Origin of the sequence: Bradyrhizobium sp. AUGA SZCCT0222 (assembly GCF_018130205.1) — a bacterium.
In the GTDB taxonomy this organism is placed as follows: Bacteria; Pseudomonadota; Alphaproteobacteria; order Rhizobiales; family Xanthobacteraceae; genus Bradyrhizobium.
Genome location: NZ_JAFCLX010000005.1, coordinates 113841 through 171511 on the forward strand (window position 1 = coordinate 113841; position 57671 = coordinate 171511).

The following is a 57671-nucleotide window of genomic DNA, read 5'->3' on the forward strand; positions in this document are numbered from 1 at the left end:
GCGTCTTGAGGTCGTGCGAGATCGAGGTCAACAGCGCCGAGCGCAGACGATCCGACTCCACCGTGCGTTTGACGCGGTCCATATCCTCCACCAGCAACACGCGCTCGATCGCCAGCGCGCCCTGATCCATCAAGGCATCCAGCAAGCGGCGCTGATCCGGGGTGAGCAGCGGCCCGGTCTTGTCGTCATCGATGCCGATGACGCCGATCGGTCCGCGTCCGGTTCGCATCGGCAGGAACAGGCGCTTGGCGCCCGGCAGCGTATCGGCGCCGCGCCCCGCGGCCCGGTCGTTGCCCCATGCCCAGTTCGCGGCGGCGAGATCAGCCTTGTCCAGTTGATCTTCGGGCGGATAGCCGGCCTTGACGGTAATGATGCCGTCCTCCGGCAACAACAGCACCACCCGCACCTTCAACATCAAGGCCGCCTGATAGGCGGTCGCCCACAACACGTCGTCGAGGGTCGCGGTGCCCGCGAGCTTGCGGCTGAAGGCGTAGAGCGATTCCGTGGTGCGAACCCGGCCCATCGCAGTCACAGCCTGCGTGCGTACCCGCGCCGCGACATTGGAAACGAGGATCGCAATCAGCATAAAGAAGAAGAAGGCGGCGATATTGGTCGGCTCGGTGATCGTGAAGTTATAGAGCGGCGGCAGGAAGAAGAAATTGTAGCAAAGCGAGCCCACCACGCTTGCAAATATCGACGGCAACAGCCCGTAACGGACGGCGGCCCCGACCACGGCGGTCAGGAATACGAGGTCGACGTTTTCGATGCCCAGCCGCGGATGAACCAGCAGGCCAGTACCGAGTGCAATGACGACGAACAGCAGGGACACAACATAGGGCAGCGGATCGAACGGCTCCTGCCGTTCGGCCGTGCGCACCGTATTCTTCGGAACGGGTTTGGCCGCGAGTTCCTCGCCGGCGATGACGTTGACGGTGATATTGCCGGCGCGGCGCACCAGATCGTGCACGACCGAGCCGCGCGTGAGTTCAAACCACAGCGAACGCGTCGACTTGCCGATGATGATCTGGGTCACATTGTTGGCTTGCGCGAACTGGACCACGTCGTCGGCGATGCGCCGCCCGACGCCGGGAATGGTGATAGCCTCGCCACCGAGCGCTTCGGCGAGCCGCATCGTATCGGCGAGCCGGTCGCGCTGCTCGTCGGTCAGCTGCAGGCTGCGCCGGGTCTCGATGCTGATCGCCGTCCATTGCGCGTGCAGCCGGTCGGCCAGCCGCTTGGTGTAGCGCACCAGCCCCGCCGATCGCGGGTCCTCGCTGATGCAGACAAGAACACGCTCGCCTGCGGCCCAGGGCCCGGCGATCGCGTTGGCCTGCATGTGGGTCAGGAGTTGCTCATCGACCCGTTCGGCGGTGCGTCGCAACGCCAGTTCGCGCAACGCAGTCAAATTGCCCGGTGAGAAATAGTGTTCGAGCGCGCGTTCGGCCTGCTTGGGGACGTAGACCTTGCCCTCCTTCAGCCGCTGGATCAGGTCGTCGGGTGTGAGGTCGATCAGTTCGATGGCGTCGGCGCGGTCGAACACCTTGTCCGGCACGGTCTCGCGCACCCGCACATGCGTGATCTGCGCGACCACGTCATTGAGGCTCTCGATGTGCTGGATGTTGACTGCCGTATAGACATCGATGCCGTGGGACAATAGCTCCTCGACGTCGAGGTAGCGCTTGGGGTGGCGGCTGCCCGGCGCGTTGGTGTGCGCGAGCTCATCGACCAGGGCGATCTGCGGACGCCGCGCGATCAGGGCGTCGAGGTCCATCTCGTCGAGGATCTGGTCCTTGTACTCCAGCTTCTTGCGCGGAATGACTTCAAGGCCCGCCAGCAGCGCCTCGGTCTCCGCCCGGCCATGGGTCTCGACCACGCCGACCACGACGTCTATCCCGGCCTTCGTCCTGGCATGGGCGCTTTGCAGCATCTCATAGGTCTTGCCGACGCCGGGGGCTGCGCCGACAAATATCTTGAGCTTCCCGGCCCGATCATTCTCGCGCCGCGCGGCCTCCAGCAGCGCGTCCGGCGAGGGTCGTTTTTCATGATCTTGGCGCTGATTAGCCATGCGGCAATATAGTCAACTCATCCGGCGCGGCCTAGCTCCCGTCATTTGGCTGCGGCGGCATCCAGCGCCAGATTCAGCGCCAGAACGTTAACCCTGACCTCGCCGAGCAATCCAGCCATGCGGCCCTGGCTGTGCTCCGTGACCAGCTGGCGAATACGCTCTTCCGGCATTTTTCGAGCCTTGGCCACCCGAGGTACCTGGAACAGCGCGGCTTCCGGCGAGATGTCGGGGTCGAGGCCGCTGGCAGAGGTGGTGACGAGATCAACGGGCACCGCGGCGGAGGGATTTTCCGCCTTCAGCTTGTCGACATCCTCCTTGATCCGGTCGGCCAAAGCCTTGCTGGTCGGGCCGAGATTGGAGCCGCCCGAATTGGCCGCATTATAGGGTGCCGATACCGTCTTGCTGGAATCGGCCGGGTCCGGCGCCGAGGTCGCCGAGGGCCGGCCATGGAAATATTTGTCTTCCTTGAACTCCTGCCCGATCAGGGCCGAGCCGATCACCTTGCCGTCCTTCTCGATCAGGCTGCCTTGCGCCTGCCTCGGAAAGATCACGCCGGCAATCGCGGTCATCGCGAGCGGATAGGCGAGGCCTGTGATGGCGGTCAGCAAGAGCAGCAGGATGATGGCGGGACGAATTTCTCGAAGCATGATTGGTCTCCTTTTCTTCCGTCATTCCGGGGCGATGCAACGCATCGAACCCGGAATCTCGAGATTCCGGGTTCGCGCTGCGCGCGCCCCGGAATGACAGTGAGTGTTAAGCCAGGTTCAAGGCAGCGACCACGAGGTCGATGGCCTTGATGCCGATAAAGGGAATGATGATGCCGCCGAGGCCGTAGATCAGCAGGTTGCGGCGCAGCAGCGCGCCGGCCCCGACGGCACGGTAGGCGACGCCTTTCAGCGCCAGCGGAATCAACGCGATGATGACAAGCGCGTTGAAGATGATCGCCGACAGGATCGCGCTCTGCGGGCTCGCCAGGTGCATGACGTTGAGCACCCCGAGCTGCGGATAGAACGCGAGGAACATCGCCGGGATGATGGCGAAATACTTCGCGACGTCGTTGGCGATCGAGAACGTGGTCAGCGCGCCGCGCGTCATCAGCAGCTGCTTGCCGATCTCGACCACCTCGATCAGTTTTGTCGGGTTGGAATCGAGATCGACCATGTTGCCGGCCTCGCGCGCGGCCTGGGTGCCGGTGTTCATGGCGACGCCGACATCGGCCTGAGCGAGAGCGGGCGCGTCATTGGTGCCGTCGCCGCACATCGCCACCAGCTTGCCCTTGGCCTGCTCGTCGCGGATCAGCTTCAGCTTGTCCTCAGGCGTTGCCTGGGCGAGGAAATCATCGACGCCGGCCTCGGCCGCGATCGCGGCTGCGGTCATCGGATTGTCACCGGTGATCATCACGGTGCGGATTCCCATACGGCGGAGTTCAGCAAAGCGCTCGCGGATGCCGCCCTTGACGATATCCTTGAGGTGGATGACGCCGAGCAGGCGGCCGTTCCTGGCGACGGCAAGCGGCGTGCCGCCGGCCTTGGCGATTTCGTCGGCGATGGCCTGGAGTTCGCGGGCCGCTTCCGTACCTATAGTCGGCTGGATCGCACGAACCGCGTTGCCGCTGGCCATGGTCTGCGCGGTGCCGCCACCGATGTAATTGAGAATCGCCTCTACCGCGCCCTTGCGGACAGACGAGGTGCCGGCATCGATGCCGCTCATCCGGGTTTGCGCGGTAAAGGGCACGAATGTCGCGGCGAGCTCCTTCATGTCGCGGCTTCGAATGTTGTATTTTTCCTTGGCCAGCACCACGATGGAGCGGCCCTCCGGAGTCTCGTCGGCCAGCGAAGCCAGTTGCGCCGCATCCGCCAATTCCTGCTCGGTCACGCCGCGGACCGGGCGAAAAGCCGTTGCCTGGCGGTTGCCGAGGGTAATGGTGCCGGTCTTGTCGAGCAGCAGCGTGTCGACGTCGCCGGCGGCCTCGACCGCGCGGCCGGACATCGCCAGCACGTTGAAGCGCACCAGCCGGTCCATGCCGGCGATGCCGATCGCCGACAGCAACGCGCCGATCGTGGTCGGGATCAGCGTCACGAACAGCGCCACCAGCACCACCACGGAAATCGAGCCGCCGGCATAGGCGGCATAGCTCGGGATCGTCACCGTCGCAAATACGAAGATGATGGTGAGGCCCGCAAGCAGGATGTTGAGCGCGATCTCGTTCGGCGTCTTCTGCCGCTCGGCACCTTCCACCAGCCTGATCATGCGGTCGATGAAGGTCGAGCCTTGCGCCGCGGTGATACGGACGCGGATCCAGTCCGACAGCACCTGGGTGCCGCCGGTCACCGCCGAACGGTCGCCGCCGGACTCGCGGATCACGGGCGCGGATTCACCTGTGATCGCGGCCTCGTTGACGGAAGCGACGCCTTCGATCACTTCGCCGTCGGACGGAATGTTGTCGCCGGCTTCGACCAGAACGATATCGCCGACTTTCAGCGCGGTGCCGGGCACCAGGCGAAAAGTCTTGTCCGAACCCGTCAGCAGCTTGGCCTGGCTTTCGGTGCGGGTCTTCTTCAGCGATTCGGCCTGCGCCTTGCCGCGGCCTTCCGCGACCGCTTCCGCAAAATTGGCGAACAGCACCGTGAACCACAGCCAGAGAATGATCTGGAACGTGAAGCCGAGGTTTGCACCGCCGGTGACGAGGTCACGCAAAAATATGATTGTGGTCAGCGCCGCGACAATCTCGACCACGAACATCACCGGGCTCTTGATCATCAGCCGCGGGTCGAGCTTGACGAACGACGACCTGATCGCCGGGAGCAGGATCTTCGGGTCTGATATCGCCGAGGCCGTACCCTTTTTCTGCAGTCTTGTGGTTTCCATGGACGTAACTCCGAAGAGGGATCGATCAGAACAGGTTGTTGGCATTCATGGCGAGGTGCTCGACGATCGGCCCGAGCGCCAGCGCCGGGAAGAAGGTGAGACCGCCGATGATCAGGATCACGCCGACGACGAGGCCGACGAACAGGCCACCGGTGGTCGGCAGCGTGCCAGCCGACGGCGGGATCGACTTCTTGGCCGCCAGCGAGCCCGCGATGGCCATCGCCGGAACGATCATGAAGAAGCGGCCGACGAACATCGAACTTGCCAGCGTCAGATTGTAGAAGAAGGTGTTGCCGGTCAGGCCGCCGAACGCCGAGCCGTTGTTGCCGGTCGCCGAGGTGAAGGCATAAAGCACCTCGGTGAAGCCATGCGGCCCGGCATTGGCCATCGACGCCACCGCCGGCGGAAACACCACGGCGACCGCAGTCCAGCCGAGATACATCAACGGCAGCACCAGGATCGCGAGCATCGCCATCTTGACCTCGCGCGCCTCGATCTTCTTGCCGACATATTCCGGCGTGCGGCCGACCATCAGGCCGGCGACGAAGATCGCCAGCACGACGAACAGCAGCATGCCATAGAGGCCGGCGCCGACGCCGCCGACGATGATCTCGCCGAGCTGCATGTTGATCAGCGGGATCATGCCGCCGAGCGCGGTGAACGAGTCATGCATGGCATTGACCGCGCCGCAGGAGGCCGCCGTGGTGATCACCGCGAACAGGCTGGAGGCCACGATGCCGAAACGGACTTCCTTGCCTTCCATGTTGCCGCCGGAGAGCCCGAGCGCACTGAGCGTCGACGTACCGTTGGCCTCGGCCCAATAGGTGATGGCGACGCCCGCGAGGAACAGCACGCCCATGACGCCGAGGATCGCCCAGCCCTGCCGCTGGTCGCCGACCATGCGGCCGAACACGTTGGTGAGCGCGGCGCCGAGCGCGAAGATCGAGATCATCTGCACGAAGTTCGACAGCGCGGTGGGGTTCTCGAACGGGTGCGCGGCGTTGGCGTTGAAGAAGCCGCCGCCATTGGTGCCCAGCATCTTGATCGCGACCTGCGAGGCGACCGGGCCGACCGCGATGGTCTGCCTGGCGCCTTCCAGCGTGGTGGCGTCGACATAGGCCCCTAACGTCTGCGGCATGCCCTGCCAGACCAGGAACAGCGTGTAGACCACGCAGATCGGCAGCAGCACATAAAGGGTGCAGCGCGTGACGTCGACCCAGAAATTGCCGATGGTGCGCATCGAGGAACGCGAGAAGCCGCGGATCAGCGCCACCGCGAGCGCGATACCTGTCGCCGCCGACAGGAAGTTCTGGTGCGTCAGGCCCAGCATCTGCACGAGATAGGACAGCGTGCTTTCGCCGCCGTAGTTCTGCCAGTTGGTGTTGGTGATGAAGGAGATCGCGGTGTTGAACGACAGATCCGGGGCGACCGCGGATTGATCCTGCGGATTGAACGGCAACAGCGCCTGCAGCCGCATCAGTCCATAAATGATAAGGAAGCCGCCAACGTGGAACAGCAGCATCGCGACCGTATAGGTCAGCCAATGCTGCTCGCGCTTCTCATCGACGCCGCCGATCCAGTAAAGCCCGCGCTCGACCGGCCGCAGCACGGGCGACAGAAAGGTGGACTCGCCGCTGAAGACGCGGGTCATGTACCAGCCGAGCGGTTTGACCAGCGCGACCACGATGGCGCAGTAAAGGAAAATTTGAATCCAGCCGATGACGGTCATGGTCTACAATCCTTCAGAATCTCTTTGCGGGCAGCAGCAGGTGAATGAGCGCAATCAGCAGCGCCGAGGTAAAAACAAACGCCAGGACGACTTGGACCAGCGTGATCATGGCGTCCTCAGAAGCGTTCCGGCCGCAGCAGCGCGTAGGTCAGGTAGAACAGCAGAGCCAGCGACACGAGCCCGGCGAGCGAATAATCGAAAATCATGGTCCTCTCCCCTCACAACCGTTCGCAGGCATAGGCGTAGCCGACGCCTGCCAGGAAGAAGCCTGCGCCTAGCGCCAGCATGACAATGTCCAGCATGGGATGTTCCTGTGCGAAATGAGCCGCGGGCCGAATGGACGGCCTCGCTTTGGATGGCTGAAGTGCCACCTTGCGCATAGGTTTTCGAGATGGGGGCAATGGCGACGTTATAGGAATCTCATAAGTGCCCGTGGTCCCGGCGCTCCATCCTCACGTCGTCCCGGCCTTGAGCCGGGACCCATACCGCGTTGCGCTATCGATGAAGCAGGACGGCAGAGACCCTTCGCAAAATTTCCGACGGTGGCTATGGGTCCCGGCCTACGCCGGGACGACGGGGGGAGAGAGCGTGCCAACATCACCCATTTATGAAATCCCTATTTCTTCGTCCCTCGCCGCATCTCGTTTTCAAATGGCGACTGGACCACCTTGGGCACACGGCTGCGGTGGCAGTCGCCCCACGAGTGAGATCACACCATGTTCATTCTTGCAGAATCCCAGAACCCCACAGAACCCGGCGACCGGCTGCGCAATGCCTATGCCGTGACCGCTGAATTCCTCTCCGACATCGTCGACCAGACCTGCCGGCGCTTTCCGTCCGTGAGCCAGAGCGGCAAGACCGCCCGCATTGAGCGGCTGATTCAATCCGCCGCATGGACCGATGCCGCGCTGGCGCTGATCGATCTGGAATTGCCGCAATGGCAGCTCCGCCGCATCGCCTATGACGAAGGCGAATGGCATTGCGCTCTGTCGCGCGAACGCGAACTGCCGGACTGGCTCGATCAATCGGCCGAGGGCCGGCACGCCGATCTGGCGCTGGCGATCCTGAGCGCGTTCGTCGAGGCGCAGCGCCTCAGCGTGCCGTTGCGCCGGCCCAGCGTCCCTGCCGTGCGCAGCGATGCCGGCGCGCTCTATGAGCCGGTCCTGAGCGACAATTTCGGCTGAACGAGCCAGGAATACACAGCTCGCCAAAATGAAAGAATACCAACGTGAAGCTCATCGAACCTCCATCGTGCCGCTCGCCATCCGCAATCGTCTTCATCGGCAGAAACCGCCGCGGCCATTGGGTTGCCCAGGAACAAAACGGCCTCTATGGCGGCCTGTTCGTCAATCGCGCACAGGCCATCAAATACGCGTTGTTCGAGAACGGCCACCATCCCGAAACGATCGTCGAACTGGCCTGCGAAATCGAGCTCGACATGGGTAGCCGCCCAGGCGCGCGGTGCATGTCGCCGCGACAGCTTCACCCGCACATCCGATCTTCAGAAGGAGTGATGACATGACCATGCTGACGCATCCCGGCAGCCGGTTCAAACCGGCTTCCCATCGGTCGGGACGCCGTGCCCCAACCACCACCGCGAACCTTGCGATGCTCAAGCTGATCTGCCTTCGCGCGATTGGTCCCCTGCTGATAGCTGTCGCGATCGCCGGCGTCATCGTCCTGAAGGCTGCGGTCTTCCTTTCGCGCGTCAGCCATTGAGAACGGCCGAACGACCCGTGCGCAAGAATCTGCTACGACATCTGCGTTTGGTCTGACCGGCATCAACGATAACGACATGTGAGGCCGAACATACATTTGACGACAAATTCCCCGGTAGCTAGCCTTGCCGAGAACACGGCGTCGGCGCAGGTTTCAGCTGCGATCATTGAGGGATGGAAACTATGAACATAGCGCCGCAAGCGGACATGCCGAGCGATCCCGTTGCTTCCGAAGGTGTGGTCGCGGCCGGGGCCTATGTCGACGGCCGGCGGGTCGCCAATATCGCCATCGAGGAATCCTCGAGCTGGCGCAGCAAGCCCGGCCATGTGGTCTGGATCGGGCTGCACGAACCAGACATGACGATCCTGACGAGCGTGCAGCAGCAGTTCCAGTTGCATGATCTTGCCATTGAAGATGCGAACAACGCCCACCAGCGGCCGAAGATCGAACAATATGGCGACGGCCTGTTCATCGTGGCACGCACCGCGCAACTCGTCGGCGACAGCATCGCGTTCGGCGAAACCCATCTGTTCGTCGGCGAAGGATATCTCGTCTCCGTTCGCCACGGCGCCTCGACGTCCTACGCGCCGGTGCGCGCGCGCTGCGAAAGCTGCCCGCGGGCTCTGGCCCGCGGCGAGGATTATATCCTCTACGCTATCCTCGATTTCATCGTCGATAACTACTCGCCGGTGCTCGAGACCATCCAGGAAGAAGTCGAAGCGATGGAGGAACAGGTGCTCGCGAGCGCGATGACGCGGGCGCAGATCGAGCGGCTCTATCTGTTGCGGCGCGATCTCTTGCGCCTGCGGAACGCGGTGGGACCCCTGGTGGAGGTCTGCCGCCGGCTTGAACATGACAATCTGCCGATGATCCGCCCCACCATGCAGCCGCTGTTCCGCGACGTCACGGACCATGTCCGCACCGTCCAGGAACAGATCGACTCGCTCCGCGAAGTCCTTGCTTTTGCCTTCGAGGCGAGCCTTTTGGTCGGTCAGGCCCAGGAGACCGCGGTCTCCAAGAAACTCGCCTCATGGCTTGCCATTATCGCGGTCCCGACCGCGATCGCCGGGATCTACGGCATGAACTTCAAGCACATGCCGGAACTGGAGTGGGAGTATGGCTACTTCGCCATTATCGGCACGATCCTGACCGTTTGCGCGGGCCTGTTCTGGCGATTCCGGCGTGCCGGATGGCTGTAAGCTGACCGGCCTACCCCGTTTTATCAACGCAAACGGGTACCAACTTTGCCCAAGACGCTATAGAATGCTGTCGAGTCAGCGATTTGGCCGATGGATGAGCATCATGATTGCGACATCGATGAGTCGAGTAGTCGTACCGTCCATGGTTGCGGCATGTAGCGTGGCGGCCATCTTCGCCGTCTATTACACCAGCCACGAGCCGCGGGTCGATACCAGGGCTGTAATCACCGCGCCGGCGGTCTCGAAGCCGGCAGTGGACGCCCCAAGGCAGGGTGCGCTCGCAGCGGCGCTGGCGGAAGCAAACGCCGTGACGGCCACGCTGGGCGGACCACCCCCGCCGCCGGACAGCGGGCCGTCGTTCGACGTTGCCCGCATCGAGCCGAGCGGTGAAGCTGTTATCGCGGGCCGGGCCACGCCGGGCGCGGCCGTGGAACTCCTGCGCAACGGCGAGGTACATGATCGTGTGGTGGCGGATCAATCCGGACAATTCGTCATGGTTCCGCCCCGGCTTCCCTCAGGGACGTATGACCTGACGCTGCGAACCAGGGAGCCGGACGGCAAGCAGACCTCGTCCAAACAGAGCGTGACGGTGGCGCTCGAGCCGAAATCGACCGACCGGCCGGTCGTAGCGTTGATGGCGCCCGACAAACCCACCGTCGTGCTGTCGCAGCCGGCTGTGCCAAAGCCGATGGCCGGCGCTGTGGTTGCGGAGACGGTTGAGGTCGAGCCAGGCGGCAAGCTCCATGTCAGCGGCCGCGCCCGCCCCGGCGCCGCGGTGAAGCTTTATCTCAACGACAGCTTTATTGCGTCGGCAACCGCTGGCGCGGATGGACGTTTTGCGGTCACGATCAATGAGGGGGTCGCCTCCGGCAGCTACCGCGTGAGGCTGGACGAGGTGGAGCAGAATTCCGGCGCGGTGCGCGCCCGCGCCGAGGTGCCGTTCAACGTTCCTGACACGTTGGTCACGGCCTCCGTGCCGCCACAGGCAGCGACCAAGCGGCTGGACGTTGCCGCTGCACAGCCGCCGGAGCTGGCGGCCGCCATGGCCGCCGTTCTGCCAGACAAGGGCTCGCCGTCAGACAAAGGCTCGCCCTCCACCGTGGTCGTGCCGAAGATCACCACCACCACCGTCTCGCGCGGCGACAGCCTCTGGCGCATCAGTCAACTCTCCTACGGAGCGGGCACGCGCTACGCCGTTATCTACAAGGCGAACCGGGAACAGATCCGCAATCCCAATCTGATTTATCCCGGCCAGGTTTTTGTCGTTCCGGTGCAGGAAGCGCGGCCATAGCGTCTGAGCGAGAGATTGCGCGGCTTTTTAGCTCGCGCTCGATTATGTGCGGCGGTTCTGCTGGACGCGCACGACGACCGTCACGTCGCGGTTGAACGATTATCTCGCTTCACTCCGCCGCGGTCCCAGCTCGGCCTTTTCGGCCCGCACGGCGCGTCGCAGACCTTTCGTGCTTTTAATCATTTGTGACAAGGCGCCTGCGCCTTGGCACGCTTCCCTGCGGGGCTTTGAGGCGGTACAACCCGCCTGTATTCTTGTGTGTAGCGGCTAGAACGAAGTGTAGCGGTGCAGACCAGTGACAATATTTGATCGAATTCTCGACGCGGCCGCGGATAATCTCAGGATAGCGAAAATCCTGGTCCAGCTGGGCCTCGACCCCAACAACATCACCTACGACGCGCTGTTCAATCGCCTGCTGGAGATTTTTCTCCACAATATCACGCTGGCCAACATGTTTGCCCTGGTCGGCGCCATCTTCTTCGTCGCCACCTTGCTGACGCAGACCATGGTGCCGCTGCGTGTCGCGAACATGATCGGCTGCGCATTTTTCGCCCTGTTCGGCGCGCTCACGGCATCCGTCACGACCTTCCTGTTGTATCTCCTGATGGTCCCCATCAATGCGTATCGTCTCCGACAGATGCTCGTTCTGGTGAAGAAGGCCCGCAGCGCAACGAAGGGCGATACGTCGCTGGAATGGCTCAAGCCGTTCATGACCGAGCGCAAGTATCGCAAGGGCGATATTCTCTTCAAAAAAGACGATGCCGCCCATGAGATGCTGCTGACCGTCACCGGAAAATTCCTGGTCAAGGAAATCAGCGTCGAACTTCCGCCGGGACGTTTAATGGGCGAATTTGGTTTCCTCACGCCCGATAACCGGCGCACGGCGACGATCGAATGCATCGAGGATGGTCATGTGCTGACCATCACTTATGACAAGCTGCTCGAGATCTACTTTCAGAACCCGCAGTTCGGCTATTACTTCCTGGTCCTGACCAGCCAGCGCCTGTTGGAAAACATTGCGCGACTCGAAGGGATTGTCGCGCAACACAAGTCCTTGCAGCAGGCCGCCGCTGCGAACGGCCCCAACTGAGCAACGGCATACGCGCGCCAGGTGCGTTTGAGCCTATTCCGCCGCAGTCCGCAGCTCGGCCTTTTCGGCGCGCACCGCGCAGAACTTGAACTCGGGGATCTTGCCGAACGGATCGAGCGCCGGGTTGGTCAGCAGGTTCGCCGCCGCCTCGGCGTAGCAGAACGGCATGAACACCATGTTCTCCGGCACGTCGCGGTCCGAGCGCACCTTGACCTCGACTACGCCGCGGCGGGTTTCCAGCTTGATGAAATCGCCGGGCCATACGCTCAGGCGCCGCATGTCCTTGGGCGACATGAACGCCACCGCCTCCGGCTCGATCTGGTCCAGCACGCTGGAGCGGCGGGTCATCGAACCGGTGTGCCAGTGTTCGAGCACGCGGCCGGTCGACAGTACCATCGGATATTCGGCGTCCGGCAGTTCGTCCGGCGGAATGACCTTGGCCGGCACGATCTTGCCGCGACCGCTCTCGGTCGGGAAACCCGTGGTGAAGATGATCTCGTTGCCGGGCTTGTTCGGATCGTCCGCCGGATAGGTGACGGCGCCTTCGCGGACCAGCCGCTCCCAGCTGATATTCTTGAGCGACGGCATCAGCTGCGCCATCTCGGTGTAGACGTCGCCGGGGCCCGCATAATTCCACGGGAGCCCCATACGCTTGCCGATCTCCTGGATGATCCAGAGATCCTGCCGCGCCTCGCCTGGCGGCTTGATCACCTGGCGCGCAAGCTGCACGCGGCGGTCGGTGTTGGTGAAGGAGCCGTCCTTTTCCGCAAAGGCCGAGGCCGGCAGGATGACGTCGGCGTGGAATGCGGTCTCGGTGACGAAGAGGTCCTGCACCACGAGATGATCGAGCATGGCGAGCGCTCCGCGCGCATGCTGAAGATCGGGATCGGACATCGCGGGGTTTTCGCCCTCGATATACATGCCCTTGATCTCACCGGCGTGGATCGCGTTCATGATCTCCACCACGGTCAGACCGCGTACCGGATCGAGCTCCTGGTTCCACAACTTCTCGAAATTTCCGCGCATGTCGTCGCGGGAAACCGGCTGGTAGTCCGGCAGGAACATCGGGATCAGGCCGGCGTCGGACGCGCCCTGCACGTTGTTCTGGCCGCGCAGCGGATGCAGGCCGGTGCCGGGACGGCCGACCTGTCCGGTGATCAGCGCCAGCGCGATCAGACAGCGGGCATTGTCGGTGCCGTGGACGTGCTGGCTGATGCCCATGCCCCAGAAGATGATCGACGATTTGGCGCGCGCATAGGTCCGCGCCACCTCGCGCAAGGTTTGTGCCGGGATGCCGCAGATCGGCTCCATCTTCTCCGGCGTGAACTCCTTGATCTTTTCCTCCAGCTCCTGAAAGCCCTCGGTGTAGCCCGCGATGTACTGATCGTCGGTCAGGCCTTCGGTGATGATCGTGTTGATCATCGCATTCAGCATGGCGACGTCGGAGCCGGGCTTGAACTGCAGATGTTTGGTCGCGTGGCGCGACAGCGTTTGCCGACGCGGATCCAGGACAAAGAGCTTGGCGCCCTTCTTCGCCGCGTTCTTGATGTAGGTTGCAGCGACCGGGTGGTTGACGGTCGGATTTGCGCCGATCACGATGATGACCTCGGCGTCCATCGCCGCCGCGAACGGGGCCGACACCGCGCCGGAGCTCAGGCCTTCGAACAGCGCCGCCACCGACGAAGCGTGACACAGCCGCGTACAGTGATCGACATTGTTGGAGCCGAAGCCGGTGCGCACCAGCTTCTGGAACAGATAAGCCTCTTCGTTGGAGCCTTTGGCGGAGCCGAAACCGGCCAGCGCCTTGACGCCCTTCTCGTCGCGGATCTTCACGAGGCCGTTGGCGGCGATATCCAGCGCCTCTTCCCAGGAGGCTTCGCGGAAATGGGTGAACGGATTGGCCGGATCGACCTGGTCGTTGGCATCTTTCTTCGCGTTCGGCAGCCGCACCAGCGGCTTGGTCAGGCGATGCGGGTGATGGATATAGTCGAAGCCGAAGCGGCCCTTGACGCAGAGCCGGTTGTGGTTGGCCGGGCCGTCACGGCCCTCGGCGTAAATGATCTTCTCGTCCTTGACCTGGTAGGTGACCTGGCAGCCGACGCCGCAGAACGGGCACAGCGAGTCGACTTCCTTGTCCGCATAGGTCACGCGGGTCTGGTTCTCGTCCAGCATCACCGACGGCATCAATGCGCCGGTCGGGCACGCCTGTACGCATTCGCCGCAGGCTACGCAGGTCGATTCACCCATGGGATCATCGAAGTCGAACACGATTTTCGACCCGTGACTGCGATAGGCCATGCCGATGACGTCGTTGACCTGCACTTCGCGGCAGGCACGCACGCAGAGGCCGCACTGGATGCAGGCGTCGAGATTGACGCTCATCGCCGGATGGCTGACGTCGCTTGTCCAACGCTCGGCCGCGGGGAAGCGGCTCTCGGTGACCTCGACCTTTTCGGCCCAATGCCAGAACTTCGAATCCGGATCGTGCGAAGTCTCGCGCGCCGGCTGGTCGGCGACCAGCAGTTCCATCACCATCTTCTGCGCTGCGACCGCGCGCGCGCTTTCGGATTTCACCTTCATGCCGACCGTGGGCGTGCGCTTGCAGGACGCCGCCAGCACGCGCTCGCCCTCGATCTCCACCATGCAGGCGCGACAATTGCCATCGGGCCGGTAGTCCGGCGCGGGCGAATAGCACAGATGCGGGATTTCCGTGCCCTGGCGCTTTGCCACCTGCCAGATGGTCTCGCCATTGACGGCCTCAACCTGCTTGCCGTCGAGTTCGAATTGAATCTTGGTCATTCCGCGGCTTCTTTCGGCACGAATTCTTCCGGAAAATACTTAATCACTGACGTCAGGGGATTCGAGGCGGCCTGCCCGAGCCCGCAGATCGAGGCATCGCGCATTGCTTGGCTCAACTGGTCGAGCAATTCGCGGTTCCAGACCGGGCGCTCCATCAGGATCGCCGCCTTCTGGGTGCCGACCCGGCACGGCGTGCACTGGCCGCAGCTCTCATCCTCGAAGAAGCGCATCAGGTTCAGCGCCGCGCCCCGCACGCTGTCGTGTTCGGACAGGATCACGACCGCGGCCGAGCCGATGAAGCAGCCGTATTTCTCCAGCGTGCCGAAATCGAGCGGGATGTTGTCCATCGACGCTGGCAGGATACCGCCGGATGCGCCCCCCGGCAGGTAGGCGTGGAACGCATGTCCGTCGGCCATGCCGCCGCAGAACTCGTCGATCAGTTCGCGCACGGTGACGCCTGATGGCGCCAGCTTCATGCCGGGGTTCTTGACGCGGCCCGACACCGAATAGCTGCGCAGGCCGTGACGGTCGTTGCGGCCGTTGCCCTTCCACCACTCGGCGCCCTTTTCGACGATGTCGCGCACCCACCACAGCGTCTCGATGTTGTTGATCAGCGTCGGCAGGCCGAACAGGCCGACCTGGAACGGATATGGCGGCTTGTGGCGGGGCAGACCGCGCTTGCCTTCAATGCTTTCGAGCAGCGAGGATTCCTCGCCGCAGATATAGGCGCCGGCGCCGCGGCGCATATGCAGCACGGGACCACCAGGCGGCAGTTTTGCGATCTCGCGTTCGAGAATTTCACGCGAGGCCGGATATTCGTCGCGCAGATAGATGTAGACGTCGGTCGCCTCGACCACGTGCACGCCGATCAGCATGCCCTCGAGGAAGCGATGCGGGTCGGTCTCGAGATAAAAGCGATCCTTGAAGGTGCCGGGCTCGCCCTCGTCGCCATTGATTGCCATCAGCCGCGGGCCGGGCTCGCCGAGCACCGCGCGCCATTTGCGCCCCGTCGGGAAGCCGGCGCCGCCGAGGCCGCGCAGCGAGGCGTCGTCGAGCGATTTGAGCAAATCTTCCTTGGAAAGCGCGCCAGAGCGCAGCCGATTGAGCAGCGCGTAACCGCCCCCAGCGACATAGGCGTCGTAGCCAACATACTCAGGCAGATGCGCATGGGTCTCGCCGCCCTTCGCGGCGGCCAGCACGCTTGCAGTCGTGGCATGGTCGACAAAGTGATGGCCGACTTCAGCCGCGGGCGCGGTGTCGCAGCGACCGACGCAGGGCGCGCGCACCACGCGAATGCCGGGGCCGGCGCTATCCTGCAATTCATGCAACAGTTTTTCCGCGCCCAGCATCGCGCAGGTCAGCGAATCGCAGACGCGAATGGTCAGCGGCGCAATATCCGGCTCGCCTTCCTTCACGATATCGAAATGCGCGTAGAAGGTCGCGGTCTCGAACACTTCGGCAAACGACAGCTTCATCTCGTCGGCGAGGGCTGCGAGATGGCCTGCGGAAATCTGGTGGTACGTGTCCTGGATCAGATGCAGATGTTCGATCAAGAGATCGCGCTGCCGCGACCGGTCGCCGAGCAGCTGTTCAATCTCGTGCGCGGCGGTCGGATCGACCTGGCGGCCCTTCGGCGTCGCCTTGGCCCGCTTCCGCCCGGCGCCGGGGTGCTCGAACGAACGGACTTTTTGCACGTCATGAACCATGGAAAACGTCTCGTTCCTGCCTGTATGTTTCCGCGATCATAAATCGTGGCATGCCAGATGCCAAGAGAATTGTCGCGTTTTGATAAGCATTTAAGGCGACACGTCTGGCGCGGTCATGCCGCTCGCCTCCCGGACGAGGCTTCGCGTCGAAGCCATCTTCTCGATCAACGAATGAGAACTGGAATCGATCGAAAGATCAATAAAGCTGTCTCATGATGCGATAGGGGATGCGTATCGATTTGGTTTTGCAATCGGTCGATACCGATTCAAAATGACTTGTCCTAGTTTCCGCCGTTCGCCTTTTCGATCAGAAACACGATGCGGGTCTCCGCGCGCTCCGTGATCTCGACCTTGTCACCGGTTTCGCGGATCAGATTCGGGATATCGATCACCGACAGCGGATCGGTGCAGTGGACTTCAAGCCGCTCGCCAGGTTTGACCGACTTCAGCGCCTTGCGCGTCTTCAGCGCCGGCAGCGGGCATTTGAGACCGGTGAGATCGAGCTTTGTCGTGGTCATCGGGGGAACATGGCGAAGCGGATGCGCATCGTCAATGAGGCTTCAGATCAAGCTTGCATAGGACAGGAAGCCGACGGTCTGGCCAGGCTCGACAAGCGTGATCTCTTCGCCGAGTTCGACAAGGCCGTCGGTGTCGACCAGCGAGGACAACAGCCCCGCTCCTTCGCGCGGAAACTTCACCGCTTCGAGCGCACCATCCCCGGCCTTGCGCAGGGTGACGCGGACATATTCGCGGCGGGCGATTTTCTTCTTGTAGGCGAAGGCGGCGCGAACCGGCATCGGCACCAGCTTCTGTTGCCGCGCTCCCGACAAGGCCAGGATCGTCGGCCGCACCACGTGAGCGAAGGTTACAAAACTCGCCACTGGATTGCCCGGCAGGCCGATGAACGGTGTGCCGCCGATGATCCCCATCGCCACGGGACGTCCCGGCTTGATCGCCATCCGCCACAGCACGAGCGAGCCTACGCTTTCGACGCTGGCCTTGACGTGATCTTCTTCGCCCGTCGATACGCCGCCGGTGGTGAGGATCAGATCATGGGCGCTGGCGACTTTCCTTAGTGCGGCAGCGAGCGCGGTGGGCTCGTCCCTGATAATGCCGAGGTCGCTGACCTCGCAGCCGAGCCGCGCCAGCATCGCCATCAGCATAAAACGGTTTGAATCGAACAGCTGCGCCGCCGCGCGTGGCTCGCCCGGCGAAACCAGCTCATTGCCGGTGGAGAACACCGCGACACGGATGCGCCTGTTGACGCCAAGTTCCGTCAGGCCGAATGCGGCTGCCAGCGCCACATCCTGCGGTCGCAGTCTTTGTCCGGCCTTCAATGCCGCGTGACCCAACGGGATATCCTCGCCCGCGGGACGAACATTGGCGCCGGGCTTCAGCCCCGCTGGAAGCACCACCTTGCCGTCGTCGAGGCGAACGTCTTCCTGCATGAACACGGTGTCGGCGCCGTCGGGCATCGGCGCACCCGTGAAGATGCGGACCGCCTCGCCCGGCTTGATCGGCGCGCCTGCGGAAGCGCCGGCCTGCACGCGGCCGGTCACCGCAAACCCCTGCTCCTTGTCTTTGGGCAGATCGCGGCCCGACACCGCGTAGCCATCGACGGCGGAATTGGTGAAGGGCGGCAGCGGCAGCGGCGCCGAAACGTCCTTCGCGAGCACCCGTCCGTCGGCATTGGCAAGCGCGACGGTCTCGACCTCCTGCACGGCCGTGACGCGCGCAGCGATGATGCCGACGGCCTCATCGACCGACATCATCGGACCGCCGAAGGCAAAGCAATCGTCGGACAATTGCGCCATCGCGAGTTAGCTCTCCGCTTCGCTCTTTGCCAGCACCTCTTCGACCGAAATCGCCGAGCGCAGCATCATCGCGGCAATTGCCTCGATATCATCGAGATGGGCGGTGGGAAGCCTGGTTTCAACCGCGGTATCGGTGGCGAGGCCGACCACGCCGGGATCATCGGGGAACAAAAACGGCTTGCCGTTGGCGGCGCGGAAAACCTCGATCTTGCGGTGCGGCTCGCGCTTGAATCCCTCAATGACGACGAGATCAACCCGCGACATCCGGGCCAGCAGTTCCGGCAGACGCGGCTCTTCGGCGCCGCGCAATTCATGCATCAGGGCCCATCGCCGCGCGGACGACACCAAAACCTCGGTGGCGCCGGCCTCGCGATGCCGCCAGGAATCCTTGCCGGGAATATCGACGTCGAAGGCGTGATGGGCGTGCTTGATCACGGAAACCCGCAGGCCGTCTTTCAGCAAATGCGGGATCACCCGCGCCAGCAAGGTGGTCTTGCCGGCGCCGCTCCATCCCGCGAGGCCAATCACTTTCATCCTGTTCTCCGGAACCCTGACCATCACCGTCATTGCGAGGAGCGGAGCGACGAAGCAATCCATTCTGTCTTCACCGAGCCGTGAAATGGATTGCTTCGCTACGCTCGCAATGACGATCGTGGCGGCCATTTCGCCCATTTCCGGAGATGGTCTATATCGGTTAGGACCCAATGTCATGCTAACCTGCGGAAATGATGAAGATCGACAAAGCCCCCGTCCCCCTGATCGTGCCCAATCCTGATGATCCCAGGCTGACCGAGCGCGTCACCGGGACCGACCAGACCGGCGCCACGGTGGAAATCAGGGTGCCGGTGGAGCGGCCACTGACGCTGTATTTGAACGCGCAGGAGATCGTCACCATGATGACGATCGGCGACTACCCGGAATATCTCGCGCTCGGCTATCTCTTGAACCAGAACATGCTGAAATATGACGACGTCGTCACCGAGGTCGAATATGACGACGACCTGCAGGTGGTGGTGGTGCGCACCGAGCACCACACCAATTTCGAGGCCAAGCTGAAGAAGCGCACGCAGACCTCGGGCTGCGCGCAGGGCACCGCGTTCGGCGATCTCTTGGAAGCCGTGGAAAGCGTCGCACTGCCGAAGGCGGAGCTGCGCACCTCCTGGCTCTACGAGATGACGCATGCGATCAACACCATGCCCTCGCTCTATCTCGAGGCCGGCGCGATCCATGGTTGCGTGCTGTGCAAGCAGGGCACGCCGGTCTGCTACACCGAGGATGTCGGCCGCCATAACGCCGTCGACAAGATCGCGGGCTGGATCTATCGCCACGGCGTCGATCCCGGCGACAAGATTCTCTACACCACGGGACGGCTGACCTCCGAAATGGTGATCAAGACGGTGCGGATGGGAATTCCCATCCTGGTGTCGCGCTCGGGTTTTACCGCATGGGGCGTCGAGCTGGCGCGGCAGGTCGGGCTGACGCTGGTCGGACGCACGCGGGGAAAGCGGTTCATCGCGCTGTCAGGCCAGGAGCGCATCGTGTTCGACCAGAATCTGGCCTTTGTCGAAGAGGAATCGGCGCGGCACAAGCGCAAGGGCGAAGACCGTGACGAGTGAAGTAGTACCCGGTGTGCTGCTCGCCGGCGGCCTGGCGCGGCGGATGGGCGGCGGCGACAAGCCGATGCGCACAATCGGCGGCCGCACCATCCTCGACCGCGTGATCGCGCGGCTGCAGCCGCAATGCGACGGGCTCATTCTCAATGCCAACGGCGATCCCGCGCGCTTTGCGGCGTTCGGGCTGCCGGTCATCCCCGACGGCGTCGCCGATTTTCCCGGACCGCTGGCCGGCATCCTGGCGGCGCTGGATTGGGCCGCTGCCAACCGGCCGGAGGTCAAGTGGGTGCTGAGTGCCGCGGCGGACTGCCCGTTCCTGCCGCGCGATCTCGTGGCGCGTCTCGTTGCGGCGCTACGGGAGGAGAAAGCTGAGCTTGCGGTCGCGGCTTCCGACGGCCAGTCGCATCCGGTGATCGGCCTGTGGAGCGTGGCCTTGCGCGAACAACTCCGCCACGCACTTGTTGTCGAGGACGTCAGGAAGATCGACCGCTGGACCGCGCGCTACCGCCTCGCCACCGTGACCTGGCAGGTAGAACCGATCGACCCGTTTTTCAATGCCAACACCATGGATGACATTGCGGAAGCGGACCGGCTGGCCGCGCTGGATGGGGGTTGATTCAACTCTCTCCGTCGTCGTCCCGGCGAAGGCCGGGACCCATAACCACAGGACGTTGTGAGTTAAGACAAGGCATCAACCACCGCCATTCATCAGCCGAGCCGCGGCGTATGGGTCCCGGCCTTCGCCGGGACGACAATGGGGCGCGGCCCTGTATGACTTCACGCCGCCAGCGGCACGGTCCAGGCATCGTAGCCATAGACCCAATCGGTATCGGTCTTTCCGCTGAGCCAGGTATTGGTGCGCGAGGTCTGCTGGATCCGCGCGGTTCGCTCCTTGCGGGTTGCCTCAAACCTTCGAAACGCATTCGGAACGCCATCCCGCTCGACGCCGTCGAGGCAGCGCGACAGCACGGCGGCGTCCTCTATCGCCATCGCCGCGCCCTGCGCCATGTAGGGCGTCATCGGATGGCAGGCGTCGCCGAGTAGCGTCAGGTTGCCCTCGCCCCAGCGTTCCAGCGCATTGCGGTCGACGATCGCCCATTTGTGCACGTCCGGGCACGCGGCCAACACCTGCTCGACCTGGCGATCGAAGCCCGCAAAAGCCTTGCGCAATTCCCTAACGTCGCCCTTGGCCGACCACGACTCGATCCGGAACTCCGGTTCCGGCTGGCTGGTGACGAGATAGATTTCGCTGCGGTCCGGCTTGACGTAGTAGATGACGATGTGCCGGTCCTCGCCCCACCATTTGGTGCAGTCGTCGATTTTTTCGCCGCCGAGCAACGCAGCCGGATAAGTGGTTCGGTAAGCGATGCGCCCGGTAAAGTGCACCGGCGAAGTATCGAACAGGATGTCTCGGACGACGGAGTGGATGCCATCGGCGCCGATGACGGCGTCGGCGATCGCGGTTTCACCATTCGCGAAAGAGAGTCGGACGCCGTCGCTGGTCTCGTCCAGCCCGACCAGCTTATGGCCGAGCTCGACGCATTCATCGGGAACGGCACCGGCCAGCGCCGCATGCAAATCGCCGCGATGCGCCAGCAGATAGGGCGCGCCAAACTTCTGTTCGGCGCTCTCGCCAAAAATCATGTCGAACTTGACTTCGCCGGTGCGCCAGTCGCGGTTGTTCCAGGAGCGTGGATAGAACGACTGACTGCGCAGTCGTTCCTCGAGCCCCAGCCCGCGCAGCACCTTCATGGCGTTGCAGCCGATCTGGATGCCGGCGCCCAATCGCGCGAATTGCGAGGCCTGCTCATAGACGGTGACGTCGATGCCGACCCGGCGCAGCGCCGCTGATGACGCGAGGCCGCCCATGCCAGCGCCGATGATCGCAATCGAAAGACGCCGCGTCATCGCCTCCCCGCCATTTCAGGCCGGTCGAAATCCGGCGCTTTCCAGCGCCGCGCGGCCCTCATCCGACGCCAGCGCGTCGAGAAAAGCTTGTACCGCCGCCCGCTGCTTGCGCGCCGTCACCAGCGCGAAATCATAATGCTCTTCGGCAAAGGGAATGAAACCCAGGTCGGATGCATGGGCCACCGGCGCGATGGTCATGCCCCAGTCGGCGCGATGCTGCGCCACGGCGGCGGCGACCGCGTTGTGCGAGCGCGGCTGATTCCAGTAACCGTCGGGCCTGGCACCCGCCAGCAGCCGGTCGATCAGGATGCGCGTGCCGGCGCCCTGGTTGCGGTTGACCATGATGCAGGCGGGATCGGCGAGCGCCGCACGCACCGCGGCCTCGGCGCCCAGGCCCTCGAAGCGCGTATCCCCCTTGCGGAACACGATGCCCTGCATCCGCCGCCAGCCCGGCACCAGTTCAAGTCCGTCGGTGAGATAGGGCGTGTTGTAGGTCTCGGTCTTGTCGTCGAACAGATGGATCGGCGCGAAATCGCATTCGCCGCGCTTGGCTGCCGCGAGGCCACCGAGGCTGCCGACCGCGATCGATCGCACCGAAAGCCCGTTGCGCGCCAGCGGCGCGGTGACGAGATCGAGCCCGGTGCAGTGGCTGCCGACGATCACGAGATCAGGCACCCGCACATGCGGCGTGAACAGCGTCACTTCGGCATCAGTGCCTGCCGGCATCTGGTCGGCCAGCGCATCGATGCGCAGAAAACCATCGGCCTGCGCGAATGAGGTGATCGCGCCCGAGCCCTTGCCCGTGGGATAGGCGATCAGACCGTCCGTTCCCTCGACCAGCGAGACCATGACGAATTCGGTGCGCCCGAGTTCGGAGGCGATCCGCACCGGAATCCTGGCGCTGACCTTGGCGTCCAAACGCGGCGGCAGGCCCGCCATGCGCCGCAGCACCGGCACGATCATGTCGTGGAAGGTGAACATCGCCGAGGTCGGGAATCCCGGCAGGATCACCACCGGCTTGCCGTCGCAAACCGCGAGGCAGAGCGGCTTGCCCGGCTTCAGCGCGACGCCATGCGCAATAATACCGGGCTTGCCGAGCCGCGCGATGATGCGGTGGGTCACATCTCCAGCGCCCTTCGAGGTGCCGCCCGAGAGCACAAGCATGTCGCTGATTTGCAGCGCACTGCGCATCGCCGATTCAAGCTGCGCCTCGTCGTCGGGAATGGCGCCCAGAAATATCGCCTCGCCGCCATTCTCCGATATCGCCGCGGTGACGATCGCGCCATTGGTATCGTAGATCGCGGCCGGGCGCAGCGGCGAACCCGGCTGCACCAGTTCATCGCCGGTCGAGATAATGGCGACGCGCAGCGGGCGCGCGACGGCGATTTGCGCGATACCGCAGGCCGCCAGCATCCCGATCTCGCGCGAGCCAATCATAGTGCCGGCGCGCAGCAGCGCCTCGCCGCGCGCGATGTCGGAGCCGGCATAGGACACGAACTGACCGGGCGAAGCGGCGCGGCGAATTTCGATCGCGCGGGTTCCCGCCGGCTGAGTGTGCTCGACCATTACGATGGCGTCGGCGCCGCGTGGCACCGGACCGCCGGTCGCAATCGACGTGGCGGTGCCCGACAGCACCGGCCGCGTCGGCGCAGTGCCGCAGGCGATCACCTCGTCGTTCAGCATCATCCGCACCGGCGTTGCTTCACCTGATGAAGCGAGATCGGCGGAACGCACCGCAAAACCATCGACGTTGGAACGATCGAACGGCGGCACATCGATCGGTGCCACGATATCTTCGGCCAACGCGCAGCCGAGTGCATCCGCGAGCGCCCACCGCTCGCTGGGCACCGCGCGCGGAAACAGCGCGGCTTCAAACCGCGCCAGCGCTTCCTCGCGCGACAGGATGATCAAGAACTGGTCCTGATCGACAGGTTCACGGTCTTTCGGCGAGGGCGTGGTCATGCCGGCATCCATATCATTCCCGCAGCATATAGCCATCGACGCTGCTGCCTGCAGCAAATCCTTCCGCGCCGCCCGGTACGGTTAACCAGGCCTCGGCGCGGGCGATCGCATCGAGCGACAGGTCCCCGACCGCCAGCGTCACCCAGGCTCCCGCTTTTCGCTCCAGCAGCACGACTTCCGCAATGCCAACCCCGGAGGCGATCTTGCGCGCCAGCGGCAGATTGAGCGTCTTGCGCGGCCGCCGCCCCGACAGCCGGTCGAGTGCGGGCAACGCCAGCGTCCACCACGCCGCGAACGCCTGATCGGGCGCACCCGGCAGCACGACCACGGGCGTGTTACCGATGCGGCCGACCGCCGAGGTGCGGCCGGGCTGCACGGCGATGCCATGGGCAATGACTTCGCCGCATCGGGCCAATGCCGTCACCGTCGCGTCGGTGCGGCCGACGCCGCTGCCGCCGACAATCAACAGCAGGTCGCATGCGCCGACGTCGATCGCCGCGACAATCGATGCGGCATCGCGGCCAACAGCGGTAACGGACACCACATCGGCGCCGGCGGTGCGCGCGCTCTCCGCGATCAAATCCGACGTCACCGAGCCGCCGGGAATATTGACGAGGCGCAGGCGAGGCTGGCGCACCTTCAGCCGCTCTATTCCCGCCGCCCGCGCGATCATGAGGTCACGTGCCAGCACGCGCCGCCCGGCCTCGACCACACTGCTGCCTGCGGCAATGTCACCACCGGCCCGGCGCACGCCCTGCCCCGGGATCGCTTCCGCCAGCACCTGCGGCATCGGGCCTGATAGCTCGACGGAATCGGCATCGAGCACGCAGTCGCAGCCGTCGGGCATCGTATCACCCACTTCGACCCAGACCGGCAACGCCGCCAATGGCAATGGCGAATAGGACGACGCGCCGACGAGATCGCGGGCGCGCAACGCAAAGCCGTCGCTGGCGGCAATGTCGTGCGGCGGCAACGCGCCCGACGGCGGCATGTCGGCGGCAATACAACGCAGCGCCTCCGCTAGCGGCAGTTCCGCAGGCGTTACCGGCTCGACGCCGTGCAACAGGGCGGTGAGCGCCACATCGAGCGGCGTAAGCGAAGTCGGCAGGCGCTGGTTCGGGGTCATGGCCCGCTATGCCCTGAATCGGCCCGAAAATAAACAGAACCCGATACCGCTGGCGGTCGGCCCCTCCTTTCGACCAAGTTGACGCCGGCTCAAATTAGTTGCAATCGGGACCAATTAGCTTTAGTTGCAGATGGGACTAATTGGCGGAAAGCAACCGCCTGAAGACACACACGGCCAACGTGCCTGTTCACAGGGAGAAGAGGGGATGTTCGTCAAAAACCTATCCATGCTGGGCGCGCTTGCCGCTGCGATGCTGGTATCATCAGCGGCGCTCGCACAAGTGTCCGATGAGATCGTCAAGATCGGCGTTCTCACCGATATGAACGGCCCGGCGGCGACGCCGACCGGTCAGGGCTCGGTCACGGCCGCGCAGATGGCGATCGACGATTTCGGCGGCAAGGTGCTGGGCAAGCCGATCAGCCTGATCGTCGGCGACCATCAACTGAAGCCGGATATCGGCGGCGGCATCGCACGGCGATGGTACGATGTCGACCAGGTCGACCTGATCGTCGACGTGCCGGTCTCGGCGGTCGGGCTGGCGGTGCAGAACGTCGCCAACGAGAAGAAGAAGCTGTTCATCACGCATTCGACCCTGGCCGCGGATTTCCACGGCAAATTCTGCTCTCCTTACGCGATGCAGTGGGTGATCGACACCCGCTCGCTCGCGGCCGGCACCGCGCAGGCGGTGGTGAAGCGCGGCGGCGATAGCTGGTTCTTCATCACCGACGATTATGCATTCGGCCACGCGCTCGAACGCGACGCCGCTGCGGTGGTCACCGCCAATGGCGGCAAGGTGCTGGGTTCGGTGAAGCCGCCGCTCGCTACTTCAGACCTGTCGTCCTTCGTGCTGCAGGCGCAGGCATCCAAGGCCAAGATCATCGGCATCGCCGCCGGCCCGCCGAACAACATGAACGAGATCAAGACCGCCTCGGAGTTTGGCGTCTTAAAGGGTGGCCAGCAGATGGCAGCGTTGCTGGCGCTGATCACCGACATTCATTCGCTCGGATTGCCGGCGGCGCAGGGCCTGCTGCTGACGACCTCGTTCTACTGGGACATGGACGACAAGACCCGCGAATGGTCGAAGCGCTATTTCGCCAAGATGAACCGGATGCCGACGATGTGGCAGGCCGGCGTCTATTCCTCGGTGATGTATTATCTCAACGCCATCAAGGAGTCGGGTACCGACGAGCCGCTGAAAGTGGCGGCAAAGATGCGCGAAAAGCCGATCGAGGACTTTTTCTCGCGCAACGGCAAGCTGCGCGAGGACAATCTGATGGTGCATGACCTCTGGCTGGTCGAGGTCAAGAAGCCGGAAGAATCAAAATATCCGTGGGACTATTACAAGATCCTGGCCAAGATCCCCGGCGACGAGGCGTTCGGGCCTATTGATCCGGCATGTGCGATGGCGAAGAAGTAGCCAGCCCTCAGTGGTCGTCCCGGCGAAGGCCGGGACCCATAATCCCGGTCATCTGTTGTTGGAAAAAAGCCGTCGACTATTCCGCCCAACAACAACCGCCGCGGCGTATGGGTCCCGGATCGCGCTTCGCTTGTCCGGGACGACAGCAACTACTTCACCACCCCAACTTCGCGGAAATATTTCAGCACGCCCGGATGGATCAGCTGCACATTAGGCGCAGCCGCGGCCGTGTTCACCGCCGTTGTCTCGCAGGCCTGCGGCAGTTTCTTGCACAGCGCCCCCTCCGCGCCGTGCAGCGTCTTCGCCAGCCGATAGGCCACGTCATCCGGCAGGCTTTCGCGCGCGAGGACAAAACTCCATGAGCCGATCGAATCGATCGCCGCCGGCTGGTTCGGATAGCTGTTGGCGGGCACCGTCAGCGGCTTGAGGAAGGTATGCTTGGCGCGGACCTTGGCGATCTCGCCGGCGTCGGGCGCGATGAAGCGGGCGCCGCCGGGGCTTTCCGCCATGCTCTTGAAGCCGGGCCAGCCGATGCCCGCGCCCCACAGCGCCGCGGCACGGCCGTCCTGCACCATGGCCGGTCCGTCGCCGGCGCGGTCGAGATAGATCGACTTGAAATCCTCGTCCTGCTTCAGCCCGATGCCGTCGAGCATGTAGCGCGACAGGATCGGCAGACCCGAGCCTTTGGCGCCGAACGCCACCGGCTGGCCGACGAGATCGCGAATGGTCTTGTAGGGGCTGTCGGCGCGCACCACGAACATGCCCGGGCTGGAATACATCGCGGTCAGGATCTTCAGCCTGGTCGGCGCCCGCCCGATGCCCATGAAGGCTTCGTAGGAGGGCTCCCCGGCCACCAGCGCGATATCGAGCCCGTCCGTCTCGAGCAGCGGAATGTTCTCGCTGCTGCCCTTGGTGTTGCGCGGCTCGATCGACAGCGTCGGATCGGCTGCGTTCATGACTTCCGCGAAGGCGTTACCATAGACCGGGAAGCCGCCGCCCGGTGTCGCCGTTCCCAGGCTGATTGTTGTTTTTGTAATGGCCTTGCCTCCATCTTGCGCCGCAGCGCCACCCGCCAGCAGAACAACGCCGGCGCAGACAATATGAGCGAGTTTCATGTTTGGCCTCAAGCGTGTTTCCAGGAGCAGGTCTGCGCCCGGGAGAAATGACCAATCAAGGCGCCGTGGAGGTTGTAGGCAAGCGCGGGCTTTTATGAAAGCATGGCCGCAACGGTAACAAGAAAATGACGGGAAGCATAATGATCCGATTTTCGCGAAAAGCATTGCTTGGTCTGGTTTGCCTTTTCAGCTTTGCGGCCAACACCTCCCCTTCCGCCGCCGCCGATTACCCCACCCGTCCGGTGAAATGGGTGATCGGCTTTGCCGCCGGAGGCCCGGTCGATATCGTCGCGCGTATCATGAGCCAGTGGCTGTCGGACCATTTCAACCAGCAATTCGTGGTCGAAAACCGCACCGGATCCGGTGGCAATATCGCCGCGGCTGCGGCGATCAGCTCGCCGCCGGACGGCTACACGCTGCTGTTCGTCGCGCCCAACAACGCGATCTCGACCTCGCTCTACAAGAAACTGCCGTTTGACTTCCTGCGCGATACCGCGCCGGTCGCCAGCATCATGCAACTCACCAATATGTTCGTGGTGTCGAACGCGACGCCGGCGAAAACCGTTCAGGAGTTCATCGACTACTGCAAGGCGAACCCCGGCAAGATCTCCTATGCGTCATCGGGCAATGGCACGTCGGTGCACATGTCGGCAGAACTGTTCAAGGCGATGACCAAATGCGACATGCTGCACGTGCCCTATCGCGGCTCGGCGCTGGCATTTCCGGACATCATTTCCGACAAGGTGCAGTTGATCTTCGACAATCTGCCGTCGGCGCTCGAACAGGTTCGGGGCGGCACCGTTCGCGCGCTCGGGGTCACCTCCCCGCAGCGTTGGCCGACGGTGCCGGACGTGCCCGCGATCGCCGAAACCGTGCCGGGCTTCGAGTCCGTCGGCTTTTACGGCATCTCGGTGCCGAAGGGCACGCCGCAGGAGGTCATCGATATCCTCAACAAGGCGGTCGGCGAAGCGCTGAAGGACCCCAAGCTGGTGGCGCGGCTCGCCGAGGTCGGCGGCATTCCGAAGCCGATGACACCAGCCGAATTCGGCAAGCTCGTCGCCGGCGAGACCGAGAAATGGCGAAAAGTCGTGGAATTTGCCGGCGTTTCGGTGGATTAACCCCGGCATTGCGGGATTGTAATCACCGCATTGCGGGATTGAGATCATCACTGTAAACGATGCCCGCACCGTTGCCGGCCGCCTCAAATCGGCCGTCGCGGCGGGGCCTGTAGCTCAATGGTTAGAGCCGGCCGCTCATAACGGTCTGGTTGCAGGTTCGAGTCCTGCCGGGCCCACCACGCTTCGCCCTTCGGGCTACGCGTGGCGCAGCCAAGCGGGGCCGAAGGGTGAAGCGTGGTGTCCGGCGTAGCTTGAGCGCAGCGAAAGCGAAGACGGACTGGAAAGCTCATCGGGGCGCAGGCGGGCTGCTCGGCCCACCCGCTACGGCTCGGCAAGCCATCCAACAAAATGTCGCACACCGCTATCCGTCATCGATCCCCGCCCAGGGCCGGGACCGCGTCGGCATCGTGCGCGCGCTGTTTCGGCTGTCTAGTAATTGGTCGCGGATTTCTCGTTCGGGATGCCGTCGATCGGGCATTCGTCGGTTCCCGGGGTGGAGCGGGTCATCGCCTCGACCATTTCGCGCGTGCCTTCGGGATCGGCGATCCACTTCGAATAGAAGTCGTAAGGACAGGTAGCAAGGCCCTTCGCGCCTTCGCCGGAATTGATCATGCCGGTGTAACCGCGATGGACCAGCTTGTAGAGATGGTTCTGCGACTGGTTGTTGCGGCGGGCATCGCGGATCAGGTTCTTCGACAGCGCTGCATACTGGATGCCGTATTCCTCTTCGCCGGTCTCGCCCAACGTGCGGCCGTCGAAGCCGATGATCGCGGAGTGACCGAAATAGGAATACACGCCGTCGAAGCCGGCGGCATTGGCGACCGCGACATAGACATTGTTGGCCCAGGCCATCGCCTTGGAGATCAACACCTGCTGCTCCTTGGCCGGATACATATAGCCCTGGCAGCGCACGATCAGCTCGGCGCCCTTCATGGCGCAATCGCGCCAGATTTCGGGAAAATTGCCGTCGTCGCAGATGATCAGGCTGACCTTCAGCCCTTTCGGACCGTCGGACACATAGGTGCAATTGCCGGGATACCAGCCTTCAATCGGCACCCAGGGCATGATCTTGCGGTATTTCTGGACGATCTCGCCCTTGTCGTTCATCAGGATCAGGGTGTTGTACGGCGCCTTGTGCGGATGCTCCTCATGACGCTCGCCGGTGAGCGAGAACACGCCCCACACTTTCGCCTTGCGGCAGGCTTCGGCGAAGATCGCGGTTTCCTCGCCGGGCACGACGGAGGCGGTCTCGTACATCTCCTTGGAGTCGTACATGATGCCGTGGGTGGAATATTCCGGGAAGATCACCAGATCCATGCCCGGCAGGCCGAGCTTCATGCCCAACACCATGTCGGCGATCTTGCGGGCGTTTTCGAGCACCTCCGCTTTGGTGTGCAGGCGCGGCATTTTGTAATTGACGACGGCGACGCCGACCGTGTCGTTGCTCGAGGAAATGTCACCGTGAAGCATGGCGTTCGCCTCTCCTATTCTGTTCAACTCTGCCGTCGAGGCATCAGAGCCTTTTCCGTTCCGATGGAATCGGAACGGGGCTCTATCTTTTGTTTTGACGCGTTTTCTTCACGCGAACCGGTATCCACTTCGCTTGAAAACGCTCTAGTGGCTGATCATCCACGGCCGCGCGGTCGGGAAACTCTTGGCGCCGCTTCTGGTCTGCTTCATCAGCCGCGCCGGCTTCTTGCTTGAACAGCAGCCGCAGCCCGGGGCATGCGAGGCCTTGTACTGGTCGAGGGTCTTTGGCGCGTTGGCGCTGCGTTCGTTGGTGGCATGGGCCTTGCGCTTGTCCGACGGCATGCAGAAGAACGCCGGCGCCGTGAGGATCACGCGCGGCGACTCGGTTTCGCATTGCGGGCAATCCTGCGGCGCATCGCATTCGGCCATCGGCCGCATGTCGGTGAACGGGCCGCAATCATTGCAGAGATATTCGTAGACCGGCATTGCACTATCCTTGCGCTGACTCGTCGAGGGGGCACGGCGGATGCGGGGCGGCCAATACGCCGCCGTCCCGCATCCTTCTCGCGCAGGGATTACTTGTCCTGTGACAGCGGCATCTGGATGTCGCCCTTGATGTGTTTGATCGGGCCCGCCGACGACGGCATGATGTCGAAGTCAAAAATCTCCGTCGGCAGCCACAGCGTGGCGCAGGCGTTCGGCACGTCGACCACGCCGGAGATGTGGCCCTGACACGGCGCCGTGCCCAGGATCGAATAGGCCTGCGCGCCGGAGTAGCCGAACTTCTTCAGGTACTCGATCGCGTTCAGGCAGGCCTGCCGGTAGGCGATGTGCACGTCGAGATAGTGCTGCTTGCCGGCTTCGTCGACCGAGATGCCTTCGAAGATCAGGTAATCCTTGTAGTTCGGCGTGATCGGCGACGGCTTGAACACGGGATTCTTGATGCCGTATTTGGCGACGCCGTCCTTGATCACATCGACCTTGATGTGCAGCCAGCCGGCCATCTCGATGGCGCCGCAGAAGGTGATCTCGCCGTCGCCCTGGCTGAAATGCAGATCGCCCATCGAGAGACCGCCGCCGGGCACATAGACCGGGAAGTAGATCTTCGAGCCGCGCGACAGGTCCTTGATGTCGCAATTGCCGCCATGTTCGCGCGGCGGCACGGTGCGGGCGCCCTCGGCGGCGATCTTGGCCTTGGCATCGCCCTTGGCCTGACCGGCATGCGTGGTAGGTGCGAATGGCGGGTTGGCCAATCCCGGTACGCGGGTCGGGTTGGTCGCGATCAGCTCGGCTTCACGCGCATTCCAGGTCGCCAGCATTTTCGGATCGGGCAGGCAGCCGATCAGGCCGGGATGAATGAGCCCGGCAAAGTTGACGCCGGGGATGTGGCGCGACGACGTATAGAGGCCCTTGATGTCCCAGATCGATTTCTGCGCCAGCGGGAAATGATCGGTCAGGAAGCCGCCGCCGTTCTTCTTGGAGAAGAAGCCGTTGAAACCCCACAGGCTCTCCTTCAGCGGGCCGACGTCGAGCAGATCGACCACCAGCAAATCGCCGGGCTCGGCGCCCTTGACGCCGATCGGGCCGGACAGGAAGTGCACGATCGACAGATCGATGTCGCGCACGTCGTCGGCGGAATCGTTGTTCTTGATGAAGCCGCCGGTCCAGTCGACGGTTTCGATGATGAAGTCGTCGCCCGGGCTGACCCATTCCACGATCGGGATCTCGGGGTGCCAGCGGTTGTGGATCTTGTCGTTTTCGTAGGCCGATTTCGTTAGATCGACCTTGATCAGTGTATCTGGCATTGCAGGCTCCCCTTTTTACAGACGTTGATACTGCTTCATTTTTTGAGCGTGATCTTTTCGGAAAACCGCTTCACACTTTTCCGGATCACGCTCTAGACGGACAGATATTTCGAGATCTGCGCGGCATCGACATCGTCGCGCGGATCGTCGCGGACGATCTCGCCGTTCTCGATGACAAGCACGCGGTCGGCGACATCGAGCGCGAAGCTCAGGACCTGTTCGGAGACGACGATCGACAGGCCGCGCTCGTCGCGAATGCGCTTCAAGGTGCGCGCCATGTCCTTGATGATCGACGGCTGGATGCCTTCGGTCGGCTCGTCCAGCAGCAGCACTTTCGGCTTGGTGGCGAGCGCGCGGGCAATCGCGAGCTGTTGCTGCTGCCCGCCGGAGAGATTGCCGCCGCGGCGGTTCTTCATTTCCAGCAATACCGGAAACAGCTCATAGATGCTGCCCGGAACATCCTTCTCGCCGGACACGACGAGGCCGGTCTCGATGTTCTCCTTCACCGTCATGGTGGAGAAGATCATGCGGCCCTGCGGTACGTAGGCAAGTCCCCTGGCGACGCGTTCATAGCTGTGCAGCTTGCTGAGCTCGGTGCCTTCCATGGTCACCGAACCGCTCTTGGCCGGCACGATACCCATCAGCGACTTCATCAGCGTGGTCTTGCCCATGCCGTTGCGGCCCATGATCGCGACGATCTCGTTGGGCGCGACCGATACGTTGAGGCCGTGCAGCACCTCGCTCTGGCCGTAGGCGACGTGAAGATCCGAGATAGCCAGCATCGACGTGCTCCTCATCTTTTACGCATCATCCTGTCCGGAAACCGGACGCCACTTCCCGGGATCATGCGCTAATGCCCTAAGTAAACTTCGATGACCTTCGGATCGTTCTGAACCTTTTCCATCGTGCCTTCCGACAGGATCTGGCCCTGGTGCAGCACCGTGACCTTGTGCGCGATGTCCTCGACGAATTTCATGTCGTGCTCGATCACCAGCACCGAGCGATCCTTGATGATGCGATTGAGCAATTCGGCAGTCTTGGCGCGCTCGCTGACGCTCATGCCGGCGACGGGTTCGTCGAGCATCAGCAGGTCGGGATCCTGGATCAGCAGCATGCCGATCTCGAGCCATTGCTTCTGGCCGTGGCTCAGCAGTTCGGCGCTCATATGCAGCCGGTCCTTCAGAAAGATCATCTCGGCGACTTCGTGGACGCGGTCGCGCACCACGGCGTCGCGCGTGAAGGTCAGCGAGCCGAACACGGTGCGGCCGCGCGGAAAGGAGATCTCGAGATTCTCGAACACGGTGAGGTCGTCATAAATCGACGGCGTCTGGAACTTGCGTCCCACCCCGGCCTGCACGATCTGGTTCTCCTTCAGTTTCGTCAGCTCCTTGCCGCGAAACTGGATCGAGCCTGAGGTGGCCTTGGTCTTGCCGCAGATCAGATCGAGCACAGTGGTCTTGCCGGCGCCGTTGGGGCCGATGATGACACGGATCTCGTTCTCCTCGACATAGAAGGAGAGATCGTTGACCGCCTTGAAGCCGTCAAAGGAAACCGTGAGCGCCTCGACCGCGAGCAGGAACTCCTTGGGCTGGTGACCGATGAGCATGACCTAACTCCTCATTCTGCCAGTGTGGCATCGGCAACCGTGGTGACCGATGAGCATGACCTAACTCCTCATTCTGCCGGGGCGCCGTCGGCGACCGAACTGTCGGTCCAGCCTGCCTCGGACTTCGGCTTGCGCGAGCTGAGCAGGCGGTCGATCCGCGGCTGAACGTGATCCTGCCAGATGCCGGCAAGGCCGTTGGGGAAGGCGAGCACGACGGCGATGAACAATCCGCCGAGCCCGAACAGCCACAATTCGGGAAAGGATTCCGACAGGCTGGTTTTCGCGAAATTGACCAGCAGCGTGCCGTATACCGCACCCAGGATCGAGAGCCGGCCGCCCACCGCCGTGTAGATCACCATCTCGATCGACGGCACGATGCCGACAAAGGACGGCGACATGAAACCGACATTGAGCGCGAACATGGCGCCGCCGATCGCGGCGAACACCGCGGCGACGCAGAAAGCGAAGATCTTGAAGTTGGCGACGCTGTAGCCGGAGAACCGGACGCGGTCCTCCTTGTCACGCATCGCGACCAGGATGCGTCCTAACTTCGAATGCCGGATGAACTGGGCGATGAAGATGCAGCCGAACAGGCAGGCGACCTCGAAGAAATACAGCACGACCTTGGCATGGTCCGGCCGGATGTCCCAGCCCTTGAGGGTACGCAGGTCGGTCATCCCGTTGATGCCGCCGGTGTAGCCCTGCTGCCCGACGATCAGGATGGTCAGGATCGCGGCGACGGCCTGGGTGATGATCGCAAAGTAAGTGCCGCCGACGCGGCGTTTGAACATCGCGGCACCGATGATCAGGGCAAACAGGCCAGGCACCACGATGATGGCGATGATGGTCAGGGTCAGGCTGTGAAACGGCTGCCAGAACATCGGCAGTGCCGTGATCTGATTCCAGTCCATGAAATCCGGAATGCCGGGCGTGGACTGGATCTTGGTGTTCTCGACGCTCGAGGCTTCCAGCTTGAGGAACATCGCCATGCAGTAGCCGCCGAGGCCGAAGAACACGCCCTGCCCGAGGCTCAAGATGCCGCCATAGCCCCAGCAGATCACCAGCCCGAGCGCCACAAAGGCATAGGTGAGGTATTTCGCGACCAGGTTCAGCCGAAAGACATCGAGACAGAGCGGCAGGATCACCACCAGGAAGATGGCGAGCACCAGGATCCCGATGAGCTCCGATCGGCTAGCAAAGCGCGAATTGGTCATGTCTTCAGCCCCCTATTGCTCACTTGCGAACCTTGAGGGCGAACAGACCCTGCGGCCGCAGCATCAGAATTCCGACGACGGCAAGCAGCGTGAGCACTTTGGCCATCGAGCCCGACATGAAGAACTCCAGCGTCGACTGGGTCTGCGAGATCGAGAACGCGGAGGCGATGGTGCCGAGCAGGCTGGCGGCGCCGCCGAACACGACGACCAGGAAGGTGTCGACGATGTAGAGCTGGCCCGAGGTCGGACCGGTCGAACCGATCATGGTGAAGGCGCTGCCGGCGATACCGGCGATGCCGCAGCCCAGCCCGAAGGTGTAGCGGTCGACCTTCTCGGTGTTGATGCCGACGGCGCCGGCCATGATCCGGTTCTGCACGACGGCACGGACCTGGCGTCCCCAGCGCGATTTGTACATGACATAGGCGACCACGATCGTGATCAGCACAGTCAGACACATCACAAAGACACCGTTGATCGGAACCTCGACACTGTCGGTGACCTTGAGCGAACCCAGCATCCACTGCGGCAGTTCGACGCCGACTTCACGGGCGCCGAACACCGAACGATAGGCCTGCTGCAGGATAAGACTCAAACCCCAGGTGGCGAGCAGCGTATCCAGCGGGCGCTTGTAGAGATGGCGGATCAGCACCCATTCGACCAGCATTCCCAGCGCACCCGATGCCAGAAACGCCAGCAGCATCGCGAGGAAGAAGTATCCCGAAAACAACGACGGCAGATGGGTCTGGAAATAATTCGACGTCAGCCAGGTGACGTAGGCCCCCAGGATCATGAACTCGCCATGGGCCATGTTGATGACGCCCATCTGGCCGAAGATGATCGCAAGACCCAGCGCCATCAGCACGTAGACGGAAAACAGGATCAGGCCGGCAAACCCCTGCATCACGAAGATGGAGCCGAGATCGCCAATCGAATAGTCGCCGAACATCTGACTTCTCCGCCGGAGGGAAAGTCCCGCGCCGCGAGCACGCTCGCGACGCGGGGGTGTTAAGCGTGGATTGACGGTCCACGCCAGGGAGCTTGCTTAAGGGGGAAAGCGCAGAAGGCCTGCGCGCTTATTGGTAGCCCTTGTTATTGGTAGCGCTTGTTATTGGTAGCCCTTGGGGAACGGATCCGGCTCGATCAGATCGGCGGTCTCGAAGATCAGCTCGAACTGGCCATCGAGCTTGGCGCGCCCGACCCGCGTCTTGGACCAGAGGTGATGGTTTTCATGAATGCGCACGTAACCTTCCGGCGCCCCCTTGAATTCCACGCCGGCGGAAGCCGCGGCGATCTTGTCGACGTCGAAGCTTCCGGCCTTCTCCGCCGTCAATTTCCACAGCCACGGGCCGAGATAAGCGGCCTGCGTCACGTCGCCGATCACGGTCTTCTCGCCCCACACCTTCTTGAAGGCCGGGACGAACGTCTTGTTGTTCGGATTGTCGAGTGACTGGAAATATTTCATGCAGGCATAGGCGCCCGCGATGTTCTCGCCACCGATGCCGTCGATTTCGTCTTCGGTCACCGAGATCGTGAGCAGCGCCTGCTTCGACAGGTCGATACCGGCCGCCTTGAGCTGCTTGTAGAACGCGACGTTCGAGCCGCCGACGACGTCGGTGAAGATCACGTCGGGCTTGGTCAGCTTGATCTTGTTGATCACCGAGTTGAACTGGGTGCTGCCGAGCGCGTAGTACTCCTCGCCCACGACCTTGCCCTTGAGCACGTTCTCGACGTGCTTGCGCGCGATCTTGTTCGAGGTACGCGGCCAGATGTAGTCGGAGCCGATGAAGAAGAAGGATTTCGCGCCCTTCTCCTTGGCGATCCAGTTCAGGCCGGCGAGAATCTGCTGGGTGGCTTCCTGGCCGGTATAGATGACGTTCTTGGACTGCTCGAGACCTTCATAGAAGGTCGGGTAGTAGAGCATGCCGTTGTATTGCTCCATGACCGGCAGCACCGCCTTGCGCGAGGCGGAGGTCCAGCAGCCCATGATGGCCGCGACCTTGTCGTTGACGAGAAGCTTTTTCGCCTTCTCGGCGAAAGTCGGCCAATCGCTGGCGCCGTCTTCCTGGATGAACTTGATCTTGCGGCCGAGGATGCCGCCCATGGCGTTGATCTGCTCGATCGCGAGCTTCTCGGCCTGGATCGAACCGGTTTCCGAAATCGCCATCGTGCCGGTGGCCGAATGCAGGATGCCGCAGGTCACTTCAGTATCGGTCACCGCAAGGCCGGTCGTATTGACCACGGAAGTCGCGGGACCGGCGCCGAAAGACGGGCGCGGCAGCATCGAAATGGCCGGCAGTGCCGCCATTCCCATCAGCAATTTACGGCGAAGCGGAGACTGCAACCCCCGTTTGATTTCGTCTGACATGAGCACCCCATTTTGGTTCGAGAACGCTTATTGGTCAGGCAAGGATTGCTCATATTGTGCACTGCACAGATACGCGAGATTGCGTATACTGCACCGCAAAATAGCGACGTAGGTTTTGGTACGGAGTTTGCTGACGATCTGCTGGGTCAGTCGTTGGGGGTCAGGAGCAACAAAGTGGCAGGGCGGCAGCGGATAGACCGCGTCAGGCGCCAATACAATCAATGGGTTGCCAACCAGACGCTGGAAGACTACGCGCTGCGCTTTACCGCCAAAAGCGCGCGGCGATGGTCCGCCGCCCGCGTTGCCAACACCGCGCTCGGCGCCATCTCGTTCCTGGCGCTGGAAGCAATCGGCGGCACCATTACGCTCAACTACGGTGCTACCAATGCGGTCGTCGCCATTCTGGTCGTCAGCGTCATCATCTTCCTCTGCGGACTGCCGATTGCCTATCACGCCGCCAAATGCGGCATCGATATCGACCTGCTGACCCGCGGCGCGGGGTTCGGGTATATCGGCTCGACCATCACGTCGCTGATCTATGCCTCCTTCACCTTCATCTTTTTCGCGCTCGAGGCAGTCATTCTCGCCAGCGCGCTGGAGATGTGCTTCGGCATCCCGCGACCGATCGGCTATCTCATCAGCGCGGTCGTCATCATTCCGCTGGTCACGTACGGCATCACTTTGATCAGCCGCTTCCAGCTGTGGACGCAGCCGATCTGGATCATCCTGCACATCCTCCCCTTTGTCGCGATCGCCTACGCCAACCCGCAGTCGTTTACGGAGTGGCGGAAGTTCTCCGGCGAGCACGGCGACGCCGGCGGGAATCTCGATCTGCTGTTGTTCGGCACCGCCGCCTCGGTGGTGTTTTCGCTGGTGGCGCAGATCGGCGAACAGGTCGACTTCCTGCGGTTTCTGCCGCGCGACCGTCGGACCTCGCGGACGTCGTGGTGGATCGCGATGCTCAGCGCCGGCCCCGGCTGGATCATCTTTGGCGCGCTCAAGCTGCTGCTGGGCTCGTTCCTCGCCTACTTCGCGCTCAGCCACGGCGTTTCCACCGAGCATGCGGCCGAGCCCGCGCACATGTATCTTGAAGCGTTCCGTTATGTGCTGTCGCAGCCCGATCTGGTGCTGGCGCTGACCGGCACCTTCGTCATTCTCTCGCAGATCAAGATCAACGTGACCAACGCCTATGCCGGCTCGATCGCCTGGTCGAATTTCTTCTCGCGGCTGACCCACAGCCATCCCGGCCGCGTGGTCTGGCTCGTCTTCAACGTGCTGGTGGCGCTGCTGCTGATGGAAATCGGCGTCTACAAGGCGCTGGAGCAGACGCTGGCGCTTTATTCCAACGTCGCCATCGCCTGGGTTGGCGCGCTGGTCGCCGATCTCGTCGTCAACAAGCCGCTCGGCTTGCGTCCGCAGCACATCGAGTTCAAGCGCGCGCATCTCTACGACATCAACCCCGTCGGCGTCGGCGCGATGACGATCGCGACCATCGTTTCCATCAGTGCGTTCTACGGCCTGTTCGGACCGACGCCGAAGGCGCTGTCGGCTTTCGTCGCGCTCGCAGTCGCCTTTGTCACCGCGCCGCTGATCGCCTGGGCGACCGACGGCAAGTATTACATCGCGCGCAAGCCGAAGCGGAGCTGGCAGAACCTCGAAGCAATCCAGTGCTGTATCTGCGAGCATTCATTCGAGCCCGAGGACATGGCCTCCTGCCCGGCCTATGCCGGCCCGATATGCTCGCTGTGCTGTTCGCTGGACGCGCGCTGCCACGATCTCTGCAAGCCGCATGCGCGGATTCAGGCGCAGATATCGGACACGCTGGGCAAGATGCTGCCTGAACCGATCTACGCGCGGATCAACTCCCAGGTTGGGCACTATCTCGGCGTGTTCGCGGTTTCCGCAGGGCTGGTCGGGTTGACGCTCGCGCTGATTTACCTGCAGACGTCAGCGACGATTCCGCTCGACGATCTCCAGCTGTCCGATGTGCTCTGGAAGGTGTTCTTCGCGCTCACGATCATCATCGGCGTGGTGGCCTGGCTGTTCGTGCTGGCACAGCAAAGCCGCCGCGCGGCGGAAGCGGAAACCAGGCGGCAGACCACGCTGCTGATCCAGGAAATCGACGCGCATAAGCGCACCGACGCTGAGCTGCAGCGCGCCAAGGAAGTCGCCGAGTCCGCCAATCTGGCGAAGAGCCGCTACGTGGTCGGGTTGAGCCACGAGCTGCGCTCGCCGCTCAACGCCATCAGCGGCTACGCGCAGCTGCTGGAGCAGGATTCCAGCCTGCAGACAAAACCGCGCGATCAGGTGCGCGTGGTCCGCCGCAGCGCCGATCATCTGTCCGGCCTGATCGACGGCATTCTGGACATCTCCAAGATCGAAGCCGGACGGCTCTATCTGTCGCGTGACGAAGTCCGTCTCAGCGATTTCCTCGATCAGCTGGTCGGCATGTTCCGGCTGCAGGCGGCCGCCAAGGGCATCGACTTCGTGTTCAAGCGCCCGGCGGTGCTGCCCGTGGTGGTCTTTGCCGACGAGAAACGGTTGCGCCAGATCCTGATCAATCTGCTGTCGAACGCCATCAAGTTCACGCAGGCCGGCAGCGTGCACTTCGTGGTGCATTACCGCAGCCCGGTAGCGGAATTCGAAGTGATCGACACCGGCCCCGGCATTCAAGCCGGCGATCTCGAGCGTATTTTCGCACCGTTCGAACGCGGCGCACTCGGGGTTTCGCAGCCGCAGACCGGCACCGGTCTCGGCCTGACCATCAGCCGGTTGCTTGCCGGCGTCATGGGCGGCGACATCAAGGTGACCAGCACGGTCGGTACCGGCAGCAACTTTCGCATGAAAATCCTGCTGTCGGAGGTCACCAACCCGACGCAGATCGCACCCGTCGGGGCGCCGATTTTCGGCTATCACGGCCCGCGCAGGACGATCCTGATCACCGACGACGACCCGACCCATCGCGATCTCCTGCGCGAGGTGCTGACGCCGCTCGGCTTCATCCTGCTCAGCGCACCGGACGGGCCCGCCTGCCTGGCGTTGGCCCAGCATTGCCGGCCCGATCTGTTTCTGCTGGATATCTCGATGGCCGGCATGGACGGCTGGACGGTGGCGGAGACGCTGCGCGCGACCGGACACCATCAAGCCCGCATCCTGATGGTATCGGCGAGTGCGCTGGAAGCACACGGCGCGCCGCTGGCGCAGCCATTTCACGACGGCTATCTGATGAAACCGATCGACATTCCCAAGTTGCTGGAAACCATTCGCCAATTGCTCAAACTCGAGTGGGACTACGAAGCCGATCAAATTATCGTTCCGCACTGGAAGCCCGAGACCGGTTCGCGGCCGTCGGTACAGCATATCGAGGAACTGATCGGCCTCGGGCAACTGGGTTATATCCGCGCCATCCAGCTCAAGCTCGATGAAATCGGCAACGATTTCCCTGAACATGCCGACTTCGTCACGCAAATGCGCGCCTTGATCGACCGCTTCGATCTCGATCAATACATGGCGACCCTGAAGACGTTGCACAGCTATGATCATTGATCCCAAAAAGCGCGACGTCGCCCTCGTCGTCGACGATTCCCCGGAGACGCTGCGTCTGCTCACCGACGCGCTCGATGGTGCCGGCATGACCGTCATGGTCGCACTCGACGGCGCCTCGGCGATGCGGATCGTCGACCAGATCACGCCGGATATCGTACTACTCGATGCCGTGATGCCCGGGATGGACGGCTTTGAAACCTGCAGACGGCTCAAGCGCGATGCGGGCCTCGTCAACGTTCCCATCATCTTCATGACCGGCCTCGCGGAAACCGAACACATCGTTCGCGGGCTCGAGGCCGGCGGCGTCGACTATGTGACAAAACCGATTGCGATCGAGGAGATGCTGGCGCGGATTCGGGTGCACCTCGCCAACGCCCGGCTGACGCAGAGCGCCCGCACCGCGCTCGACGTTTCCGGCCGCTATCTGCTGGCGGTCAGCGGGCAAGGCAAGATCCTGTGGGCGACGCCGCAGGCACAGAAGTTGTTGTCGGCAACGCTCACCGCCAATGCCGACGACGAACTGGTGCTGCCGGAGCCGGTGCCGCGATGGCTCGAGCAGGCGCAGGAAGGCAAGGCCGCCTCGAAGGCCGCAACGGCGTCGTTTCCCGGCAACGAGCAGCTCCGGCTGCACTATATGGGCAAGACCGGTCCCAGCGAGTTCCTGCTGCGGCTCGCCAAGGACGCCAGCGCCGGTACGGCCGCCGAATTCTCCAGCGAGCTTGGGCTGACCACGCGCGAAGGCGAAGTGCTGTCCTGGCTCTCCAAGGGCAAGACCAACCGCGACATCGCGCAAATCTTGGGCCTTTCGCCCCGCACGGTGGATAAGCACCTCGAGCAGATCTATTCGAAGCTTGGGGTGGAAAATCGCACCGCGGCGGCGGCGATCGCAGTCAAGGCGAGGGACCTGAAGTAGCGAACTGGAGTTCCCACGGGCTTACCGGTTCATCTATCGCTCCAGATACCGTCGATCTCCACGATTTCAGCAGTCTCGAACAGGGCCTTCATGCCGGCCACGTCGTACAATGTCTGCCCTTCGTCGAGCCGCCGCTTTACCTCCGCCTCCTTCACCATGCGAGCCTCGGCATTGCGGATGGTGGTTTCGACATGAGCCGGTGGAATGACGATGACGCCATCGGCGTCTCCGACGATCAGGTCGCCTGGATTGACGGTAGCGCCGGCCACCACGACCGGAACATTGACCGCGCCCGGCCCGCGTTTGCCGGGATAGGACACCGAGACATGCGAAGCGAACACCGGAAACGCCATCTCGGTGATCTGCAGCGTGTCCCGCGCCGCGCCATCGATCACCGCTCCACCCAGTTTCCTGATCCGGCTGTAGTAGGTCGCTATTTCTCCCCACAGCGCGCCTTGCGGGCTGCCGCCATTGGTCAGAACGAGAATGTCGCCCGCCTCGGCGACACGGAAGGCCGCATGAAGCATGAGATTGTCGCCGGGAAAATTGAAGGATGTGATCGCTTGACCGCAGACCCGGGCGGTCGGGAATAATGCGCGCATTTGCGGCTGCATCAGGCACTGTCGCCCAATGACCGGTCCCAACCCTTCATGCAGGTCGGCGACGTTTATGCGTCGTGCGCGTTCGACGAGCGCGGGATCGAGCCGGGGGATTTTTTTGTATACGACTGACTGCAATGTGATTTCCTTTCCGAAGACCGTCTGCGTTGCGTTCGCGGCGCCTGCACGTTAGCCAAAACCATTGATCGCCCGGATCATCGGGCAGCCACCGACTTCGAGTCGCCGAATTGCTTCGAGATCATCGTATTGAGGACGCGCCTGACGGTCGCGAGGTCCGCATCGGCGATTCCCTGGAACAGAATCTCCTCGTTGGCATGCGCGTGCGCCACGATGGCGTGAAGACGTTCCTCGCCCACAATTGTGAGCCGAACGCGTCCCCGATCGTCGACCGCAACGAGTCCCAACGCCACCACCGACTCCAGAAGATTGCGGCTGGCATTGAAATCGAGGAACAGTTCCGGCATCAGCTCGTCGAGCGTACGATCCGGCGAGGTGGCCGCGGCCCGCAGCAGACGCGCCTGCATCAGCGTGAGCCCCAGCCCTGCCGTTTGCCGCCCTCGCTCCAGCCGCGCCGCGATGGCGCTGTAGGCCCGGATCATGAGGTTCGACAGCACGCGCTCCTCACCATCCTCCAGTCTTACGTCCTTTCCATCGAAGACGCGCGTGTCGGGATGGTCAGCCGAGACGGCATAGCGGCCTTTGACGAACAGCAGCGGCTGGCGGTCGTAGCGGCTGTAGCGCAAGACCTCGCCAACCAGGACGAGATGGTCGCCGCCATCATAGGTTTGGCTGCAGACGCATTCGAAGGAAGCCGCCATGCCCGCAAAGAGCGGCGCTCCTCCCTCGCCCGCGTGACAATCGAGATCCCGGAACTTGTCCGGTCCCGAACGGGCAAAGCGCTGCGATAGTTCGATTTGATCGTCGGCGAGAATGTTCACGGCGAAGTGGGAGCACGCCGCAAAAGCGGAAAAACTCTTGCTCTCGCGGCGGATCGACCACAGCACCAGCGGAGGTTCGAGCGAGACCGAGGCGAAGGAGTTCGAGGTGAGGCCGAACCGCTGTCCGTCCACAGAGGTGGTGATGACCGTGACGCCGGTTGCGAATTCAGCAAGGCTGCGACGAAAACCATCCGTCTCGACACGGGGATTTCCGCCCTCGATGGGCGATCTCATCGACGACCTCCGTTCAGCCTGATCATCCATCACCAATCTCCGTCGTCCGGTTCACGATCCTGTCGCCGCCACCGCCGATTCAAACCGTCGTCACACGGATCTGGATGCCTCTTCTCAGCGATTGATGATCAACGGTTGCGGCGATCCATTCGGAAAAGCGACGCCGCATTTCACTCAGCAGCCATTGCGCCGCCGGCCCGGGCGGTTGCTCGACCTTATGGACGGCATAGAGCGGAAACCGCAGCGGTTCGCCATTGTGGGCGGCGAGTTTCAATTCCACCAACTCGCCGGAGTCGAGATAGCATTGGGCAAGATGGGTCGGCATGGCACACCATCCGAAGCCGTTGAGAACGAAATCCAGACGACTGAACTGATCGATGAAACTCCACGTGTGCGTTCCCATCACCACGCCGCGGTAGCGCTTGGTGCGGTCGACCATGGTCAATTGAGTATGCTCTTCCAGCACGGACTGAGGGATCAGTCCTTCGACTTTCGCCAACGGGTGCCGGGATGACGCGACCAGAGAGATCGGCACATCGCCGAGAAACTCCATTTGGAATCCCGGCATGCCGTCGCGAGCGGTCGAGTAGATTGCCAGCCGCGCATTTCCTTCGAAAAGCGATTGCTCCGGCGCCCCAAGTCCTTCGGCAAACAAATTTACCGACACAAGCGGGAAACGTTCTCGAAACGCACGCAGGCTTTCAATCAGCACGGTGCTCGGAAAAACCTGCTCGATGGACAGGCTGATCTCCGGCTCGGCCACGGACGCTATGTTCTTTGCACGGGCGCGCAGCGCATTCGTACCGCTGATGATCCGGCGCGCGTCCTGGACGATCGCCGAGCCGGCTTCCGTCAAGCGCGGCACTTTGCTCGATCGATCGAACAGCTTGAGCTCAAGCGCGTCCTCGAGCGATTGGATCGACTGGCTGACGGCGGACTGAACGCGATGGACCTTTCGGGCAGCCGCAGAGAAGTTGCCGGTGTCCGCGACAGCGATCAGCATCTGGAGTTGATCCAGCGTCACTCTGGAAAGCATGTTCCACCTACCCCAACGGTTTGTATCAGGCCGCGCGGGCCTTCCCATCAGGTAGATGAAATGATCCGCCCGGCCTATCATCAATATATCTGATGATGGCGCAATGCATCCATTCCGATCCGGGTGACCGGATCTCGGTATGGTGGATTGCAGGGCGGCAGATGACATGTCGGGGTTCCCGAGCCGTTGATCTAAGGTCCGAACCGATAAAGGCGGGCGGGATTATCCGAGAGGATGGCCTGACGGGCCGCCGAATCGGGGACCCAGGTCAAAAGCAGATCCAGGAGATCGGCGTCGTCAGGCATGGTCTCGGTCGTCTCGGTCGGATGCGGCCAGTCCGATCCCCACAGCAGTCGCTCGGTCCCCCGTTCAACCAGGGCTTGCGCGATCGGCGCCACTTCCCTGTAGTCGGGGCCACCCCCATGAGCGATGTGGTAGGCGCCCGACAGCTTGACGTAGACATTCTCGCGCGCCGCGATACGCAACAGTGACTGGACCGCGGGATTTTCGAGCGGCAGCGGCCGGGCATATCGGCCCATGTGGTCGATCACCACGGTGCACGGCAACCGCGCGATGAGGTCCTCGTGATCGGGAAATTCCAACCCATCGAACTGGACTTGTAGATGCCAGGCGGTGCCGCGTATGCGTTCGGCCATCACAGGCACATCAGACCATTCGGTGACGCTGCCGCGCATCTGGTGATAACGGAGCCCCCGCGCGCCGAGCAGCCACAGCCGCTCAAGTTCGCTGTCCGTAATGCTGGCCGGTACCGTGACGACCGCCCGCGCATTGTCGCCGAACAAGGCAGCCGAATCGAGCGTGCAGCGATTATCGAAGCCGTAGGTCACCGGCTGCACGATGACCGTGCGCTGCAAGCCGAGGCGCGCCTGCATCTTGCGATAATCGTCGACGCTGAAATCGGGCGGGAACAGCCAGGCCTTCGACGACGCCGGATATGCCTTGTTGTAGATGTGCATATGCGTATCGCAGGCGCCGGGAGGCGCCTGAAGCCTGGGCATTCGTGTTTTTGGCTTATCCGACATCTCAGAATTTTCTCTCACGCGCAGGGCAAGCGACTGCAGCAGATCAGTTCATTAGATTGTCGCGAAAGGTCTCGCTCTCATACTCAGTCCGGAAAATGCCTCTGGCTTGAAGCAGCGGCACCACCTCGTCGACAAAGTTCTCGACACTCTTGAAATTTGTCGTCGGGGTTATGTTGAAGCCGTGACACCCGCTCATGCGCCACAGATGTTCCAGTTGATCGGCGACCTGCTCCGGCGTGCCGACCAGCTGCGGCATGCCGGCTGTCGCGCCGAAAATGCGCGCCGCGTCGCGTGCCGACGCGTTGCCATCGCCGGTCATGTTTGCCAGCGCCATCAGCATGCCGCGCGACGCATCGGTCGTATTGGCCGCGAGCGGGGAATCGAGATCGATCTTGGAGAAGTCGATGCCCAGCGTGCCGGACATCCGGCTGAGCGCGGCATCGAGCGGGATCCGTTCAAAGAGCGCGGCCTGGCGGCGCCTGGCCTCGGCTTCGGTGCCGCCCAGCACGCATTGAATGCCGAACACCACCTTTGGCGGCTCGGCACGCCCCTCGGATTTTGACGAGGCATTCAGCTTCTCGACGAATGCCTTCATTGAATCAGGGCGCGCCTGGATCGAGAACACGACATCGCTGTGTTTCAGCGCGAATTGCTGTCCACGCCCCGACGATCCGGCCTGAAACAGCACCGGGCGCCCCTGGGCCGACGGCAGGGTTGGCGGCACGGTGTGGCAGCGATAGTGCGAGCCGGCGAAATCGACCACGGCGACTTTGGCCGGGTCGGCGAACTCGCCCGCCTTCCTGTCGACGAGAACGGCGCCGGGCTGGACCCCGTTCCACAGCGCGTGGCAGATCTCCATGTATTCGTCGGCCTGGTCGTAACGCCGGTCGTGTTCGATCTGATCGAGGCCCAGCGCGCGATGTTCTCCGCGCAGATGGCCTGAAACAATATTCCAGCCGACGCGTCCGCCGCTGAGATAGTCCAGCGTCGAGAGGCGGCGTACGGTATGGTACGGATGCGTGCCTGCCGTCGACAATGTGACGGCGAGCCCGAGATGCTTCGTCTCCGCCAGCATCACGCCCAGCAAGGCCATCGGATCGTGGCAGGGCCATGTGACGCCGTAGCGGACATAGTCTTCGAAACTGTCCTTGTAACGCTCCATCCCGCCCGGCGTATCGGCGAAGAACGCGGCGTCGAACCGGCCACGCTCGAGCGTCCGTGCGAGGCTCTTCCAATGCTCGAACAGCCGCATGCCTTCCACGCGGTCGTCCTCGGGATCGGCCCAACTCAGCGCGGTATGATTGATCGGGCTGTGCATGTAGAAGCCGATCAAGTGCATGCGTTTGGTCACATTGTTCCTCGTTGCTCGTTCTTGAACTGATGGTTGCCGTCTCGGCCGCTAGTTTCGTCCCATTCGAGAATCCTGAAGGTCGAGGAGACTGTCGGGCCCCGCCCTATCGACATCGATCCAGCCGAGCTGGCCCATCAGAAGGCTGACCTCCTGGCGCATGATGTCGATGACCCTGCACGCCCCCGTCTCACCGGCCGCCGCGACGCCGAACATCGCCGGCCGGCCGAAGAAGGCGGCCTTGGCTCCAAGGCACAATGCTTTCGCGACGTCGCTGCCGCGCCGGAAACCGCTGTCGATGAGCACCTCCATGCGCCCGCCAACGGCGTCAGCGATCGCAGGCAGCACGTCGATCGACCCCGGTGCACTGTCGAGCTGCCGCCCGCCATGGTTCGACACCATCACGCCGTCGGCGCCGAGCTCGAGGCACTTTTGCGCATCCGCCCGGTGCATCACGCCCTTGACGGCCAACGGTCCATCCCAGGCCTTGCGAATCTGTTCGAAGATCGACCAGTTCTGTGCCGGAGCCGGCGTCTGCTCGCCGTAGAGGTCCGCCACGGCATTCGCGTCAGCGCCATCGGCAGCGTAGGGGCGCCAGTTTTCCATCATCGGAATTCCGCCGTTGGTGAGGTACCGATAGGTCCAGCCCGGCCGGCTCAATCCCTGCAGAATCACCGAGGGGGTCATCTTCATCGGCCGGCGAAATCCGTTGCGGACGTTGCGTTCACGCTTGCCCATCACAGGCGTATCGACGGTCATGAGCAACACGCGCACGCCAAGCGCCTTGGCGCGGCGAACCAGATCGAGGGTGATGCGTGGGTCGCGCGTGCCGTAGATCTGAAACCACGTTGTTTTGGGCGCTTGCGCCATCGCGGCTTCGATGGAATCGCAGCTCGCGCTCGACATGATGTAGGGGATATCGAAGCGAGCTGCCGCGCGCGCGAGCATCAAATCCGCGCCCGGGCGAAAGAACCCCGCAATTCCCATCGGCGAGATGCCGAACGGACTTGCATAGTCGTGGCCGAACAGCTTCACCGTCTGGCTGCGATTTTCGACATCGACCAAATAGCGCGGCAGCAGCTTGTAGCGATCGAACGCCGTGCGATTGCGTTCCAGCGCCACTTCTCCGTCCACGCCGCCGTCGATGAAGTCGAAGGCGATCCGCGGCAGGCGCTGGCGCGCGAGCACTCTTATGTCGTCGAAATTGATCGCCTGCTTGAGTTGCATGGGTTTGTCGGGTTGACCGGGATTTATGGTTGCGACCGAAGTCCGGTTGGCATAGCCACTATTCGCCGATCCCAACCCGACGGAGAATTGGCAAAATCTTGATACTGACTATCAGTTGGTTTGATGATGCGGCGCCGCGGTCGCGCAATATCGCACTGCGGTGATGGCGCCGCGGATATGGAGGTTCGTCGATCCGAACAACTGCCCGAGTGAAAAAGCGAGCGTGCCCAAATAGCCGCCGCAACCGCACACCCGCGATATAACGCGGATGCGCTCACCAACGTGAGGTTGTCAGTTAAGCAGGCGTATTATCACTTTTCTTGATGCTTCCTATCAAGAATTGGCCAATTCGCACGGGAGCGGCTTTGTCCATAAGATACCTTGCTTGGAAACGCCCGTCATAATGGGCGACCTGGTATCGCCGACGCGGCGGTGACAATCGCGAAAGAACATCGGTGGGGAGGGATTACATGAGAATGCGCAGGGTTGCACAGGCGGTACTGACCGCGGCGCTGAGCGTTGCTGGCTACAGCGCCTGCGGTGCCAACGAGCCCTACAAGATCGGCATGCTGACTTCAATGTCCGGCTATGTCGCCAATATGGGTCTTGGCGGCCGTGACGGCCTGATGCTGGCCGTCGATGAGATCAACAAGCGCGGCGGCGTCCATGGCCGAATGATCAAGATCATTCCGCTGAACGACGAATCGGATGCGACCAAGGGAGTTCCTTTGGCCGTCAATCTCATCGAGGGAGAAAAGGTCCTGGCGGTTGTCGGACCGGTGCGGAGCGATATTGTTGAGGCCGTGGCTCCGATGATGGAAAAGAGCCAGGTCGTGGACATGGTCTGTTCGACGATACTGCCCACCAAGCATAAATATGCATTCGCTACCGCCCCTACCCCCGATGAGGAAGCGCCCGTAGCCATCGCGTTCATGAAAAAGAACGGCGCGAAGTCGGTCGCGATCTTGAGCGCCCTCGACGTCTGGGCCAGGACGCTCGCCAAGGCCTGGGCCGATGAAGCCGAAAAGCAGGGCCTCAAGGTGGTGGCCGCAGAAAGCTATAACTCCGCCACCGACAAGAACTTCATCCCGCAACTATCCAAGTTCAAGTCTGCCAATGCCGACTGGATCCTGGTCACGGGTGCAGGACCTGCGGCCGGCCTGATTTTGAAACAGAAGGCTGAAATCGGTTACACTGCCAGTGTGTTTGGCAGCACCACCTTTCCGGTCGCCGGAATATCAGCGCTGGTGCAAATCGGTGGTCCTGCGGCGGTCGAAGGAACCTATTTCGCCACGGTGCCATTCTCGGTTTGGGATACCTTTCCCCAGGAAGACCCCCGCTACAAGACCATCGCTCAGTTCCGCGAGGCATTTAAGGTCAAATACAATAACTATCCGGATCTGGCCCAATGGTGGATTGCGCAGAACTACGACATTGGCATGCTGCTCGCCGAGGGTATCAAGCGCGCCGGTCCAAATGTCACGGGTGCAACGCTAAAGGCCGCGCTTGAAAGCATCCAGAACTATCAGGGAGTCCTCGGCGTAAGCTTCAGCTACTCTCCCGAGCGTCATTCGGGCGTCAGTGGCGTCGTGGTCGGGCAGATCAAGGATGGCAAGGTCGTATTGGTGAAGTGATGTCCACCTCGTTGATCGACGTCCAGAATCTGACCAAGAAGTTTGGAGGCGTAACGGCGCTGGACAAGGTCAATCTTTCGGTCGAGCCGCGGCAGATCTCCGGCTTGATCGGTCCCAACGGCGCCGGCAAGTCAACCTTCTTCAATGTCTTGACAGGTGTCTTACCCAGCAATGGCGGCGATATCCGGTTCGACAACAGACCGATGGACGGCATTCCTCCCCATGCCAGGGTCCGCCTCGGAATGGTGCGCACCTTCCAGAAGATTCATCCGTTTTACGGAATGACCGTGCTTGAATCGGTGATGGTCGGCTGCCACACGAGCAGCCGCGCCGGGTTACTTTCCGCCATGCTGCGCCCTCCCTGGGTAAAGGAAGAGGAGCGGCGTATCCGCGATAGCGCCAGATCGGCATTGGCGTTCGTCGGGCTCGAGGCGCAGGCCGGCACACTTGCTGACGCTTTGCCGCTCGGGCATCAGCGCATGCTCCAGCTGGCCTGCGGCCTGGTGACTGAACCTCGGGTCCTGCTGCTCGACGAACCGGCATCCGGACTGAACGGACCTGAGACGGCGCGTCTGGCCGACTTGCTGCTCGCCATTCGTGAGCGGGGCAAGACGCTGGTGCTGGTTGAGCACGACATGAGTCTGGTCATGAAAATCTGCGATCAGATCACCGTCCTCAGCTTCGGTCGCAAGCTGGCCGGCGGCACGCCGGACGAAGTGCGCCGTAATCCCGAAGTGATCAAGGCCTACCTCGGAAGCGGTGAACGTAGTGCTTGAGGTCCGGGACCTGAAAGTATCCTACGGTCAGATCAAGGCGCTCAAGGGCGTCTCGATGCGAATAGACCGTGGCGAATTCGTCGGTGTGATCGGCGCCAACGGGGCTGGCAAGACATCGCTTTTGATGGCGCTTTCGGGCGCGGTGCGGACGAGCGGTGGCGACGTCATTCTGGACGGCCGGGACGTAACCCACCTGCCCCAACATCTGCGCGTCAGCAACGGCATCGCCATTGTCCCCGAAGGTCGCCAGGTGTTTGGACCGCTGACAGTGATGGAGAATCTGGAATTGGGCGGATTTCACCGCCGCGGCGCATCCCGCGCCGAGATCGTCAGGGATCAGGAAATGATGCTCGACCTGTTTCCGATCCTGCGCCTGCGCGCCCGGCAGCTCGCGGCGACGCTATCGGGTGGCGAGCAACAGATGCTGGCGATTGGCCGCGCGCTCATGAGCCGACCGCGCCTGTTGCTGCTGGACGAGCCGTCGTTTGGATTGGCTCCCATGGTGTTCCAGGAAATCCTCGGCACGTTGCGACGGCTGCATGCTGAAGGTCTGGCATGTCTGATGGTTGAGCAGGATGCGCATGTCACGCTGGAAACCACCAGCAGAAGCTATGTGTTTCAAACCGGTCAGATCATTACGGAGGGATCGAGCTCCGACTTGCGCGATGCCGGCCTTGGTCTGGTCGAAGAGATTTATCTTGGATCTGCGGGGAAATCCTCATGATGGATTTGCTACCGGTGCTGCTGGTGAACGGTGTCGTGTTCGGTGCCATCTACGGCATCAACGCCATCGGGCTGGGCATCGTCTATAATACGACCGGGATCATCAACTTTGCCCAAGGTGATTTCGTCATGCTCGGCGGCATGAGCGCCGCGTATTTCTATGGCCTGGGCCTTCCTTTGCTGCTCGCGATCCTGTTCGGCGTCATCGCGACCGTCATCATCGGCTTGCTGATCGAGCGGATTGTTATCAGGCCGCTGTGGCGCCGCGGCGTGAAGGACTGGACCTACGTGTTCATGCTGTTCGCGGTGGCTACCGTGCTTCCAAACCTGGCCATGCTTGGCATCAGCCACGATCCGCTCACCTTCCCTTCCTTTGGAGGGCTGCCGTCGATCCAGCTGGGCTCGGTCACGTTGAGCAGTCAGGCGGTGTGGGTGCTCGTCGTGACTGTTATCGTGGTTGTCGCGCTGCAGGGGTTTTTCAATCGCACGCTGCTTGGCAAAGCCATGAAAGCAACGGCGATCAATCGCCGCGTGGCCGCGTGGATGGGCGTCCCGGTCGAGCGAATGGTGGCGATGTCGTTTGGCCTTGCGGCTCTGCTGGGCGCGATCGGCGGGGTGGTGTTTACGCCGCTGATAAGCACCCAGTTTGATACCGGTGTGGCAATGACACTGAATGGCTTTGCCGCCGCGATCATCGGGGGCATGGGCAACATCCGGGGCGCGATCATCGGCGGCCTGGTGATCGGAATCCTTCAATCACTCAGCACGGCGTTTATCTCTTCCGTCTACGGCGATGCCGTGACCTACGGCGTGTTGTTCGTCCTTTTGATGATCTGGCCCGCCGGGTTTTTCCGGCCCCTGATCGAACTGCAGCACGAAGAAATATGACCTGGCGCCCTACCAACACCGTGGGAGTGGTGGCATTGATCGCCATCGCAATCATTTTTCCGCTGATCGGCAGCGCAGCCGCGGTGACCGTCATGGCATTGGGCGGTCTCTACGCGATCGTTGCAATCGGTCTGAACCTCCTGGTCGGCTATACCGGCAAGATTTCGTTCGGGCACAATGCCTTCATGGCGATCGGCGCGTATACCACGGGAATTCTGACGGTTCGTTACGACTGGTCGCCATTGTCGGCCCTGATTGCCGCCGCGGCCGGCACCGGATTGGTAGCCTTCATCATCGGCGCGCCCATTCTTCGCGTCCGCGGCCATTATCTGGCGATGATCACGCTGGCTTTCAGCCAGATCGTGATCCTCGTCAGCACCCGCTGGACCGAAGTCACCGGCGGTTTGACCGGTATTCCCGGTGTCCCGGACTTCGCTATCGCCGGTTTCACCTTCGATACCAAGCTCAAGATGTACTATCTCATCTGGGGCGTCGCGATCGTGCTGCTCCTGTTGTCGTTCAGAATCGTCGATTCCCGTTTTGGTCGGGCCTTGCGTGCGCTCGGCGCGCACGAAACGGCTGCGGGAGCGCTGGGTGTGGACGTCGTTCGCTGCCGGATCCAGATATTCGTCCTCAGTGCCGTCTTTGCCGCGCTTGCGGGCAGCCTCTACGCGCACCTCTTGAACTACGTCAACGGCACGTTTTTTGACCTTGGCGTCATGATCCAGTTGATGGCGATCCTCGTCGTCGGAGGCATTGGAACGCTCTGGGGACCGGTGGTGGGTGCGGTTCTGCTGATCTGGGTATCGCAGAATCTGGGTAGCTACGCCGAATACAGTCAGCTGATTTTTGGATTGCTCTACGGTGGCGCACTGCTGTTCTTGCCCGGTGGTGTGGTCGGCGAGGTAGCCGCGCGACTCAAGCGGTAGCTTATCCGCCGCCGTCCCCGGCATGCTCGCGCCAAAGGTTGGATCAGCATATGGGTGGTCGGGTGCGATGTCTCAAAGCGGCCGCCGCCCGCTCCCAACAAAAATATCGAAAACAACCCCATGCAAAGTAGCCGGCCGCCGGCATGCTGCTTTGAGCGACCCTTCGAAAACATTTTGACACGTCGGGCAAATCAGCGGCACAATTGTATCGTCGCACCATTTGTAAAACGCCCGTGGCCCTGCTCAGCAACGGGCTCGTAGGTGCCGGCCGCTACATCGTCCTTGAGCCCGGTCGTGCTGAGGTGGCCTTCGCCTTGATCGACGAATACCAGGGACAAGGGATCGTATGGTCCTCCGCCTTCTTGTGCGACGACGACCAAGGCGACATGGCTGACAAATTCAATGTCCGAGAAGAACTCCAATTCCTGTTCGGAAAAAAGGGCGTCTTACGGAAAAGAAACGGCGGCGGAGAGACTCGGCGCCGGCACGGCTGACAGCTTGTTCAAGGCCGTTCCGATCCTCGTGCCTGAGCGCGCGGATTTCAACGCGCCGTCCATCGCGCAGCGTCTCAACCGCTGAAAACCTTGCTGCGTTCAGTGCCATCAGCGATCCTCGAACCGTTGCGATGGCGTGCCAGCATGGGCGCTTCGATGCGACCGCCGATTTCGCTTGGCATTTTCGACGGCCGGTCAGCACGACTGGATCTATTTACGTCATCCAACCTCGGCTAGTCGGCGCGCGAAGAGAGAGCGACCATTTTGCATTTGGACACCGAGAGTCGTCCGACAGAACATGTTAGACGGTTCCGTTCCCGGGCCGCCCACTTTTTAGTCTATTGATTTTCTCGAAGCATCGACCTTAGATGCGCGCCCCATCTCCGGCCAGGCATGAATAAGCAAGCTTCTCTTCCGTTCCTTTGATGCAACGGAGTAGCTAATGTCTACCGAAAGCGTAAGCGACGTTGCCCTGTTTCGGACATCCTCTCCGACAGCTCATCGTGCTGGGGCAAAATATGACGGCCTGATCGCCAAAGCAAAAAGCGTATCGGCAGTGAAGACGATCGTCGTACATCCGTGCGATGAGACGTCGCTTCGTGGTCCAATCGAGGCGGCCGAAGCCGGAATCATTGTCCCGATCCTCGTCGGGCCAGCAACCAAGATCACCGCCGTCGCTCGCGAGCACAAGCTCGACATCAGCAAGTTCGAAATCGTCAATGTCCCCCACAGCGAAGCAGCTGCGGCAAAGGCGGTCGAACTGGTCCGCGAGGCAAAGGGCGAGTTGCTGATGAAGGGCAGCTTGCATACGGATGAGCTTATGCGGGCGGTAACCGCTTCGGCCACCGGCCTGCGAACCGGGCGACGGATCAGCCACGTTTTCGTGATGGATGTCCCGACCTATGCGGAAACACTTTTCATTACCGACGCTGCGATCAACATATTTCCCGATCTCGATGTCAAACGCGACATCGTCCAGAACGCGATCGATCTGTATACCCAGACCGGCCTCGGCACGCCGCGGGTGGCAATCCTCTCCGCTGTTGAAACGGTCACTTCGAAGATTCCGTCGACTATCGAGGCGGCGGCGCTCTGCAAGATGGCGGACCGTGGGCAAATTACCGGAGGCATCCTCGACGGTCCTCTTGCATTCGACAATGCGATCGATCCTGAGTCGGCACGGATCAAGGGAATTCAGTCTGCGGTGGCGGGTAAGGCGCAAATCCTCGTCGTGCCCGATCTCGAGGCCGGCAACATGCTCGCCAAGAACCTTGTGTTACTTGCGAAAGCGGATGCGGCGGGCATCGTGCTCGGTGCGCGCGTTCCCATCGTACTTACGTCTCGCGCGGATTCCGTGCGCGGTCGCATGGCGTCCTGCGCGGTTGCGGTGCTGTATGCGGAGGCCCGCCGGCGCGCGGCGCCGCTGCCAGGGTGATCTGTCATGGATACTATCCTCGTCGTTAATGCCGGTTCTTCGAGCGTCAAGTTCCAGGTTTTTGGTGTCGACGTTAACGGCGCGCTGCAGCGTTTGATCAAGGGTCAGATTGACGGTATCGGCACGAAGCCGCGGCTCGTCGCAGAGGCAAGCGATAAGTCATCACTTGTCAACAAGCCCTATGCCCCGGATATGATCCCGGACGTGCCTGCGGCCATTGCCGCGGTAGCGGGCTGGCTTCGCGAGACGCAGACCTTCAATCTGGTTGCAGTCGGCCACCGTGTCGTGCATGGCGGACCGGAATACGACCGGCCGGTCGCGATCGATCACGCAGTGGTCGCAAACCTCGATCGATATGTTTCACTTGCGCCGCTGCATCAGCCGAACAACCTCGCGCCGATCCGCACCCTGCTGACGGCCCGTCCGGAGTTGCTGCAGGTCGCGTGTTTTGACACCGCGTTCCATCGCGGCCACAGCACCATCGCTGACCATTTCGCGATTCCCGAGAATCTTTACGCCGAGGGAGTCAGGCGGTACGGATTTCATGGACTCTCTTACGAGTACGTCGCCGAGCGCTTGCGCGAAATCGCTCCCGCGCGGGCGACGGGCCGCGTCATCGTCGCACACCTCGGCAGCGGGGCATCCATGTGCGCCCTGGCGAATGGTCGCAGCGTCGAGAGCACCATGGGCTTCACTGCCCTCGACGGGATACCGATGGGCACTCGTCCGGGACAACTCGACCCCGGGGTCGTCCTCTATCTGCTCACCGAGAAGGGTATGAGCCCAGCAGCGCTCCAGGACCTGCTCTATCGCGACAGCGGACTCAAAGGCTTGTCCGGGATCAGCAACGATATGCGGGACCTCGAGTCGAATTCCGATCCCAAAGCCGCATTCGCCGTCGATTACTTCGTCTATCGGGTCGGGCTCAATGCCGGGATGCTGGCGGCCGCGCTTGGCGGCCTCGATGCATTCGTGTTCACCGCCGGGATCGGCGAGAATTCGGCAACGATCCGCGCGCGTATCGCTGAGAAGCTCACATGGTTTGGCGTCGCGTTCGATGCGGCAGCCAACGCGGCTGGGGAACCGTTGATATCGCGGCCGGAAAGCCGGGTCGCGCTCTACGTCGTGCCGACCGACGAAGAGCTGATGATCGCGCGACATACTCTTGCGTTGCTGCCAAAACGCAGCGCAAGGGGAATGGCGGGCGAAAGACTTGCAAGTTGACAAGGAGACGAGCGTCTATTGGGTCGAAGTGCAACCTTCCATTAGCCGAGGTGAGATCATGATAGCCAGTCAAGAAGAGTCTACCCGCACATCTCTCACATTTGGTCCGTTCACTCCGGCAGTCGAATACTTCGTCGATGCCGCGCAGCGCAGTGTCCTGTTCTGGGACGTGATGCGTCAGCGTAGCGATCAATATCGCGAGCACCTCGCTCAGGCCGCTCCGCACGTACTGAGCTTTGCGGCGGAACTCGTCGTCGATGGCCGCACACTCGATCAGCCGGTCAACTATGCCTTGGTACGCATCACCCCGCCCAAGGGTGTAGAAGTCGATCCGAAGCGCCGTCCCTTCGTTGTTGTCGACCCGCGTGCTGGACACGGACCCGGTATCGGTGGTTTCAAGGCCGACAGTGAAATCGGCGTGGCGCTTAAGGCCGGCCACCCCTGTTATTTCATTGGATTCCTTCCTGAGCCCATGCCGGGCCAAACCATCGAAAAAATCGCACGCGCCGAGGCGATTTTTCTGGAGAAGGTCATTGCCCTGCACCCTCAAGCCGACGGCAAGCCGTGCGTGATCGGCAATTGCCAGGCCGGATGGGCAGTCATGATCCTTGCGGCGATGCGTCCCGAGCTGTTTGGTCCAATCATTGTTGCGGGCGCGCCGTTATCGTACTGGGCCGGCGTGCGCGGCAAGAACCCTATGCGCTACAGCGGCGGCCTGCTCGGAGGGAGCTGGCTCACGGCGCTCACCGGTGACCTCGGCAACGGCAAGTTCGATGGTGCCTGGCTGGTGCAGAATTTCGAAAGCCAAAATCCAGCCAACACGCTGTGGAGCAAACAATACAGTCTGTATTCACAGATCGACACCGAGGCTCCGCGCTATCTTGGCTTCGAGCGCTGGTGGGGCGGGCATGTCAATATGAACGCCGAGGAAATTCAAACCATCGTCGACGATCTGTTCATCGGCAACAAGCTCGCGGCCGGCATGATCCAGTCTTCTGACGGCACAGCCATCGATCTGCGCAAGATTCGCTCGCCGATTGTCGTATTCTGCTCGAAAGGAGATAACATAACTCCGCCTCAGCAGGCCCTCGGCTGGATCCTTGATCTCTATGAGAACGTCGAAGACATCCGGTCCTACGGACAGACCATCGTTTATACGATTCACGAAACTATCGGACATCTGGGAATCTTCGTCTCCGCCGGCGTAGCGAGAAAGGAGCACGACGAATTTTCCAGCAACATCGACTTCATCGACGTCCTGCCGCCGGGATTATACGAGGCGGTCTTTGAGGCAAAAACGGACAGTACAATTAGCTCCGATCTCGTCTCCGGCGACTGGGTGATGCGTTGTGAAGCGCGCACGCTCGACGACATCCGCGCCCTCGGCGGCAACGACGCAGCCGATGAGCGTCGCTTCGCTACCGCGGCGCGGGTATCGGAGATCAATCTCGCGCTCTATCGCACATTAGCACAACCATTAGTCCGGGCCATGGCATCATCCCCCATGGCTGACAGGATGCGCCAGCTACATCCATTGCGGCTGCAATACGAACTGTTCTCGGACAAAAATCCGCTGATGGCGCCGGTGACGACGATGGCCGATCGAGCGCGCGAGCACCGAAAGCCAGTCAGCGCGGAAAATCCGTTCATGGCGATTCAGGAAA

Annotated in this window: 49 protein-coding genes and 1 tRNA gene (2 of these 50 cut by a window edge); 22 read left to right on the forward strand and 28 right to left on the reverse strand. The window is 62.4% G+C overall.

Features of this window, described 5'->3' with window-relative positions:
- The 5 genes from JQ629_RS05960 to JQ629_RS05980 all read right to left on the reverse strand — a co-directional run.
- Positions 1–2065: the 5' portion of a DUF4118 domain-containing protein gene (locus JQ629_RS05960; RefSeq protein WP_212411821.1), read on the reverse strand. 659 nt of this gene lie to the left of the window's left edge; the window shows 2065 of its 2724 coding nt (coding positions 1–2065); its start codon is at positions 2063–2065; its stop codon lies off the left edge, out of view.
- Positions 2066–2106: 41 nt separating this feature from the next.
- A complete protein-coding gene (locus JQ629_RS05965) occupies positions 2107–2712 on the reverse strand; it encodes a K(+)-transporting ATPase subunit C (RefSeq protein ID WP_212411822.1) in 606 nt (201 codons plus the stop codon).
- A 106-nt stretch (positions 2713–2818) separates the two neighbouring features.
- Positions 2819–4933 carry a potassium-transporting ATPase subunit KdpB gene (gene kdpB, locus JQ629_RS05970; protein ID WP_212411823.1) on the reverse strand — a complete coding sequence of 705 codons (2115 nt, stop codon included), beginning with the start codon at positions 4931–4933 and terminating at the stop codon, positions 2819–2821.
- A gap of 25 nt (positions 4934–4958) precedes the next feature.
- A complete protein-coding gene (kdpA, locus tag JQ629_RS05975) occupies positions 4959–6662 on the reverse strand; it encodes a potassium-transporting ATPase subunit KdpA (protein WP_212411824.1) in 1704 nt (567 codons plus the stop codon).
- Positions 6663–6778: 116 nt separating this feature from the next.
- Positions 6779–6868 (reverse strand): K(+)-transporting ATPase subunit F, encoded by a 90-nt coding sequence (locus JQ629_RS05980; protein ID WP_212266093.1) that lies wholly within the window; start codon positions 6866–6868, stop codon positions 6779–6781.
- A 510-nt stretch (positions 6869–7378) separates the two neighbouring features.
- Here JQ629_RS05980 and JQ629_RS05985 point away from each other — a divergent pair.
- From JQ629_RS05985 to JQ629_RS06010, 6 genes are all read left to right on the forward strand, one after another.
- Positions 7379–7846, forward strand: coding sequence for a hypothetical protein (locus JQ629_RS05985; protein ID WP_212411825.1), 468 nt, complete (start codon positions 7379–7381; stop codon positions 7844–7846).
- Positions 7847–7890: 44 nt separating this feature from the next.
- Positions 7891–8184 (forward strand): hypothetical protein, encoded by a 294-nt coding sequence (locus tag JQ629_RS05990; RefSeq protein WP_349631212.1) that lies wholly within the window; start codon positions 7891–7893, stop codon positions 8182–8184.
- Positions 8181–8381: a hypothetical protein gene (locus JQ629_RS05995; protein ID WP_212411826.1), complete on the forward strand. Its 201-nt coding sequence runs from the start codon at positions 8181–8183 to the stop codon at positions 8379–8381. The genes JQ629_RS05990 and JQ629_RS05995 overlap by 4 nt, the downstream gene beginning before the upstream one ends.
- Positions 8382–8563: 182 nt before the next feature.
- Entirely contained in the window at positions 8564–9580 is a 1017-nt protein-coding gene (locus JQ629_RS06000; protein WP_212266089.1) for a magnesium and cobalt transport protein CorA, read from the forward strand.
- 160 nt (positions 9581–9740) lie between these two features.
- The gene (locus JQ629_RS06005; RefSeq protein WP_349631213.1) at positions 9741–10871 is read left to right on the forward strand and encodes an Ig-like domain-containing protein; all 1131 of its coding nucleotides are present in this window, start codon (positions 9741–9743) and stop codon (positions 10869–10871) included.
- A gap of 295 nt (positions 10872–11166) precedes the next feature.
- Positions 11167–11961: a Crp/Fnr family transcriptional regulator gene (locus JQ629_RS06010; RefSeq protein WP_212266087.1), complete on the forward strand. Its 795-nt coding sequence runs from the start codon at positions 11167–11169 to the stop codon at positions 11959–11961.
- A 33-nt stretch (positions 11962–11994) separates the two neighbouring features.
- On the opposite strand, the gene fdhF is transcribed toward JQ629_RS06010, so the two are convergent.
- From fdhF to mobB, 5 genes are all read right to left on the reverse strand, one after another.
- The gene (gene fdhF, locus JQ629_RS06015) at positions 11995–14760 is read right to left on the reverse strand and encodes a formate dehydrogenase subunit alpha (protein ID WP_212411829.1); all 2766 of its coding nucleotides are present in this window, start codon (positions 14758–14760) and stop codon (positions 11995–11997) included.
- Entirely contained in the window at positions 14757–16466 is a 1710-nt protein-coding gene (locus JQ629_RS06020; protein WP_212411831.1) for an NADH-ubiquinone oxidoreductase-F iron-sulfur binding region domain-containing protein, read from the reverse strand. Before JQ629_RS06020 ends, fdhF begins: the two co-directional genes overlap by 4 nt.
- 281 nt (positions 16467–16747) lie before the next feature.
- Positions 16748–16984: a sulfurtransferase TusA family protein gene (locus JQ629_RS06025; RefSeq protein ID WP_212000343.1), complete on the reverse strand. Its 237-nt coding sequence runs from the start codon at positions 16982–16984 to the stop codon at positions 16748–16750.
- A gap of 42 nt (positions 16985–17026) precedes the next feature.
- Entirely contained in the window at positions 17027–18280 is a 1254-nt protein-coding gene (locus tag JQ629_RS06030) for a molybdopterin molybdotransferase MoeA (protein WP_212411833.1), read from the reverse strand.
- Between the two features lie 6 nt (positions 18281–18286).
- A complete protein-coding gene (gene mobB, locus JQ629_RS06035) occupies positions 18287–18814 on the reverse strand; it encodes a molybdopterin-guanine dinucleotide biosynthesis protein B (protein ID WP_212000351.1) in 528 nt (175 codons plus the stop codon).
- Between the two features lie 191 nt (positions 18815–19005).
- Here mobB and JQ629_RS06040 point away from each other — a divergent pair, with 191 nt between their 5' ends.
- Together JQ629_RS06040 and mobA are read left to right on the forward strand one after the other, a co-directional pair.
- Positions 19006–19896: a formate dehydrogenase accessory sulfurtransferase FdhD gene (locus JQ629_RS06040; protein ID WP_212411836.1), complete on the forward strand. Its 891-nt coding sequence runs from the start codon at positions 19006–19008 to the stop codon at positions 19894–19896.
- Positions 19886–20509, forward strand: coding sequence for a molybdenum cofactor guanylyltransferase MobA (gene mobA / locus JQ629_RS06045; RefSeq protein WP_349631214.1), 624 nt, complete (start codon positions 19886–19888; stop codon positions 20507–20509). The genes JQ629_RS06040 and mobA overlap by 11 nt, the downstream gene beginning before the upstream one ends.
- 161 nt (positions 20510–20670) lie before the next feature.
- Here mobA and JQ629_RS06050 read toward each other — a convergent pair whose 3' ends face one another.
- Genes JQ629_RS06050 through JQ629_RS06060 form a run of 3 tightly spaced genes read right to left on the reverse strand, consistent with a single transcriptional unit; the run spans position 20671 to position 24889 of the window.
- A complete protein-coding gene (locus tag JQ629_RS06050) occupies positions 20671–21801 on the reverse strand; it encodes an FAD-dependent monooxygenase (protein WP_212411840.1) in 1131 nt (376 codons plus the stop codon).
- Positions 21802–21816: 15 nt separating this feature from the next.
- Entirely contained in the window at positions 21817–23763 is a 1947-nt protein-coding gene (locus tag JQ629_RS06055; protein WP_212411842.1) for a molybdopterin biosynthesis protein, read from the reverse strand.
- A 13-nt stretch (positions 23764–23776) separates the two neighbouring features.
- Positions 23777–24889, reverse strand: a complete 1113-nt coding sequence (locus JQ629_RS06060; protein WP_212411845.1) for a molybdopterin-binding protein — start codon at positions 24887–24889, stop codon at positions 23777–23779.
- 205 nt (positions 24890–25094) lie between these two features.
- Between JQ629_RS06060 and JQ629_RS06065 the strand changes: the two genes are divergently transcribed.
- Positions 25095–26306, forward strand: a complete 1212-nt coding sequence (locus JQ629_RS06065) for an ABC transporter substrate-binding protein (protein ID WP_212411847.1) — start codon at positions 25095–25097, stop codon at positions 26304–26306.
- Between the two features lie 149 nt (positions 26307–26455).
- Here JQ629_RS06065 and JQ629_RS06070 read toward each other — a convergent pair whose 3' ends face one another.
- On the reverse strand, positions 26456–27421 hold the full coding sequence (locus JQ629_RS06070; RefSeq protein WP_212411849.1) for a TAXI family TRAP transporter solute-binding subunit: 966 nt from the start codon (positions 27419–27421) through the stop codon (positions 26456–26458).
- 125 nt (positions 27422–27546) lie between these two features.
- Between JQ629_RS06070 and JQ629_RS06075 the strand changes: the two genes are divergently transcribed.
- Together JQ629_RS06075 and JQ629_RS06080 are read left to right on the forward strand one after the other, a co-directional pair.
- Positions 27547–28539: a Bug family tripartite tricarboxylate transporter substrate binding protein gene (locus tag JQ629_RS06075; protein WP_502752443.1), complete on the forward strand. Its 993-nt coding sequence runs from the start codon at positions 27547–27549 to the stop codon at positions 28537–28539.
- Positions 28540–28642: 103 nt separating this feature from the next.
- Positions 28643–28718: transfer RNA gene (locus JQ629_RS06080), tRNA-Ile, on the forward strand.
- Positions 28719–28968: 250 nt separating this feature from the next.
- Here JQ629_RS06080 and JQ629_RS06085 read toward each other — a convergent pair.
- The 8 genes from JQ629_RS06085 to urtA form a co-directional block, all read right to left on the reverse strand.
- Positions 28969–30009 carry an aliphatic amidase gene (locus tag JQ629_RS06085; RefSeq protein WP_212411853.1) on the reverse strand — a complete coding sequence of 347 codons (1041 nt, stop codon included), beginning with the start codon at positions 30007–30009 and terminating at the stop codon, positions 28969–28971.
- 144 nt (positions 30010–30153) lie between these two features.
- The gene (locus JQ629_RS06090) at positions 30154–30495 is read right to left on the reverse strand and encodes an FmdB family zinc ribbon protein (protein WP_212266070.1); all 342 of its coding nucleotides are present in this window, start codon (positions 30493–30495) and stop codon (positions 30154–30156) included.
- An 89-nt stretch (positions 30496–30584) separates the two neighbouring features.
- Positions 30585–31814, reverse strand: coding sequence for a formamidase (fmdA, locus tag JQ629_RS06095; RefSeq protein WP_212266069.1), 1230 nt, complete (start codon positions 31812–31814; stop codon positions 30585–30587).
- A 92-nt stretch (positions 31815–31906) separates the two neighbouring features.
- Entirely contained in the window at positions 31907–32596 is a 690-nt protein-coding gene (gene urtE, locus JQ629_RS06100; RefSeq protein WP_212411855.1) for an urea ABC transporter ATP-binding subunit UrtE, read from the reverse strand.
- Between the two features lie 68 nt (positions 32597–32664).
- Positions 32665–33420, reverse strand: a complete 756-nt coding sequence (gene urtD, locus JQ629_RS06105; protein ID WP_212411856.1) for an urea ABC transporter ATP-binding protein UrtD — start codon at positions 33418–33420, stop codon at positions 32665–32667.
- Between the two features lie 68 nt (positions 33421–33488).
- Positions 33489–34634, reverse strand: a complete 1146-nt coding sequence (gene urtC, locus JQ629_RS06110) for an urea ABC transporter permease subunit UrtC (protein WP_212411857.1) — start codon at positions 34632–34634, stop codon at positions 33489–33491.
- A gap of 19 nt (positions 34635–34653) precedes the next feature.
- Positions 34654–35580, reverse strand: coding sequence for an urea ABC transporter permease subunit UrtB (gene urtB, locus JQ629_RS06115; protein WP_212411858.1), 927 nt, complete (start codon positions 35578–35580; stop codon positions 34654–34656).
- A 159-nt stretch (positions 35581–35739) separates the two neighbouring features.
- Positions 35740–36999 carry an urea ABC transporter substrate-binding protein gene (gene urtA / locus JQ629_RS06120; protein ID WP_212411859.1) on the reverse strand — a complete coding sequence of 420 codons (1260 nt, stop codon included), beginning with the start codon at positions 36997–36999 and terminating at the stop codon, positions 35740–35742.
- A 174-nt stretch (positions 37000–37173) separates the two neighbouring features.
- Here urtA and JQ629_RS06125 point away from each other — a divergent pair, with 174 nt between their 5' ends.
- Positions 37174–40545 (forward strand): hybrid sensor histidine kinase/response regulator, encoded by a 3372-nt coding sequence (locus JQ629_RS06125; RefSeq protein ID WP_212411860.1) that lies wholly within the window; start codon positions 37174–37176, stop codon positions 40543–40545.
- Positions 40535–41458: a response regulator transcription factor gene (locus JQ629_RS06130; RefSeq protein WP_212266064.1), complete on the forward strand. Its 924-nt coding sequence runs from the start codon at positions 40535–40537 to the stop codon at positions 41456–41458. Before JQ629_RS06125 ends, JQ629_RS06130 begins: the two co-directional genes overlap by 11 nt.
- 29 nt (positions 41459–41487) lie before the next feature.
- On the opposite strand, the gene JQ629_RS06135 is transcribed toward JQ629_RS06130, so the two are convergent.
- The 6 genes from JQ629_RS06135 to JQ629_RS06160 all read right to left on the reverse strand — a co-directional run bounded on the left by JQ629_RS06135 (position 41488) and on the right by JQ629_RS06160 (position 47904).
- On the reverse strand, positions 41488–42195 hold the full coding sequence (locus tag JQ629_RS06135) for an RraA family protein (protein WP_212411861.1): 708 nt from the start codon (positions 42193–42195) through the stop codon (positions 41488–41490).
- A 77-nt stretch (positions 42196–42272) separates the two neighbouring features.
- Positions 42273–43250 (reverse strand): flavin reductase, encoded by a 978-nt coding sequence (locus tag JQ629_RS06140; RefSeq protein WP_212411863.1) that lies wholly within the window; start codon positions 43248–43250, stop codon positions 42273–42275.
- Between the two features lie 79 nt (positions 43251–43329).
- Positions 43330–44454 carry a LysR family transcriptional regulator gene (locus JQ629_RS06145; RefSeq protein WP_349631215.1) on the reverse strand — a complete coding sequence of 375 codons (1125 nt, stop codon included), beginning with the start codon at positions 44452–44454 and terminating at the stop codon, positions 43330–43332.
- Positions 44455–44477: 23 nt separating this feature from the next.
- On the reverse strand, positions 44478–45305 hold the full coding sequence (locus tag JQ629_RS06150; RefSeq protein WP_212411867.1) for an amidohydrolase family protein: 828 nt from the start codon (positions 45303–45305) through the stop codon (positions 44478–44480).
- A 67-nt stretch (positions 45306–45372) separates the two neighbouring features.
- Positions 45373–46680, reverse strand: coding sequence for an NtaA/DmoA family FMN-dependent monooxygenase (locus JQ629_RS06155; protein ID WP_212411869.1), 1308 nt, complete (start codon positions 46678–46680; stop codon positions 45373–45375).
- A 48-nt stretch (positions 46681–46728) separates the two neighbouring features.
- The gene (locus JQ629_RS06160) at positions 46729–47904 is read right to left on the reverse strand and encodes an alpha-hydroxy acid oxidase (RefSeq protein ID WP_212411871.1); all 1176 of its coding nucleotides are present in this window, start codon (positions 47902–47904) and stop codon (positions 46729–46731) included.
- 470 nt (positions 47905–48374) lie between these two features.
- Here JQ629_RS06160 and JQ629_RS06165 point away from each other — a divergent pair, with 470 nt between their 5' ends.
- From JQ629_RS06165 to JQ629_RS06205, 9 genes are all read left to right on the forward strand, one after another.
- On the forward strand, positions 48375–49538 hold the full coding sequence (locus JQ629_RS06165) for an ABC transporter substrate-binding protein (protein WP_212411873.1): 1164 nt from the start codon (positions 48375–48377) through the stop codon (positions 49536–49538).
- The gene (locus tag JQ629_RS06170; protein WP_249134845.1) at positions 49538–50314 is read left to right on the forward strand and encodes an ABC transporter ATP-binding protein; all 777 of its coding nucleotides are present in this window, start codon (positions 49538–49540) and stop codon (positions 50312–50314) included. Before JQ629_RS06165 ends, JQ629_RS06170 begins: the two co-directional genes overlap by 1 nt.
- Complete coding sequence (locus JQ629_RS06175; protein ID WP_212411878.1) at positions 50307–51038, forward strand: ABC transporter ATP-binding protein; 732 nt, start codon at positions 50307–50309, stop codon at positions 51036–51038. The genes JQ629_RS06170 and JQ629_RS06175 overlap by 8 nt, the downstream gene beginning before the upstream one ends.
- Positions 51035–51925: a branched-chain amino acid ABC transporter permease gene (locus tag JQ629_RS06180; RefSeq protein ID WP_212411880.1), complete on the forward strand. Its 891-nt coding sequence runs from the start codon at positions 51035–51037 to the stop codon at positions 51923–51925. The genes JQ629_RS06175 and JQ629_RS06180 overlap by 4 nt, the downstream gene beginning before the upstream one ends.
- Positions 51922–52854, forward strand: coding sequence for a branched-chain amino acid ABC transporter permease (locus tag JQ629_RS06185; RefSeq protein ID WP_212411882.1), 933 nt, complete (start codon positions 51922–51924; stop codon positions 52852–52854). Before JQ629_RS06180 ends, JQ629_RS06185 begins: the two co-directional genes overlap by 4 nt.
- Positions 52855–53256: 402 nt before the next feature.
- Positions 53257–53433 carry a hypothetical protein gene (locus tag JQ629_RS06190; protein WP_212411883.1) on the forward strand — a complete coding sequence of 59 codons (177 nt, stop codon included), beginning with the start codon at positions 53257–53259 and terminating at the stop codon, positions 53431–53433.
- Between the two features lie 357 nt (positions 53434–53790).
- Positions 53791–54783 (forward strand): phosphate acetyltransferase, encoded by a 993-nt coding sequence (locus JQ629_RS06195; protein ID WP_212411885.1) that lies wholly within the window; start codon positions 53791–53793, stop codon positions 54781–54783.
- 6 nt (positions 54784–54789) lie between these two features.
- Entirely contained in the window at positions 54790–56007 is a 1218-nt protein-coding gene (locus JQ629_RS06200) for an acetate/propionate family kinase (RefSeq protein WP_212411887.1), read from the forward strand.
- A 58-nt stretch (positions 56008–56065) separates the two neighbouring features.
- Positions 56066–57671, forward strand: the 5' portion of a protein-coding gene (locus JQ629_RS06205; protein WP_212411999.1) for a DUF3141 domain-containing protein. The gene runs 635 nt beyond the window's last position; only the first 1606 of its 2241 coding nucleotides appear in the window; it begins with the start codon at positions 56066–56068; its stop codon lies beyond the right edge, outside the window.

What these genes read in the sequence shown, in the direction of transcription:
- JQ629_RS05965 (WP_212411822.1), bottom strand. Translation starts at nt 2,712, where the DNA reads ATGCTTCGAGAAATTCGTCCCGCCATCATCCTGCTGCTCTTGCTGACC.
- kdpB (WP_212411823.1), bottom strand. Translation starts at nt 4,933, where the DNA reads ATGGAAACCACAAGACTGCAGAAAAAGGGTACGGCCTCGGCGATATCA.
- kdpA (WP_212411824.1), bottom strand. Translation starts at nt 6,662, where the DNA reads ATGACCGTCATCGGCTGGATTCAAATTTTCCTTTACTGCGCCATCGTG.
- JQ629_RS05980 (WP_212266093.1), bottom strand. Translation starts at nt 6,868, where the DNA reads ATGATTTTCGATTATTCGCTCGCCGGGCTCGTGTCGCTGGCTCTGCTG.
- JQ629_RS05985 (WP_212411825.1), top strand. Translation starts at nt 7,379, where the DNA reads ATGTTCATTCTTGCAGAATCCCAGAACCCCACAGAACCCGGCGACCGG.
- JQ629_RS05995 (WP_212411826.1), top strand. Translation starts at nt 8,181, where the DNA reads ATGACCATGCTGACGCATCCCGGCAGCCGGTTCAAACCGGCTTCCCAT.
- JQ629_RS06000 (WP_212266089.1), top strand. Translation starts at nt 8,564, where the DNA reads ATGAACATAGCGCCGCAAGCGGACATGCCGAGCGATCCCGTTGCTTCC.
- fdhF (WP_212411829.1), bottom strand. Translation starts at nt 14,760, where the DNA reads ATGACCAAGATTCAATTCGAACTCGACGGCAAGCAGGTTGAGGCCGTC.
- JQ629_RS06020 (WP_212411831.1), bottom strand. Translation starts at nt 16,466, where the DNA reads ATGGTTCATGACGTGCAAAAAGTCCGTTCGTTCGAGCACCCCGGCGCC.
- JQ629_RS06025 (WP_212000343.1), bottom strand. Translation starts at nt 16,984, where the DNA reads ATGACCACGACAAAGCTCGATCTCACCGGTCTCAAATGCCCGCTGCCG.
- JQ629_RS06030 (WP_212411833.1), bottom strand. Translation starts at nt 18,280, where the DNA reads ATGGCGCAATTGTCCGACGATTGCTTTGCCTTCGGCGGTCCGATGATG.
- mobB (WP_212000351.1), bottom strand. Translation starts at nt 18,814, where the DNA reads ATGAAAGTGATTGGCCTCGCGGGATGGAGCGGCGCCGGCAAGACCACC.
- JQ629_RS06040 (WP_212411836.1), top strand. Translation starts at nt 19,006, where the DNA reads ATGATGAAGATCGACAAAGCCCCCGTCCCCCTGATCGTGCCCAATCCT.
- JQ629_RS06050 (WP_212411840.1), bottom strand. Translation starts at nt 21,801, where the DNA reads ATGACGCGGCGTCTTTCGATTGCGATCATCGGCGCTGGCATGGGCGGC.
- JQ629_RS06055 (WP_212411842.1), bottom strand. Translation starts at nt 23,763, where the DNA reads ATGACCACGCCCTCGCCGAAAGACCGTGAACCTGTCGATCAGGACCAG.
- JQ629_RS06060 (WP_212411845.1), bottom strand. Translation starts at nt 24,889, where the DNA reads ATGACCCCGAACCAGCGCCTGCCGACTTCGCTTACGCCGCTCGATGTG.
- JQ629_RS06065 (WP_212411847.1), top strand. Translation starts at nt 25,095, where the DNA reads ATGTTCGTCAAAAACCTATCCATGCTGGGCGCGCTTGCCGCTGCGATG.
- JQ629_RS06070 (WP_212411849.1), bottom strand. Translation starts at nt 27,421, where the DNA reads ATGAAACTCGCTCATATTGTCTGCGCCGGCGTTGTTCTGCTGGCGGGT.
- JQ629_RS06075 (WP_502752443.1), top strand. Translation starts at nt 27,547, where the DNA reads ATGACGGGAAGCATAATGATCCGATTTTCGCGAAAAGCATTGCTTGGT.
- JQ629_RS06085 (WP_212411853.1), bottom strand. Translation starts at nt 30,009, where the DNA reads ATGCTTCACGGTGACATTTCCTCGAGCAACGACACGGTCGGCGTCGCC.
- JQ629_RS06090 (WP_212266070.1), bottom strand. Translation starts at nt 30,495, where the DNA reads ATGCCGGTCTACGAATATCTCTGCAATGATTGCGGCCCGTTCACCGAC.
- fmdA (WP_212266069.1), bottom strand. Translation starts at nt 31,814, where the DNA reads ATGCCAGATACACTGATCAAGGTCGATCTAACGAAATCGGCCTACGAA.
- urtE (WP_212411855.1), bottom strand. Translation starts at nt 32,596, where the DNA reads ATGCTGGCTATCTCGGATCTTCACGTCGCCTACGGCCAGAGCGAGGTG.
- urtD (WP_212411856.1), bottom strand. Translation starts at nt 33,420, where the DNA reads ATGCTCATCGGTCACCAGCCCAAGGAGTTCCTGCTCGCGGTCGAGGCG.
- urtC (WP_212411857.1), bottom strand. Translation starts at nt 34,634, where the DNA reads ATGACCAATTCGCGCTTTGCTAGCCGATCGGAGCTCATCGGGATCCTG.
- urtB (WP_212411858.1), bottom strand. Translation starts at nt 35,580, where the DNA reads ATGTTCGGCGACTATTCGATTGGCGATCTCGGCTCCATCTTCGTGATG.
- urtA (WP_212411859.1), bottom strand. Translation starts at nt 36,999, where the DNA reads ATGTCAGACGAAATCAAACGGGGGTTGCAGTCTCCGCTTCGCCGTAAA.
- JQ629_RS06130 (WP_212266064.1), top strand. Translation starts at nt 40,535, where the DNA reads ATGATCATTGATCCCAAAAAGCGCGACGTCGCCCTCGTCGTCGACGAT.
- JQ629_RS06140 (WP_212411863.1), bottom strand. Translation starts at nt 43,250, where the DNA reads ATGAGATCGCCCATCGAGGGCGGAAATCCCCGTGTCGAGACGGATGGT.
- JQ629_RS06145 (WP_349631215.1), bottom strand. Translation starts at nt 44,454, where the DNA reads ATGTCATCTGCCGCCCTGCAATCCACCATACCGAGATCCGGTCACCCG.
- JQ629_RS06150 (WP_212411867.1), bottom strand. Translation starts at nt 45,305, where the DNA reads ATGCCCAGGCTTCAGGCGCCTCCCGGCGCCTGCGATACGCATATGCAC.
- JQ629_RS06160 (WP_212411871.1), bottom strand. Translation starts at nt 47,904, where the DNA reads ATGCAACTCAAGCAGGCGATCAATTTCGACGACATAAGAGTGCTCGCG.
- JQ629_RS06165 (WP_212411873.1), top strand. Translation starts at nt 48,375, where the DNA reads ATGAGAATGCGCAGGGTTGCACAGGCGGTACTGACCGCGGCGCTGAGC.
- JQ629_RS06170 (WP_249134845.1), top strand. Translation starts at nt 49,538, where the DNA reads ATGTCCACCTCGTTGATCGACGTCCAGAATCTGACCAAGAAGTTTGGA.
- JQ629_RS06180 (WP_212411880.1), top strand. Translation starts at nt 51,035, where the DNA reads ATGATGGATTTGCTACCGGTGCTGCTGGTGAACGGTGTCGTGTTCGGT.
- JQ629_RS06185 (WP_212411882.1), top strand. Translation starts at nt 51,922, where the DNA reads ATGACCTGGCGCCCTACCAACACCGTGGGAGTGGTGGCATTGATCGCC.
- JQ629_RS06190 (WP_212411883.1), top strand. Translation starts at nt 53,257, where the DNA reads ATGTCCGAGAAGAACTCCAATTCCTGTTCGGAAAAAAGGGCGTCTTAC.
- JQ629_RS06195 (WP_212411885.1), top strand. Translation starts at nt 53,791, where the DNA reads ATGTCTACCGAAAGCGTAAGCGACGTTGCCCTGTTTCGGACATCCTCT.
- JQ629_RS06200 (WP_212411887.1), top strand. Translation starts at nt 54,790, where the DNA reads ATGGATACTATCCTCGTCGTTAATGCCGGTTCTTCGAGCGTCAAGTTC.